Below are 57,671 nucleotides of genomic sequence, written 5' to 3' on the forward strand. Positions count from 1 at the left end.
GTTTCTACTGAGATTTCTCGTTACCCAACCCAAAACTCATAGAAACCCGGTTTCTCATTAGTCATTTGTAGCGCGCGATCGACCTCAGAAACCGGGTTTCTACTGAGATTTCTCGTTACCCAACCCAAAACTCATAGAAACCCGGTTTCTCATTAGTCATTTGTAGCGCGCGCGACTCCACTCTCTCCCAATCTCCCACTCTCCTTACTCCTCACCGCCAGCGGACGATCGCAATTTTAGTCCCCTTACCCACTATCGATTTTAGATTTTAGATTTTAGATTTTAGATTTTAGAATTGAAGCATTAACTTGCGCGAGATTCATCCGGGGGCTTGTATCCTGGATACTTTCGGTCATTCCCAATGGTTTAATCAAAAATCTCAACTCTCAAATCCTATTACTGGTTCACCGCCAGCGGACGATCGCAATTTTAGTCCCCTTACCCACTTTGGAAACAATCTCAAATTCGTGCATCAACCGCTTGGAACCACTGAGCCCCAAACCCAAACCGTGATTAGAAGTATAACCGTCAGTCATAGCCAATTCGATGTCTGGAATTCCCGGGCCCTTGTCTTCAAATATCAGCTTCAGCCCTTTGCGGGTTCCTAATTGGAGCGTTTCGAGAGTTACAGTTCCCCCTTTGCCGTACTCTACAGTATTGCGGGCGAGTTCGCTGGCTGCGGTAACGATTTTCGTTTGGTCTAGTAAACCGAATCCCATTGCTACAGCCCAAGTTCGCACTTGCTGTCGGACGTGGACTATATCGGATGACGATCGGATTTCTAGTGTCTCACGTTTTGACATAGCGGCTACTGTACCAAAATAGAACTTCTCCACAAAATATAGGACTTACGCTGGTCAACTTAGTTTCTCCTAATAGGACTTACGCACTTACTACGATTTTCTCTCAAAAGAGAACATAGTGCAGGAATCTCAAACCCTTGATTTAACTCCCTTGAGTGCGTAAGCCCTCTCCTAAGAAATCTTCAGTTTGTCAACAAGGTATCTACAAACAAACAAGGTTTCTTGACTGCCTGTGCCTCAGTCAGGGGACAATTAATCTTGCTCGTCTACAGACCAACCCAAGGATTTTCTTAACAAAATCATGCCCTTTTCAACGCTTAAAGCTGTGCGAACTCCTGTCAGGGAAAGCCCCAACTCAACGAGCGTAATAGCAACGGCTGGCTGCATCCCGACCACAACCGTTTCCGCATCTAAAATTCGCGACATACTAGCGATATTGTTGATAATGCGACCGATAAAAGAATCAACAATTTCGAGGGAAGAAATTTCTATTAACACACCTTTGACACCTGTTTTGACGATGCGGTTCGTCAGGTCATCTTGCAGCGTCATTGCTAAGCGATCGTGCATATCTACTTGAATTGTTACTAGCAAAAATTCTCCCATTTGAAGGATTGGTATTCGTTCCACAAATTCACCTATGTGTTAAGCTTTACTAAAATTTTCATCTCAGACTGCAATATGTTTATCTTTCCTCTTTAAGATTTTTTATAGTTAAACCTTGGCGCTGCAACGCCACTTTAAAAGCATCTGCTAAAGTAGCTTTTGTGAGAATATCCTGCAAGTCAACTCCCAAGTGCACTATGGTTTGAGCTATTTGCGGGCGAATGCCACTGATGATGCACTCAGTACCCATTAAACGGGCGGCGGCTACAGTTTTTAATAAATGTTGAGCAACTAAAGTGTCAACAGTCGGCACGCCTGTAATGTCTAAAATCGCAAATTCTGAGCCAGTTTCCATGATTTCTTGCAATAGAGTTTCCATGACTATTTGAGTGCGGGCGCTGTCGAGAGTCCCGATCATGGGTAAAGCGAGAATGCCTTGCCAAAGTTTGACTACGGGTGTTGACAATTCGAGCATTTCTTGCTGCTGGCGTTCGATGACTTCTTCGCGAGCTTTGAGAAAAATTTCTGTCACCCACAGGCCAAGCTGGTCTAATAAACTGGTGGAAAGCCAAAGTTGTTCGACAAGTGCGTCGCGGTTTTGTGTCAGTTCATGACAAAGCCGATCGAACAATGGCTTTTTGAAGCATAAAATGAAACTCGCTATCTCTGAGGGAGTAAAGCCTCTCTGAACACGAGATCGCGAAACTTCTGCTAGCAACACCCGCATATTTTCCCATTCGGGTGTCTGGATGTCGCTAAAATTACCGTGCCCGACTGCAATGTGGAGTAATTGCAGGAACTCTTGACACTCCGAGCGCAATTCTTTGGCTCTCATCAAGTCGTCCCGCCGCAGCCCGGTATTTTGCAGTTCTTTGAGCCAGTCTGCTAGTAACTCTGCTTTGTGTCTTTGTAGGATTTCCGCGATCGTGTTATTGCTTGTGAGTTCCATTAAAATTATCTCCTGCTTAGCAATTGGAATGAAATTGTACGAGCGATTCCCTACGGGATAGCTTCGCACGCGCGTACTTTAGCATTTTTTGATGGGGCAACTTCTGAGTTTAGCTCACTGTTTGCTGTTTGCGATCGAGGGTTAAGTACCTAATTGTAAAATGCGTTTGACGATCGCACTGGTAGAACTCGGAACTTCTATTTCGATCAAGGAAATCTTGCCACCTCCGGCGATAACCGCCGGTGCTTCCGGCAGAGTTTCGACTTGATAGTCGCCTCCTTTAACGTATATATCAGGCTTCAGGATATTTATCAGTTTAGTTGCTGTAATCTCGGAAAAAATTACTACGGCGTCTACTGGTTTGAGAGCGGCTAACACTTCGGCTCGCTGATTTTCCGGTACGATCGGGCGGGGTGGCAATCCCGGCTGCTGCGGTTTGATAGCTTGCACGCTGGCGTCGCTATTCAATCCCACCACCAGCGATCGCCCCAAATTTTTTGCCGCCTGCAAATAGCGGACGTGACCGCAGTGCAGGATATCGAAGCACCCGTTAGTAAACACGAGCGGACGCCACTTGTCCGGATCGGATGCGATCGATCTTTCAAGTTCTCTCAACGTATAAACATCAGAAATCATTGCAGTCCTTACCACCCAATTTGAACAGCGATCAAAATTATCCTACCAAAAAATGTGATTCCTTGCACTTTCGTTATTTAAAAATATATCCTTCAATTTTTCCAGTAATTAATAGTTGCCTTTGAGCAAATGTTAATTAGCAATTGGTAACTTTTTAGCCAGAAAAGATAACTAAAGATTACCGAGGCTAAAGCAGATTTTTCAAAATCTAATTTCTAGGTAAAAAACAGCTAATATTTTATAGGCAACTGCCATATCCTGCTGTTGGTAATTGGAGGTAAAAAAGGTTGGTAAACAATTATTTATTCCCGCCCTCTCTTATATCAATTACTATAAGACAAGGGATGAGAGTTCCACCGCATCGGGCAGGCGATCGGGGAGTGAGAGCCCTAGGGGGTGAAACCCAACGAAACGCGCTCCTCCTGTGTCTATAATTTCTGACACCGCCGCGCGAGCGAAAGCTAGTTAAAAGCACCGAACCCAAGCGTGCAGAGCTCATCTTTACGCTGGATTCGTCAGACTATAGAAGAAGCCAGCAGTTGCTTGCTGCCGTTTCTGGGCGCAATCTTGACCAAGCTTTACAGCCAACCCAGAAGCGCACAGCCTCCTGTGTCCAACTGTATATAGCTGTGCAGAAACTCGACCTTTGGGTCGCAACCGCAGCCTGTGAAAACCCAGAGGAAAGTCGAGTTCGGTACCCGAAGCAGCTATTTTGGTGGAAAATAGCTAAACTCGTTCAACAAAATCCACTCAACTACCCCCTTGAATCTAACGGTGTAGAATTATCTAACACGAATTATGAAAGCAAGTAATAGCCGTCAATTTTCTTCAGTAGCTGCTCGAACTCTCAAAGTAGTCGGGATTATCTTAATTCTGTCTGCTTTGCTTGACTGCATTGTTCTGTCGCTGCCGGGAGAAACTTCAGACCTTCTCAATCGAGGCTGGCAGTTGACTGCTGCAACTCAGATAGTTGACAAGGGCATTATTCCTTTGATCGGTATCGCCCTCCTGATGACTGGCTTTTGGGTGGACAGCAGCAGTGGAGTCTCTATTGAGCGACGCAACGTTTGGCTGGACTTGCGATTCTGGGCGCTGTTGATTTCCAGCTTGTTAGGTCTAGTTTACCTATCTCTGGTTCCCGTTCACCTCAACAATACTCGTTTGGAACTCAAGGATGCTCTGGCTCAAGTCGATCAAGAAGCCGGACAAGCGGAAGGTCAACTTGAGGCACAACTTAAAAGCCCTCAATTTAAAGCTCAGGTAGAACAGCTCAAAAGCCAGCGTCGCAGCCAGATAGGAGCGCTGCTGGAAGACGACGGGAAGCTGCAAGAAGCACTCAAGAGTCCAGAGGTTCCCAAGGAATTGAAAGCTGTGCTTGAGCAGTCGAAAAATGACCCGAAAGCCCTCGACAAGTTCCTGGAACAGCAAGCTCAATCACTTCCCACTCAAGCTCGCAACGAGATTCGCACCCGCAAGCAACAAAAAGAGAAAGAGTTAAGAACTCGATCGAGAAATTCGAGTTTGCAGACGGGAATCAACAGTTTGTTGTTAGCGATCGGCTACATTACTGTTGGTTGGACGGGATTGAGAAGCATGGGAATTCTGCGGTTCGGCCGACGCAAAAATTGACCGGCGCTGGCAGGGATCGCGCTGGTCGAGACATCCCTGAGAAATAGTTTGTTTACCCAATAGTTTGCCCTTACTGAAAGCTGGGAATGTTCTCAATTTATATTCTGACTTACAACGAAGAGATTGATATCGCCGCTTGCATTGAATCGGCACTGCTTTGTGACGATATCATTGTAGTTGATTCTTTCAGCACCGATCGCACCCTTGAGATTGTTCAGAACTATGCCGTGCAAACAGTACAGCACCGCTTTGAAACTCACGGACGCCAGCGGACTTGGATGCTCCAAGAAGTCCCGTGCAAATACGAATGGGTTTACATCCTCGAAGCTGACGAGCGGATGACGCCTGCACTGTTTGCTGAATGCTTAAAGGCGATCGAAACTCAAGAATATATCGGCTATTACGTAGCTGAAAAAGTAATATTTATGGAGCGCTGGATTCGCCGCAGCACTCAATATCCCCGTTATCAAATGCGTCTCTTTCGCAAAGACCGAGTGTGGTTTACGGATTACGGTCACACTGAACGGGAAGTCTGCAACGGGCCTACTCACTTTTTGAAGGAAACTTACCCTCACTATACTTGCAGCAAAGGTCTTTCCCGCTGGATTGAAAAGCACAACCGCTACTCGACTGACGAGGCGGCTGAAACTCTCCGCCAATTAGAAGCGGGTCAAGTAAATTGGTGGGGTTTATTGTTTGGCGCGTCGGAGGTGGAAAGGCGCCGCGCTTTGAAAGATTTTTCTTTGCGCTTGCCTTTGCGGCCTGTGGTGCGCTTTTTCTATATGTATATTTTACTCGGCGGATTTCTTGACGGCCAAGCGGGATTGGCTTGGTGCACGCTGCAAGCTTTTTATGAATATCTAATTTTGCTGAAAGTTTGGGAAATGAAGCATCTACCACTGCCAGCTTTAGAGGTAGCGACAGAACAATCTCTTTCAGAAGTAGTAACAGTTGAGCAGTCAAAAGTTTCTTATAATCTTGGCGCTTCCGATACTCGAAATTAAAAATTGGTAAGAGGTACGCTCGCCTAGCGGTAGTATTTGGAACTTATACCCTCGCCGTTCCCCGCCGATCGGACTCGATGGGTAGCCTAAGTATTTAGAAGAGTTATTATATCCTTTCCCTGTGCATCGAAATTATTCATCTCTCTCTTCTCTTCCTCTGCGATCTCTGCGTACTCTGCGGTTAAATCATTCCGATGCAACCGGAATTAATATTAAACTCCTTAAATCCTAAGAAAGCGAATCCGTTGCAGAACTTCCTTTTTTCGCAACAACAAAACAGAAAAAACCCGGTTTGTCCAAAAAACCGGGTTTCTAAATACCCTCAAAGCTTTAGGTTTAATAAAGCTTTGATTCTTAACTCAAAACTATCACCACTCCCAACTTAAAACTGTTGAGATTTTGCTGTTGTTTTTGCCCGATCGAGCTTTAAGATCAACACCCCCAAAGGTGGCAAACACAAGTCGATCGAATAAGCACTGTTGTGGAACCACCACTCCTCAGTCCACTTGCCTCCCAAATTCCCCATATTGCTGCCGCCGTATTCCCGCGCGTCGCTGTTAAACAACTCCGTATAGAAACCAGGTTCCGGCACTCCTACGCGATAGTGAGAGTGCGGCTGCGGGGTAAAATTGCATACTGTCACCACAAACTCGTCGCCATCCTTCTCTCGGCGCACAAATGCCACGACACTGTGTCGGTTGTCGCTGCAATCAATCCACTCAAACCCATCCTCAGCAAAATCTTGACTGTAAAGTGCCGTTTCGCTGCGGTACAAATTGTTCAAATCTTTAAAAAACAGCTTCAACTTTTGGTGCGGCTCGAATTGCAGCAACTGCCACTGCAAATCCCCCCAAACGTTCCACTCGTGCCACTGGCCGAACTCCATCCCCATAAAGATCGTTTTCTTTCCGGGATGAGTAAACATAAAAGTAAACAAACACCGCACGTTTGCAAACTTTTGCCATTCGTCTCCTGGCATTTTCCCGATGATGTGGGCTTTGCCGTGCACTACTTCATCGTGGGACAAAGCCAGCATGAAATTCTCGCTGTGGTTGTACCACATACTGAAAGTTATGTTGTTCTGGTGGAACTGGCGGAACCACGGGTCCATGTGGTAATAGTCGAGCATATCGTGCATCCAACCCATGTTCCACTTCAGGTTGAAGCCCAAACCCCCTACATAGGTCGGCCAAGATACCATCGGCCAAGAGGTAGATTCTTCGGCGATCGACAGCGCACCTGGGAAATAGCTAAAAATGACGTGATTCGCCTGACGCAGAAAATCTGCAGCCTCGATATTTTCCCGGCCCCCGTACTGGTTGGTCAGCCATTCTCCAGGTTCGCGACAGTAATCCAAATAAAGCATCGAGGCTACGGCATCTACGCGAATCCCGTCGATGTGGTACTTGTCAAACCAGAACAGAGCGTTTGATACTAGGAAATTCCGCACTTCGTTGCGGCCGTAGTTAAATACTAGGGTTCCCCACTCTTTGTGTTCGCCCTTGCGGGAGTCGGCGTGTTCGTACAAGTGAGTTCCATCAAAGAAAGCCAAGCCGTGGCCGTCTTTGGGGAAATGTCCCGGTACCCAGTCCACCAGTACGCCAATGCCGTTGGCGTGGCACTGGTCAACAAAATACATGAAATCTTCAGGTGTGCCGTAGCGGGAAGTTGGGGCGAAATAACCGGTGACTTGATAGCCCCAAGAACCGTCGAAAGGATGTTCGGCGATGGGCAGCATTTCGATGTGGGTGAATCCCAAATCTTTGACGTATGGTATCAGCCGATCGGCTAATTCCCGGTAAGTCAGAAAGCGCGCCCCCGGATTGAGTTCCGAAACCTGCACGGCGGGTTGTATTTCCCCATTTGGTAGCACGGCGGGTTCGTCAGTAGCGGCGTGCAGCCAAGAACCGATGTGGCATTCGTAAACCGAAACCGGCTGCGTCAGTGGGTCTGTGTGCCGCCGCTTTTCGATCCAAGCGCTGTCGTGCCAAGTGTAGGTATCTAAGTCGGTGACAATTGATGCTGTTTTGGGCCGCACTTCTTGCTGGAAACCGTAAGGATCGGACTTTTCGTAGGGATGTCCGTCTTGGTTTTTCACTTCGTATTTGTAGGAAGTTCCCACGGATAGTCCCGGAATAAATAATTCCCAGATGCCGTTTTGCGATTTCCGCATTTGATGTTTGCGGCCGTCCCAATAGTTGAAATCTCCTAAAACAGAGACATTGCGGGCATTCGGGGCCCAAACGGCAAAATATACTCCTGTGATGCCGTCTACTTCGGTGAGGTGCGCCCCCAATTTTTCATAAATCCGGTGATGATTGCCTTCTGAGAATAGGTGCTGGTCGAATTCTGTGAGTTTGGGCGATCGAAAGGCGTAGGGATCGTAGATGAAGCGCTCGTGTTCCCCTTCTTTGACCCGCAATTGATAGTTTGCTAGTTCTGGGGTGTCGATCGTACATTCAAAAAAGTGAGGGTGATGCTCTGATTTCATCGGGTATTGGGCCCTGGCCTCCGGCAAAACTACGGATACCGCATCCGCATTCGGCAGATAAGCTCGGACGACCCAGACTTTTTTGCCATTTTCTTCGATCGCATGAGGGCCTAGCACTTCAAATGGATCGTGGTGCTGATTCCAAACAATGCGGTCAATCTGTTCAAAGGGGACGGTCGCGGGCATAAAACTACTTACCTCAATCTTTTAACTAAATGGCTTTCAAAACCTAGAGCGGCGCTGCACTTTACATTTCGATACATTTTTGATTGCTGATCCTACCACTGATTAGCACGATCTTGACTGCTGCAGATCCAGCGCGCGTCCTTGCACACACAGCAGGCTGTTGCCTTGCCGACGGCCGAGCTGGGGTTTTACTGCTAACATCTAAGTATAGAAATAGTGAACGAACCTGACGGTCAACTGAGTACAGTTAGACCGCCGGCTTCTTTTTCCTTTTTTTCAAAGGCTTTTTTGAGTGACGGAGTTCCCCCGCCACTTTCGTAACTTAGACCAATTCTCTTTATAAGCTTAGCTGAGTTTTTATCTCGATCCAAAGATTCTCCGCATTGACAAGAATGCCAGCGCTCCGACAATTCTTTCGGTACTTTGTTGAGGCAATTCCAGCAATGTTGAGAAGTTCCTCTTGGAGAGACAAACAAAATGCTTTTACCCAATTTCCAGGCGACATATTTTAGGACGCTGGCGAATTGCCCATGAGCAGCATCAAGCATGGATTTATTCAAGCCACTTTTAGCTGACTGACCGTTCGGCAAATAAACCAAATTACCATTTTCAACATCTGTCTTGGGCTGGGCACGTCTAGTTAAATTTTTGACACTCAAGTCTTCAACAACTAAAACCTCACATTTACCGAATAGCTCATGTGCAGTTTTAAACTGAAAATCTAATCGGGATCTAGCTACAAACTGATGGAGTTGGGAAATCTTGTCCTTGATAATCTTCCAAGGCTTAGAACCCTTGACTCTATTAGCTAACTTCGCTTGAAGTTTTGCCAATTTCTGGGCAGAATTCCTCAAAAACCTAGGATTCTCAACTCTCTCGCCATTGGAAAGATAGACGTAATTAGTGATTCCCATATCGATGCCAACAGTATTTTCGACCGTCGGTTGAATTTCTGCAACCGTTACGGGAACTGTTTTATCTTCTAGCGTCAGGGAGATATACCACCCATCAGCTTCTCTGATAACTGTTCCCGTCTTAACTGTGAACCTTGTTGGTATTGGACGGTGGAAAACCATAGGTACTTGACCTATTTTTGCGAGGTCAATACAAATCCTATTTTCCTCGTCCTTGACAATATCAAGATTGTCTAGTTGAGGATAAGTGAAAGATTTGTAGTAATGAAGCCCTTTGAATCTGGGCTTGCCTCTACGATTGCCATTTGTGTCCGGCGTGGTGAAATTTGAAAAGGAAGTTTCCACCCTGTTGACGACATCTTGCAAGACCTGCGAATCTAACACTTTATAATCAGGGAATAACTTTTTTGTGTTTTTCAGGTCAGCCAGTTGTATGGTTTGCCACTGTACATATCCGCCTTCAATGTTCGAGAAAACATCACCTTTCCTGGTTAGAGGATTGCCTGACTCATCCTTTTTTCTACCATCCCTAGTTTGCACTCTCGTCAAAGAAATATTTTGATAAATTTCCTCAATCGGGACTATCGAAACAATCAAGGGGCAGGCGTTGATAGGTGTTCTCGTGGCTGACCACCACCTAAATCTATCGCCAAGTCGGTAGTTGTACTGCCGACGACAGAGCTCTAGGTGAGCCACCATCGTTGTTAGTTGGGCTTTTGTGGGTTTGAGGCGGTATTTGTAAGTGAGTTGCATTTTTTAACTTTCTTTTTTCGACCTTTGCATAGTATAGTTTGTGTATGTCCAAAATGCCACACCAAAGATTACCATTTCAACACTTAGGAAGTACATCGAAAATCAAGATACTTCCGAAGATTAATTCATAGTGGCTAAGTCTAATTGTCGGTTTCCGTCCCTCCACCCGACGCTTCTTTCCATCACGCGGGCGTAATTCCCAACGGGGTACTTCGCGCAGCGCTCAGATGTGTCCCCTCTAAATATACCGAGGGACTTCCCGGCTGGTAGTTCAAACAAATTGAAAAATTTATATTTTTTCCCAAATATCCTTGACTTATTTTTTTATATGTGATCGGGAGTTTTTATTAAACTCTTGTCGATTGGCGACTCCCGGAGGGTCAACCCTGTAAGTGTTGGGGAGCAGTTAATAGTTTACCTGGAATTTTCAGGCAGGGAGCATCGCCCGATCGGTAGACTTTCACATCTCGGAGGCGGGGTTTCCCCACAAAGTCCGTAAATTTGGGCAATACGCTCAAACGGCGAAGGATGCTTAACTCGGTATTGAGGAATCAAAGCTAAAGGACTCAGTCTTCGAGCATCCAAGTCTCTGCTTGCTTTCCTCTCGTCTGCGGGCCACAGCGGCGGGGATGGCAAGCGAGACTCCATAGAGTGCAAAATTTGCGTCGAGTCTCGCTTGCCTCCGGTTGATATTCAGTTGAAGCAGCAGCACTGGCAATGTCCTCAAACATCCTGTCACAGGCTTGAGTTTCAAAAGGTGCAGGCCGGGAGTCATTCGATTTTAGATTTTAGATTTTAGATTAAAGAATTGACACCACGGATAAATCCGGGGGCTTGAGGCTGCAAGGATTTTGGATTGATTCCACGGATAAATCACGTGGCCGGTACCATCAAGAAATTATTGGTCAAATTTTCTACTTGAAAGGGAATGCTCCTGTAACGCAGCGAATCAGCGGACTTTGCTGCGGTAACGGGACGTACTGAACTTTAGTAAAAGCAGCAGAGAATCACTAACACCCAACTTGAGACCTAGACCTATGAGATGAAAAAATGCGAGGAGCGAACGATTTTTCACCTGGAGGCTAGGCTCGTTGGGAACCAACTCCGAGATAGCCCTAGTTAGGGCTTTTTAGGAGCAGGGGCAGGGCTAGTAGTTGGAGTAGCCTTTGGAGATGGAGAAGAAACAGGAGGATTAGTAGTGCCAGCGCCCGGAGAGGGGCTAGGGGAGCTGGGGGTGGTGGTATCTCCTCCGCAGGCGCCGAGGGCTGCTGCCAAGCCCACGACCAAAGTCAAACGAATTAATCCTTTGTTCATAAAAACTCCTTAAGATTGAAAACCCATCGCAAGGAAGGGAAGAGTGTACTTGAGAAACAATGCTGGCACGAATAGCTCAACGATTCGCTCGTTGATTACAATACTGCATTTATTAATAAATTTCACATAGATTATCGCTAACCAGCAAAGATTTCTTTTTTTTGGCAAATCCTGAAGTCAAAGAGACCAGTGGTAGGATGGGTTGGTTGGCTTGTGAGGTATCCTTGGTAAGGATAACCGATCGAACGCAGATAGCCACTACTGGCGCTCTGGGAGACAAAAAACTCTTAACCTCAATCAAGCTGAAGCTACCCCACTTTACGTATTGGTGAACTTTATGACCGCTGCTATCAGATCCCCGGATTCTCCCCGCTCCCGATCGACCCGCAAGCCCGCTGCTGGCCCAGCCAAAAGCAAAGTTACTTCTATTGCCAAAGCTAGGCGGGCGAAGACAGGGCCGGTATTGCCCAACTACTCGCCAGCAGACGAACAGGCTCAGGTTCGGCAGTCCGCATCGGTGCTGAAAGTCTTGCCCAATCGCCAGCAGCAGCCAGTGTGGTTGCGCTCGCTCCTGCAGGCACAGCGCGCCTCCTCAGTGGTAGCAGTTATGCTTTTGGGCGGTGCTCTGAGTCTCTACGGCTTGACAGTTTACGGCGAGCAGCGCTGGAGTCAGGAGTATCAAAAACTGGAAACTCTGCGCCTCCGGGAACAACAATTGAGTGCTTCTAGTGAAGTCTTGAAACACCAACTTGCTAAAGAAGCCCAAAATCCCGAAACCGGTTTGGCTCCGCAGAATCCTGGGGACACGATTTTCTTGCAGCCGGCCCCTGAAACTCGATCGCCCGTTGCGGCACCAAATTCTGAGCCCGCTCTCCAGAATCGAGCCGGTGTGGAAACACCGCTGGGCTATTAAACCTGTGTCAAAGCGGAGAGCGCCCTCCGGGCATGAGTGTCCGAGGGCATGAGAATTTGAGGCTCTAATTTCCTTTTTGACTTTTTTCCAAGTCGCGATCGATTTTCAGTTTCCCACCGGAAGTTACAGATTAAAAATAATTAAGACCACTTCAAAAAACAGAATGCAACTTTAGGTGCGATCCAAACCCTGATAGGGACTGCTCATTCCCAAGCCGTGAATTTTATATTTTAAGATTTAAGTTATAAATTATCAATTATACAACGCTCTAACTTGCTATTGAATTTTTAATGCCATGAGCTACGACCCCCGTTTTGACCGCTACAGATCGCCGAATTTCAAACGCACAAAACAGGCGGGCGATTCCCTACGGGATAGCTTCGCCGCGCGTACTGGGTGGAAAAAATCAGCAAAACCTAGAGATTCCGGCAGTTTCGGCCGATCGCCACAACAGACGGCTGCATCTTGGGGGCGACCGGTGGAGCGTTTAAAGCGCAGCAAGTTCCGTTTGTGGGCGGTGTGGGCGGTGTTGATGCTGGGGGGGCTGGGGCTGGCTGTGAATTTGTTTTATTTGCAGGTGACGCGAGCTCCGGCGCTGCGTAAACAAGCTCTTCAGCAGCAAACTCTCAAAACGAAGCCGTTTGTACCGAGACGCCCGATAATTGACCGCGCAGGAAATGTTTTGGCGATCGACAGACAGGTGTACACGCTCTACGCTCACCCGAAGTTATTTAACCACTCGAAGGCGGAAATTGCTGCTAAGTTGGCTCCGATGCTGGCGATCGAACTGACTCCGGGCACTACGTCGGAAACTGAATTGATACGTAGGTTTAATCTTGCTGAAAGCGGTATTACAATTGCGGAGTCTCTACCTCAAGAGGTTGCCGATCGCGTCGCTGGGATGCAAATTAAAGAGAGTCTGGTGGATGGCTTGGAGTTGCTGCGTCAGCAGCAGCGTTTTTACCCACAGCAGGAGTTGGCGGCGGATATCCTCGGTTATGTGGATGGGGAACGGAAGGGACAAGCTGGGGTGGAATACAGCCAGCAGAATTTGTTGGAACGATCGATGCCGTCGATTCAGTTTAGCAGGTCGAGCAATGGGAATTGGGTTCCCGATCGGCTGACGGCGGGATTTGTGCAGCTTGATGACTTGAAATTGCAATTGACGATCGACAGTCGCTTGCAGCGGGCGGCCCGAAGTGCCCTCAAGGAAAAAATGAAGCAACACGATGCGAAGCGGGGCACAGTGATTGTGATGGATGCCAGTAACGGGGAATTGCTGTCAGTTGTGGCGGAACCTTCTTATGACCCGAATCAATATTTTAATTTCGATTTGTCGCGCTATAAAAATTGGGCTGTAACTGATGTTTATGAGCCTGGTTCGACTTTTAAAGCGATTAATGTGGCGATCGCTCTGGAAGCGGGTGCGGTGAAACCTAATACTGTGTTTAACGATGAAGGTCGGATTTACATGAATCCTTGGACTATCCAAAATTCCGATTACCAAAGAGCAGGCGCGCGCGGCCCTTCGACTGTTACTGAGATTTTGAAACATTCTAGTAATGTGGGGATGGTGCACATGATGAGAACCATGAAACCTTCTCTTTACTATCAAGCTTTAGAAAAACTTGGACTCGGACAAACGGCGGGAACTGATTTGCCTTTTGAAGTAAGCAGTCAACTTAAAAATCGAGAGCAATTTATTAACTCTCCTGTGGAAGTTGCTACTACGGCTTTTGGGCAAGGTTTTTCGATTACTCCGATGCAGTTGGTGCAGCTTAACGGCGCTTTGGCTAATGGTGGCAAGTTGGTGACTCCTCACGTTGTGCGGGGACTTTTTGATAGGGAAGGTGAAGCTTATTGGAAGCTTCCGAGGCCGGTTCCAAAGCAGGTTTTTTCGCCGGAAACTACTAAGCAGGTGTTAGAAATGATGGAAACTGTGGTTGATGGCGGTACGGGGAAAGCTGCACAAATTCCTGGGTATCGGATTGCTGGAAAAACGGGCACGGCTCAAAAAGCTAATGCTGGTGGGGGTTATTCTGACAAGGCGATTATTACTAGCTTTGTGGGGATCATGCCTGTGGAGGCTCCTCGGTATGTGGTTTTGGCGGTGATTGATGAGCCGAAGGAGGGTTCTTCGGGGGGTACGGTGGCGGCGCCGATTGTGGAGTCGGTGATGGAGGCGCTGATTTCTATTGAGAAAATTGCGCCGAGTAAGAAGTAGTTGATTATACAGCATATTCGGTGGTTGATGAAGTAAAGTAGCCGCTATATTTATGTTGTGTGATTTTAATATGTAGGGTGCGGATCTGCGACCTTTTAAATAGAACTTGCAGATTGACGGGTGTATCCGCACCTTACTTAGGAATGAGAATTAAATAACTCCCACTCTTGAAAGTGGGATGGGCGTCCCGCCCGTCCTTTTTGGACGGGCGGGACGCCCATTCCACAATAAAAATTAAAATTGTAAGTTATTTAATTCGCGATCCTTACTACAAGATTGTGTGTACTTCATGAACCTGGAATATGCTGTATCTGAGATGTTGCACCATTCTCAATAAGCCTTTTATGAACAGGCTTTTCTGCCTGTTCCACAAGAAAATTCACTCTTTGCGGAACAGGGCGAAAAGCCTGTTAAGCGAGAATGGTACTCTGGGCGTGAGTTAGATCGGAGATATTGCGTCAAGAATTGACATCGAATATAAGCATCGACAACAAGGCTATTGACGACGCGGTAATGCCGTTTCCCTAGCCCAAAATAATTGAGCGCCCTGTCAGTAACAATATCTTTTGTTGTCGTTGGGTTTTGATTGTCTTTGGGAGGTGCGTTTATGTCCTAGGAGAGTGGAGATGATGATGCAGCGTTGGCTGTTTCTTAAATTGGGATGATATAGTGTTAGGGTTCCTTTGGCTCTTATACTCGTTAGCGTGCAGTCGTGGTCGCTTCGAGATACGGGGCAACCTCTGTGGTTGAACATGACGCGCCGGATTGTGCCGTTTGTTTTTTGCTCGTTGCTGTCATTTACTTGGAGCACTGTTGTTTCATCTGGATCTATTTGAATTTGCGGTTCTAGGTTTTTCCATTGACTGGCTGGTATTTGGGCTGGGGGAATGTCGGCTGGATGGACTGCTACTTGTACGTTTTCTCCTACTTGTTTGAAGCTGGCTTGCCATGAAATTTTGGATCGTTTGGCGTTGCTGCGGGCAAGTTCCATTGCCCAATAAGCCCGATCGAGCGATACCTTTAAACGGTGGTTGTTGATAAACATTAGCCAAGAGGGGGCGACGATCGCACTAAATATTCCTATGATTAAAATAATTATCAATAGCTCAATCATGGTAAAACCTGGGGCAGGTGTAGTGGCTCTGCCTTTGAGCGTTTTATTTATTGACACGTAGATGCACTCCCTGATATTTAGCTGGACAAAAAAACAGCTAGGAGGAGCTATTTTTTATTGGGTATATTTTAACTTTGGGTTTGGCGAGTGTGTAGATCGGTATTTACTGAAAATTTATGCGACTTTAAAAAAACTGCGCCCGATCGCACCAGATCCCGAAGATATGTAGGGAGAATCTAAATGAAAGCAGCCAAGCTAGGAATTGGAGTTTTGAGGCAGGAGGGAGAAGAAAAAGCTCTCCTGAGTTTATGGCGTAAAATATAGCAATCAATACAGTGAGAGGGATGAATTTTTATTTATGAATGAGAATTAAATAACTTCCACTCTTGAAAGTCGGATGGGCTCTTATAGCCCGTCATGAGTGGACGGGCGGGACGCCCATCCCACAATAACAATTAAAATTATAAGTTATTTAATTCGCGATCCTTAGACTATCTATTAGACTTGGCTGGAGTCAAGGTGAAAACTTGTACTCAAATAGAGGGACAAGTTTACTTTCGATCCTCGTGTTTTAGCGTCAGGAATAGTTGGCTATCACGGCGAGAATTATACGGAAGAACTCCATCAGAATCGTGCACAGTTGTGGGCGATCGCGATCGGATATAATCATTGCCCGGTTGATTGTAGGGAAACGGCACTCCGGTGTCCTAATTTCGGGTAATATCAAATCTGTTAGCATCGAAATTATTCATCTATCTATTCTCGACCTCTGGGTAAATGGGCGTCAATCCCTTGTCCGGGGCGGTTAATACATTCTCTTTTTTTCACCGCAGATATCAGGGCTGTTTCATTCTCTTGTAGGGGCTGCCCCCCGTGGCAGCCCCCATGTCTCAAACGCCTGTGAAGTCGTCTCTAGGGGTAGGCATTCTTGGCACTACAAGAGTCAAAATCGGGATTTTCGCGAGAATGAAACCGCCCTGCCCTGCTTGAGGGAGGGATTACTTGTTATCTTGAGGTTTATTTAAAGAATTAAGATGATTGTTCATATCCTGCAAATATTTTGCTAAAACAGGATACTGCGAAGTTGCTAGGAGTGCATCTTTTTTCTGGCTGACAGTTGTTTCTAAGGGCAAAACGCGATAGTTAGTTTTATTGTTCTGAGTATAGCGGTGTACCCAAGTAGGATGTGTTTTTACATCGGTAATTTCTGTGGTTTTTTCGGGAAATTTTTTGCGAATATTTACTTGCAAAATCACGCCTAAGTCTGTATATTTTTTATTCTGACCGGAAATGAAGTTTCCCATTGAATAAATGGCTACAGCTTTGCGGGTTTTGCCATTTTTGCCGGGAAAATTAAAAATTTTGTAAGGTTGGACGACGTGGGGATGGCTGCCTAGAATGATGTCTGCACCGGCTTTTAATAGGTTTTCAACTAATTGTTTTTGTTGGGGGTTTGGCTGGCGCTGATATTCGTCGCCAAAATGCAGGGAAATTGCGATAATATCTGCTCCTTGTTTGCGGGCTTTGGCTATGTCTTTGACTATCTTTTTTTCGTCGATTAGGGAAACTAAGTAATCTTTGCCTTTGGGTATGGGAATGCCGTTTGTGCCGTAGGTGTAGGCTAGCTTGGCTAGTGAAATGTTGTTTTTGGTGCTGATAAAAGTGCGATCGGCTGCGGCGGCTGATGTGGCTGTTCCTATGGCAGCAATTTTGCGATCGCTCAGATTGGCGATCGTCCTAATTACCCCTTTTTCTCCACGATCTAAAGCATGATTGTTCGCTGTTGTCAAGATATTAAATCCGGCTTTTTTAGCAGCATCCGCTAATTGAGCCGGTGCGTTAAATAGCGGATATCCCGTATATCCGCCCGCATCGGAGCCCGCTAAAGGTGTTTCGAGATTTCCGATCACCCAATCGCCTGTTGACAGGATACTTTTAACTGGTGCGAAGAAAGTGTCAAAATTGTATGTTTTCTTTTTTGCGTCGTAGCCCGATCGCGTTTGGGTACTGTGCATCATGATGTCGCCGACAGCAATTAGTTTTGCTTCTTTGATCTCAGACTTGGGTTGGGGGGGAACAGGGGTTGCTATTGGCGAGCGACTTTCTGTAGGCTGTGTGTTGGTTTGTGGCGTTTGGATATTGCAGCTAGCCATTAACAATGCAGCTATTACCGAGAGCGTCGGGGGAAATTTCATAATTTATCTATAGTAATTTATCGTGTTTATGGTATCATTAATAATCGCAATTTATGCAGTTTTTTTTTTTGAACCACAGAGAGCACAGAGAACACAGAGGAAAAGAAGAAAACAGAGATGTTGACAAGTTTTGTTAGGATATCGATGGTTTGCTGGCTACTGGAGAAGGAATGTTTAAAAAATATTTGATTATTGGATTTATCATTTTTGCATCTGTTATCGGTTTAGGTACTTTGAGCTATGCTGAAAGTTGGGCCGATAAACCTTTTGAATTTGCCTTGATTGGCGATTTGCCCTACAGTGCCGAACAGGAAGCACAATTTCCGAGTTTGATTGCAGATATCAATCGATCGCCCGCAGCGTTTGTCGTCCACGATGGCGACATTAAAAACGGTTCTAGTGTGTGCGATGATGCAACGTTTGTCAGCCGCAAGCAGTTATTTGACAATTTTGAGATACCGTTTATTCTAGCTTATGGTGACAATGAATGGACGGATTGCCACCGTTCAAAAAATGGCAGTTACGATCCAGTAGAAAGACTCGCTAAACTGCGGGAAATATTTAGCAACGGTAATCAAAGTTTGGGAAAGCGCACCTTAACTCTCACCCGTCAAAGCGAAAACCCGCAGTTTGCTAAATTCCGCGAAAATGTTCGCTGGATTTATCATGGCGTTGTATTTTTCGCGATTAATATGCCGGGAAGCAACAACAATTTTGGCCGCACTCCCGAAGCAGATGCAGAATATGCCGATCGCAATTGGGCTAACTTAGCCTGGATCAAAGAATGTTTTGCTTTAGCCAAACGCAGCAACAGCAAAGGAATTGTGTTAGTTGCACAGGCAAATCCGGGATTTGAACTCGATCCGACGGACAAAAGAAGAAGCGGCTACAACGATTTTATCGCAACTCTGGAAACAGAAACAGGCAATTTCCCAGGGCAGGTTGTATTCGTTCACGGCGATACTCACTATTTCCGCATCGATAAACCTTTACCATATTTTACCGATGAGACTCAATTACCGAGAATGAAAAATTTTACTAGAGTTGAAACTTTTGGTTCTCCAAATGTGCATTGGTTACGGGCTTTTTATGAACCGGAAAATCCTAATTTATTTGAATTTAAGCAGCAGTTTGTTCCGCAAAAATAGGCTGTTAAACAAAATTTTTATGCCAAATAAATATTTTTTGGATTACAGTGAAGATAGGTAGAATCGAGGAATTTATTTATGACGATCGCAACTGGGCGTCTCACCCTTGAAGAATTTCTGAAACTGCCAGAAACAAAACCTGCTAGCGAATACATTGAGGGGGAGATTATCCAAAAACCGCTGCCGAAAACAAAGCATAGCTTATTGCGATTAAAAGCCTGCAACGAAATTAATCAGGTGACGGAAACTCCCAAGATAGCTTATGCGTTTCCAGAGTTGCGGTGTACGTTTGGCGGTCGATCGATTGTTCCAGATATTGCGGTACTATTGTGGGAACAAATTCAATTTGATGAGAGCGGTGAACCAGTCGATGATGTGCGAATTGCGCCGTATTGGGCGATCGAAATCCTGTCGCCACAACAAAGCTCAAATCGCGTAACTAGAAAAATTATTCACTGTCTGCAACATAATTGTCAGTTGGGGTGGCTAATCGATCCAGACGATCGATCGATTTTAGCGTTTTTGCCCAACCAACAACCGCAATTCTGCGAAGGTAGCGATGTCGTTCCTGTGCCCGAAATGATTCCCCTGAATATCACCGCCGAACAGGTGTTTAGCTGGTTGAGAATGCAAGAATGAATCAGGGCGATCGTCTTTTTTTACATGACATCCGGTTTTAAATCTCCTTTTTTAAAGTCTCGCGTTGCGCCGAAGCAAGGCAAGTGTAGTTGCGGTTTCAACCGCCGATCGTAGGGGCGGGTTTCACCGACAATAATTGTTAATAATCGACAATATAGTAAACCCGCCCCCACCCAACGGTAAATCCCCATCTATGTTTTTCTACTGCGATCGAAATCAAGGTTCATGTAGGTTATTGGTGGTGTGGGGGCGGGTTTATATAGATTGTTTGTACTCGTTATATATTGTCTGTAAAACCAGCCCCTACATATATTGTCTGTAAAACCCGCCCCTACGAAATTCCCTATTTCCGCCACCTGTCAAATTGGTCTTCGGAACAGCCATTAATAAATTGATTGCTCACCCAACCGTCAAGGATTGTCAAAGTTTCATTAGGAGGATTACCCGAAAATCGGGCCGCAATTTTCACCCACTTACCTTGTCTGCTGACAGCCCTAACTCCGTCTCCCCTTTTCAATTTAGCAACAACTGGGTACTGATTGCCTGGGCCTTTGCGAATGTTAATAGCGCCACCTTCACCAGTAATAAACGAGCATTGAGTTTGCTTTTTTAAAGCTTCTGCTTTTGCGGGAGCCAGGCTTTGCTGCTTGCCGAAAACAGGAAAACTGTAAAGTGAGAAGCTAAAACTTGCAACTACGGCTGCAATAAAAAAGGCTTTTGATTGAGTGAAAATTAGCATTATTTCATTTCCTTGGATTGGCTGAACTGAAGTCCTGACTATAATTTTTTTGAGAAGGGCTTCAGTCCTTACTACTAACTGTTATTTGACAGAGGCAAACCATTCGGTAACACCTTGGGCGATCGCCGCGGCTAACTTCTTCTGTTCTGTCGGATTCACAATCCATTCAAACTCTTCGGGATTGATCATAAATCCCAATTCCATTAAAACAGATGGAGCAACTGCAGGACGAGTCATGGCTAAGTTGTTCCAGAATACACCATAGCTCGGACGGTTCAACTTGGCAACTAAATAATTGTGCAAAAACATTGCCAAACTGTGCGCTTGCGGGTGAAACCAGAAAGCGCCGACGCCTTTAGTATTAATGGCGTCGCCGTTATCCGGCAAAGCATTGTAGTGAATTGAAATTGCGATCGCAGGTTCTTCTTTTTGAATCATTTCCACCCTTGGCGGCAAATCCAAATCGACATCTTCTACTCGCGTCATTAGCACATTCGCGCCCCGATTTACCAATTCCTGTTGCACCAATTTCGACACCGTTAAAGCTACTGTTTTTTCCCTAATTCCCACTGGGCTCACAGCACCTCCATCCTGCGGCCCGCCGTGTCCCGGATCGATGAGAATCTTAATTCCCGACAGCGGTTTTGCTTGCGACACAGGCATCATGCTTGTATTCACCGGCGGGTGTTTTAAAGACAGCACTAAAGTTGTGCCGTCGTATCTCAATTTATAGCCCCACTGTTGGGCCGATTTGAGATTAAAAGTGTATTGTACTTGCAGTGGCGATATTTGTTGCCATTCCAAACGCGAAATTACCGGGTCATCGTCGAGGCGAATAATGTCAGTTTGAGCGGTGGTATTGTACAGGGTTAAGGTGAAAGTGCGTTCTCCTTCCTGCACGGTGACTGGGACGGGTGTTTCTAAGGGAAATAAGACCTCTGTCCAGCCGGAAACTTGACGCGATCGCGCGCTGCGAATAATCGATCGCGGAGGCACTGCATCCTTGACAATTTGCACTTCCGATGCTTTAATCCAAGCACCGTAATCAAGTCTGAGCCATTCTCCCTCGCGCCCAATAATTGTTGCTCGCGTTCCCTTCGGCAGCGGTGTCATCCGAGAAAAATCTGTACTCGCCCCGGTTCGGGCAACACCCGGATCGGCCGTTACTTCTGCTATTTCTAAATCCGCCGGAGACAGAATAGAAATCTTGCCAGTACCTTGTTGGCTGATAGTTTGACCGTTCATTGTTAGCTCAAATACAGGCACTCCCAAATCCACTTTTTCTCCTTTTAGTAGCGAGGAGTTAGACTCATTGCCCCCCGTTGGCAAGGCGGCATTAGACTCATTGCCCCCCCTTAGCAAGGGGGGGTTGGGGGGGGTTTTACCGCAGCCTTGATACTGTTCGCTGCCGCCTTTTTCGATCGGGGAGTTTTCACCTAACAGTACAGATTTGTTATCGGGTAGTTCCACTTGCGATCGCGCTTTTAAAGGAATAGTAACTCCCGCCAATTTTACTGAAACTTGAGCATTCGCCGGTGCGATCGCCCCAAAGCAAATATATTCCCCCGGCAAACTCGCGACATCGACTTTCGGCGTCAGGGAATCTTTAGCAAAAGCCAATCCTACAGGGGCTATCGGCTGATTAGACTCGCGCGTCACCTTAATTTTGACTTCCTGATTTTCGTAACGCAAGGTAAAGAGATTTTCGCCGAGTTGCAGCGGAAAAGTCGGGGCGAAATGACCGACTGCCGTGCGCGAAATTTGGTTGCCATTTACTAAAACTTGTCCCGGTGCGGGCGCTGTACCGATTAAAAAGATGCGATCGGCTGTAGTTTTGTGGTTGGCGGGAGGATAAGCGAGAAACAAAGGTTGAGCGGCGACAGCTACAGAGGCGATCGCCATTATCAGGCCAAACACAACTAATCCTAAAAATTTTCTCATTCTACATCGCAACTAATTGACACTCTGTGGGTTATTTATACTAGAACTTGCCCTAAGAAACCGGATTTCTGAGGATTAGCCGTAAGTCTTATTTACTAGACACGGCTCATTTTATCAGGTTTGTAGTTGCAATTGAGCGATCGGCAATATAAATTCCCGCGTAAAACCATTAAGTTTTAATTAGTTCAGAGGTCGTTCTCCACAGTTGATCCAACCGATTCGCCGGCATCGTCAGATACAAAACATCCCCCGTACTCAGACAACAATTTAGTAAATCCCAGCCGTGGAGAGTTTGACACTTAGTTTCCACATAAAGAGGCACAAAATCAGCAGACTTAGCAGCATCTTGAATACGGTGGCCACAGAAAGGATGGTTTGGCGTAATCAAGGTGGCCAAGCAAACCCAGAGACTGTCAGCAGTCATTCCGTTACCCAAAATTCTGCCTCCAATTGCCGCCGCCGCGAAAGCAGGAGCAGCCAATTCCGTCGGGTTCAAAACTCCTTCAAACTCAAAAACTTGCTGCACCATCAAAGCAAAATGTGGGTCTTGATTGCGGACAATAACTGATAGTTTTGGTGCCAATCCTTTAGCGCTCAATGCAATTTCGACATTAGACATATCGCTGCTAGTAACAGCCAAAAGTGCTGCCGCTTGCTTAACATTAGCAGCTTCCAAAGTTGCGGGCAAACTGGCACTTCCCTGAATGACCGGAATTTTCATTGAGCGAGCCGTGCTCAGAAATCGGCAGTTTGGATCTTGCTCGATCGCCACAATATCGTAACCGTTAGTGTGCAGTTCTTTAGCAATTTGGATACCTATTCCTCCGAGCCCGCAGATAATGTAATGATGGCGCTGCGGCACTCGCGCCACATCCCAATATTCGGTAAAGCGAGTTCCCAATACATAATCGTTGAGCAGTGCGTAGCAGATGCCGATGATGCCGGCTCCAACTAACATCATGACAATTGTAAATAGTTTAATGCTTTCGGGAGCTTGTTCGGCTACTTTTTCATGGCCTCCGGCTCCGGTAATCATCCCTACTGAAAAATAGAGAGAATCGACAATTGAGATATGCTCGTCAACACAAATATAGGTGGCAGTAGCAACGGCAATCATGGCCAGCAGCGTCAGTACAACAATTACTGCTGCTTGGCTGTGCTGCTGAAATCTGTGCAGCCTAGTTAATGTTTTGAGCAGTTTTTGAGTTAAAGTTTTTTGGGGGCTGTGGAGAGTCGGCTGAGTTGCAACAATTAGCCGATCGCCCTGCTGACACTGCCGATCGGCAAGCACCGCCGATACTAAATCAGTTTTGTTAGCAGCCGGGAGATAATAAATCAACATTCGCGATCGATCGTCCCACAAATCGCTGAGTTTGCGATTTTTCCAAGGATGTGTTTCATCGATATATTCTTCGTGAATCGGCCAAGTGCGATCGAACAAACGCAACTGTCCGATCGCCTGATTTCCGAGAGCCGCAAAGGCAAAAACCGGAGCCGCCAATGATGAAACGCTCATGGAAGCGTGATCGGGCAAAGTGTGGTCAATTCTGTCGCCCAAGCTAGTATTGAACAATCTGTTGATAATGCGAATCTGAGGATTGAGAATCCTCGCTTGCATCAAAATTGCCAAATTCACAGCATCATCGTCTCCTGCAATTACTAAAGTGTGAGCGTTTTGAATGCCTGCCGTCAACAAGGTAGAAGCTGCTTGCAAATTGCCGACAACCACATCAGAAGTTTCGCCGCGAATTGGGCGATCGCTAATACCAACCACAATCGCTCCTTGCTGTCTCAACAAACAAAAAATCTTGTGGCCCGTGTGCCCCAACCCGCAAACAATGATTCGAGGTTTCATAAAAAGTTATTTGCCAGCCAATTTCGGAGCTGTCCTTTGTAATTTTACTTACCATTGTTGACTGTCGTGGCTTTGCAGAATGTAGCTAAAAACACTATCTAGGATACTTGTGCCACAGTCTCGAAGTGTTGGAAACAAAGAAAAAGCTGTGCCGTGTTTCTAAAGCCGCGTTCCCAAGTGTTGAAATAAACACACCACACTGCCATGTACCTACAGACATGAGGTGCAACTAACCTGATTTAATATTTGAAAAATATCCGGGTGCGACAGCCAACCAGCGGAATTTGAATAGGTAGGGACAGGACACTGCCTATTAGTCACAACTTAAGGTTAAACCCCTAGTCCGGCAGGGGTTAAAACCCCTGCCTAATAGCGAAAGTCCTCGCTATGAGGACTAATGAGTTTAACAGTCTTTTTCTCAGTCCTCTTTAGAGGACTTTAGCTTTGAGGCAGGGAATTCATTCCCTGGCGGACTACCGGTTTAACCTTAAGTTGACACCAATAGACACTGCCCTGTCCCTACAACTATGACTTCCTAAATAAATTTAGCTGCCTTAGCGGCAGGAGTTATTATGAAATTGACTGCACCCTTATTAGCATCCGCTTTAGTTTTCGTCGGTACTGTCGCCTTTGCAAGCCAAGTGCAAGCAGATCCAGCCAGCAACTCTTGGAATAGCACTAGAACAACATTTCAGTGCGTTACTTCCGGTCGGAATTTTGTCACAATTGCGCGCCGGGGAAATGTCACGACAGATCCAATGATTCTGTGGAAATCTACCGAGTTCGGCCGGGAATATACACCTTGGCAGCGCTGTCAAATTGTTTCCAATAGATTGACCAAAGCTGTTGCCCAGAATGGCGGCAGATTGAGCAACTTGCAGTTAACAACAGGAATTGTTAATAACTTGCCAGTAGTTTGTTACGTGAACGGACGGGGGCGCTGCAACTCTCAAAATCTGCTTTTCACCCTAGACAAGCGCAATGCTAAAAATCCCGGTGATGCTTTAACGAAATTGATTAATTTTGCCCAAGACGGCAGCGGGCCCGTGGCAGTGTTCAGAACCGGAGCTCCATCGGCTGCACCGCAGTTTGTTCCCTTTGGAGATATGGTCGATCGAGCTTTTAATTCTCCCAACAAGAAACCGTCAGTTCCTGTAGCAAAACCGCAGGGCGATCGGGGTATTTAATAGCCGCGCCTCTAACTTGCACCTGACAAATTTTGAAACTATTGTGGGGAGTAGGGGTTGGGCTTCTAGCCCGCCCCTAAATATTTAGACTAAAAAAACTACACTGTCACCCCTTCAATCTTCTCATCAGTTAACTCGTACAACTCGCGCAACTGCTGTAATTTATCCGCATTCGGCTGCCAAAAACCACGTCCGTTAGCCTCCAACATTCGCCCTACAATATTGCGAAAAGCTTCAGGATTTGCCTCCCGCAACTTCTTCGCCATCTCTTCATCCAAAGCATAAGTATCAGCCGCCTGATCGTAAACCCAACTATCAGTAAAATCAGCCGTTCCGCCCCAACCAATTAACGCCGTCATCCGCTGCGAAATTTCATAAGCGCCGCCAGAACCTTGATTGACCATCGCGTTAGCCCACTTAGGATTTAGCAATTTAGTTCTATATTCCAAACGCAGCAAATCTTCTAAATTGCGCGGAGTTGTATCCTGAGAAAAACTTTCTACAAAACTGGTATTGACTTTTTTGCCGCGTTGCTTTTCTGCGGCTTTCTTCAAGCCGCCAGTATTCGCATAATACTCTTGAATATCAGTCAAACCGTATTCCACAGAATCAATTTCTTGAATTATGCGATCGCACCCTTGCAACAACTGAGTCAAAACCTCCGGCCTCGCTTCCCCCTTATCCTTCCTCCCGTAACTAAAAACATTGCGACTTTCCCAAGTTTTCCCCAACTCATCCCCCGATTCCCAACTACCATCAACAACCCTATCGTTAACCAAAGAACCAAAATCCCCAGCCGGATTAGAAAACAACCTTGCCGAATAATTCTGCACACCTTTTGCCTGCAAAATCAAAGCGTGTTTGCGAATAAAATTCTCCGATTCCGGTTCATCAGCATCCGCCGCCCGCACGAACAAATCATCCAACAATTCAATAATATTCACAAAGCTATCACGGAAAATACCCGACAGATTTCCCAACACATCAATCCGGGGATGACCGACCTCAGCTAACGGTTTTAACTCATAGCGAACAATGCGGCCAGTACCTTCTTTTAGAGGTTCAGCCCCCACCAATTCCAGCAGAATTCCAATAGATTCGCCCCGCGTTTTAATCGCATCCAAACCCCACAACATCACCGCCACAGTCTCAGGATAATTCCCCTGTTCCTCAAGGTGCTTGTCGATAATTTTCCGAGCAATTTCGCGCCCCCTTTCATAAGCAGCAGGAGAAGGCATCCGATAAGGGTCTAAAGCATGAATATTCCTGCCAGTTGGCAACACCCCAGCCCCATCCCGCAACAAATCCCCACCCGGTGCAGGCAGAATATATTCCCCATTCAAACCCCGCAAAAGATTAGTCAACTCATCCGTCGTTTGCAACAACAAATCACGCACCAACAAACCCTCCTCAAAAACCCCACCCAACCCCTCTTTCTCTTCCTCTCTGCGCCCTCTGCGCCTCTGCGGTTCATTTTCTTCAAAAACCAGTTTTTGCACCTGTTCCTGTGATAACCTCTCCCCAAAATAAGCCTCAAGATAAGAGGTCATTTCCTCAGAATTAGGCGGTTCCCCAAGAACGTGCAAACCCGAAGAAAACAAGCGAGATTCCACCACCTGCAAATACTCGTAAAGCTTCACCAAATAGCGGTTAAAAGCATCAGCACTGAACATTCCCACATTCTCAAAACTAAAAGCAATCCCCAATTTTCGAGCATCCTCAAACGGACAATCAGCCTCCAAACCGCTATCTAAAATTTTCTTACAAATAGCCTCTTTCAGCACATAATTCTTAGCCGTATCTTCCCGATATTCCGCAATCAAATCCCGCAAAGCCATCAATTCCTTGTACAATCCCGCGCGGCCGTAGGGCGGCACGTTGTGAGAAATCAAAACACCGTAACCGCGCCGTTTTGCCAACATCGATTCCGAGGGATTGTTGGCAGCATAGATATAAAGATTCGGCAAACTTCCCAACAGAATATCCGACCAAGAATAGCCAGTATTTCCCAGAGGAGATCCCGGCAACCATTCAACAGTGCCGTGCATTCCGAAGTGAACCACAGCATCAGCTTGCAAATCATTTTGCAGCCACTTGTAAAAAGCAGCGTATTGAGGGTGAGGCGTCAAATCGCGATCGAACATTAAGCGCATCGGATCGCCCGAAATTCCCAGCGGCGGCTGCAAACCTATCCAAACATTGCCCAGTTGAATGCCACCGATTTGGAACTCGTCGCCGTCTGTCTTAATTCCAGTACCCGTTAAAGATTTCCACTGTTTTTCGATACGACTTGTTAACAGATAGCCCAGCCATTTTTCTAAAGTTTTGACATTAACAGTCTCTTTTGTGGTACGGGCATCTTGCCCCTCACAAGTAGCTTCATCCGCCTCTTTCACCCTGCGAATTAACTCCTCACCGTCAGCCGGAATTTCTCCAACTGTATAACCTGCTGCTTGAAGTTTGTGCAGGAAATTTAGCAGCGATTTCGGTACATTTAATAAAGCAGCCGTACCCGCCGCCCCGTAACCGGGAGGAAACCCGTAGAGAATAATCGCAATTTTCCTTTCAGATGGCGGAGTTTGACGTAGTTTCACCCAATTGTTAATTCTACTTGTCAGGCGTTTCGCCCGATCGGGAACCAGATAAATATCCTCACCCACCAAACCGCCCAGGGGAACAGGATCGATCGCACCATCCAACTCAGGCAAAGCATACAATACCACACTTTGCAAACCTCCAATCCCCTGACGAGTCCAAGAATGGATATCCTGAATCAGCAGAGGTGCGGACACAAAATAAGGTACATTTTTAGCAGTTAAAATGCGTTTAGCAACTTCCACCTGACGCCCCGCCTCCATCGAACCAGCAGGCCCGCCAACCAAAGGAAAGCCAATAGTAGAAACAATCGCATCAACTTCCACGGCATCTTTAGAAAGCGAAAGAGTTTCAATATTGCCTTGTTTTCGGCGCGCAGTTTCACCAGCAGTCGTCATCCAATCCCGCACCGCCACATGGCCTTCAACGCCATTGATAAAAATCGGCAAAGGCACAATTCCCGCATCTTCAAAATAGCGAATTAATTGAGGAATATAAGGCTGCTTGGTGATAACGTGTTTGCGGTAAAGCAAGATGCCCACAACAGGGGATTTTCCTCTGTCTGAATTTTGAGACCAATTGGTCTCAAATTTTGTGGAACGGGCATCTTGCCCGTTAGAAACCCGATCTAAATTTTCAGACAAATTAGTCTCAAATTTTGTGGAACGGGCATCTTGCCCGTTATAACCCTTTCTATCAAGATGTCTAGCCTCTTTTGTGGAACGGGCATCTTGCCCGCTTCTACTCATTTGATTACCGAGATACCAATCCAAATATTGCCGAGGCGATTCAAAATAACCATTATAATCAGGATGCAATAAACCCATATTGGGAGTTTCCACAGGCGGCGGAATTTCTGCAACTTTCAGCCCCAAATATTTTTCGGCAATAATCCAAAACATCGAGACAACATTATCCGCACCGCCCGCATTCCAGTAACCATAAATAATCAGCCAGTTTCGCAAATCCTGGACTTTTTGCACCGGCACATATTTTAATAACTTCGGCCCCACCTTCAAAAAGCTGATATAACCAGCCAGCTTATCTTCTTCTCGCCCATTGCTGAACTTATCCAGAATAAACTTAACAGGCTTCGGCATTCCCTTCGGTTTGTCGCCAATTTTAAAAGCGCCGATTTGAGTAAGACTCATCAATTCCAAAGCCGACTCAAAAACCAGGCGAATCGGAATATTCTGCACCCTTTCCCGCAGCCACATTACCGCATCGTAATCAAACAGCAAACTCCCGAAAAACACATCAGCATTCAAGAGGGCGGCTGCTACAGCTTCGGGTTCGTCTGCGAGGGCGCGATCGCTAAAAACCCGTACTTCCAATCCCTGACAGCCAGAAACAGCCAACTCGGCAGCTTTGCGGTACAAATCAGCATTAAAAGATTCAAACCCTGCAATTAAGACAATGCGTTTCACAGCCAAACCTCGAAATATTTATTGATTGTAGCCTGTTTTAATTAGGTTATATTATATTAGATAGCATCCTCGGTGGGGGTGGGGCGGGTTTAGTAGATTTCTGGTGTTGTATTGCAGACCTTGGCGAACCCGCCCCTACATTACCAATTATCAATTATCAATTCCTAATTTCCGTCGCAACTCTCATAAAATCTAAAATCTAAAATCTAAAATCTAAAATGGTTCGAGTTCCTCCCGCAATAGTTATCTTAGGTCAAAACAGCCTGCCGATCGCCAAAAAAATCTCCGCACATTTCCCCGGTTCCCAGATTTACGGTTTAATCGATCGCACTTCCAACACAGACATCAACTTTAGCAACTTCGGCGAAACATTGCGGGAATTATTTGCAACAGAAACCCCAATCATCGCCATCTGCGCCGCCGGAATAATCATCCGCACCCTCGCCCCGCTGCTGTCAGACAAACGCGCCGAACCGCCAGTTTTAGCCGTCGCAGAAGACGGAAGCGCCGTCGTACCGCTGCTGGGCGGTTTGCACGGCGTTAATGATTTGGCCAGAGAGATTGCAGCCGCCCTGGGCGTACAACCTGCAATTACCACCACCGGAGATATTCGATTTCGCACCGCGCTGCTGAGTCCTCCCCAAGGCTATTCTTTAGCGAATCCAGAGGACGCGAAGACTTTTATTTCAAATTTGCTCGCCGGGGCAAAAGTACGCCTAGAAGGGGCTGCAAGCTGGCTTTCTGAGAGCAATTTGCCGTTAGCGAAGCCCGCCCCTACGGGGGCTACGCCAACGAAGAGGATCGCCCCCGACGCAAAATTGACGATCCGCGTCACCGAAAAAGCAATTGCGCCAACGCCAGATTGTTTGGTTTACCATCCGCAAATTGTGGCAGTTGCACTGACAAAGCTATCGAATATTGAGCCGGAAATAGCGGTTTCATTAGTCCAGCAAGTCTTGGAAAAAGCAGGTTTAGCAGCAGCTTCTGTTGCTGGATTTTTTGCATTAAAAGATGAGATGGGAAATCCGGCACTTGAAGCAGTTTCACAATATTTTAAAGTCCCCGTCCGCTTTTTCAATCTATCCGAACTTGTCGAATTAGACTCAATTGAATTCATCGAAAATAAGGCCGCACAAATTGCCCTGACAGCAGCCGGTGCAAACAGTCACTTAATCGAATGCGATCGCACTTTATCCCTGAATTGCGCGATCGCCCTGGCCGCCGAACCCTTTGATGCTAGGGCGATCGGCATTAGCCGCGGCAAACTGGCGATCGTCGGTACCGGCCCCGGAGGCGCGCCCTGGATGTCCCCGGAAGTTAAGGAAATTCTGCGCCAAGCCACGGATTGGGTGGGTTACAAGTTCTATCTCGACTTAGCTGGAACCCTGCGGGAAGGACAAAAGCGGCACGATTCCGACAACCGCGAAGAGATCGATCGCGCCCGTTTTGCCCTAGATTTAGCAGCATCCGGCAAATCTGTAGCTGTGGTTTCGTCGGGAGATCCGGGTATTTTTGCGATGGCGGCAGCGGTGTTTGAGGCGATCGACTTTGATGCCAAACCCGAATGGCAAGGCATCGATATTCGGGTGGCACCGGGCATTTCAGCCATGCAGGCGGCCGCTGCTGCGATCGGAGCACCCCTCGGACACGATTTTTGCGTGATTTCGCTTTCGGATATTCTCAAGCCTTGGGAGGTCATTGAACAGCGGATTTCTGCTGCTGCGATCGCAGATTTCGCGATCGCATTTTACAATCCCATCTCGAAACAGCGGATTTGGCAACTCGCAAGGGCGATCGAGATTTTGTTGCAAAGTCGCGATGCTAAAACCCCCGTCGTACTAGGGCGAAACCTCGGCCGGCCCGGTCAATCTGTGCGGGTTTGCACCCTCGGCGAATTCCAGCCCCAAGACGCTGACATGAGAACTTTAGTGATTGTCGGTTCCAGTCAGACTCGGATTATTCCCCGCAAATATGGAGATGTTTGGGTTTACACGCCGCGCAGGTACGAAAAATAAGTAAAGCAGCAAAAGCTTCGGAAATCAGCAATTGACTGAAAGCTAATTGACTTTGACAAGGAAATATTTTGCTCTCGGTGGGGAAAGTCTAGGTTAACAAATGGCGGCAAATCACTCGATCGACCTCTTATTTCATCTCATAGTTGTCACTCTCGATTGAGATGCGATCGTCTTTGATTACAGAAATCCTCGGTACTGAGGGATCTCGGCTTCCTGAAGCCGAGTTTTTTTGGCAGATATAGATCGAATTTAGATATCGACTCAACCGTAGTAAGGATTTCAGCTTCATTTTGGGTTATCTCTCATTTAAATCTCAGGAAACAAAAAGGTTTTTATATAGCCACAATAAAATTAAGGGCGATCGAGGTCTGCTAAACTTCTTAATCTTAAGATAATTTTACGGTTACAAAAAAAGACCCTTCACGACTAGGAGTCTTCTCTGTCTTTGGGTAGACCGAATTTTTTTTTTCGTTTGATAAGATTCCCTTAAACAAAGCTTAAGAGAACGGTTAAGAAAACATGAAATTCCAAATTCCTCTAACTCCAGGATCTGTAACCCAGTTGCTGCTTCGAGTGGTCGCCTGTCTAGTTGTACTATCTTTCTTAAGTCAGATGACTATGTACTTCTTGCCGGATTACCCGTCTAGAGACTTCTTAGCAAATGGATTCAACGTTGATTACGAGGGGAACATTCCAACCTTCTACTCATTTTTGACATTGCTGTTTAGTTCTCTCTTGCTGGGTTCGATCGCCTATGCGAAAAATTTGGATAGCGATCGCTATAAGAATCACTGGAAAATTTTATCCTTCATATTTCTATTTTTATCTTTAGACGAAATTGGTCAATTGCACGAAAAGCTGGTTTACCCGATGCGAAACCTGCTAAATGCCACAGGATTTCTTTACTTTACTTGGATTGTGCCGATCGGTTTTCTAGTAGCGATATTTCTTTTTTCCTACAGTAAGTTCGTGTTGCACCTTCCTGTTTCAATGAGAAAATTGTTTGTTGCAGCCGCCGCTATTTATATTGGAGGAGCCATCGGAGTGGAAATGCTAGCGGGATACATAGTTTATACAGCGGGACCGGGGGATATATCCTACGTGATAGCAACGACGATTGAAGAGTCATTAGAAATGGTAGCAATCGTTATATTTATCCACGCCTTGACTTCATATATCAAGACATATGTAGGCGGCGTAAGTTGGAATTTTTACATACCAGGAAAAAACTCACCAGTTACCGACCATCAAAATACCGGCATACCTGCCCTTAACGCAACAGCCAACACAAATCTATTAAGGTGAATCACTTAAAACCGGGTTTAATGGACACGAAAATACTGCATTATGGCCTTTGATATCATTTCCGGTAACATTCATACATGATGTTGACTGTTGACTGTTGACGCCGTGAACAATGAACAGTTAACGCCGTGAACAGTGAACTCGAATGTACTATTCCGATGCTAACGGATTTGATATGAGCAGGATGAAAAACCCGGTTTATTTGGTACTGATGTGTACTGGACTAGAGGTTCTGTGCTCTTCGGCGCACAAAACGACTAATATATAGGGTGCTTGCTACACTAAAGACTAATTAAACGTGGAACAGCTTAGTTCACAGATGACATCCTCACCTTTACCAAAAAATCGTTAAGAGCAACCTTTGCATTAGGATTTGACGGCAAATGACTTGTAAAACTTGCATCTTCTAATATATTAAGTAGCCGATCGCGCTCTTGCTGATAAAATTCCATATCTGTATCTTCCAGCACAGATTTTTCCTCCCCAGCCAGCTTGCGCTCGATCAAATCAGGAATATACGACAACTGGAACTTATCATTAAGTTTCACCAAATTCGCCTCGACTTCCCCCGTTTGCATCAAGTGAATCCCCGCCAGCAACACCCGGTAAACGTACAGCAGCGGCTTAACCCGACGCGGGCGTTCTTTTTCAAACAATTTCCATTGAGTTTTAGCAAAACCGAGATAGTGGTGGCTGTGGTGCTTGGTAATGCAGCCAGAGGCGAGATCCTTTAATTCCTCATGTTCCTTTGTAGTGTAAACTATGAGCGGCGAATACAGTTGTTCTAGCACGTAGCCGTTGCGCTTCAACAGCAACTCAAAAAATTTCTTGATGTCGTGAGTTACTAAATCGAGTTGCATTCCCTCCCGAACTTCAGAAACTTCGATGGTTTCTTCTCCAGAAATGAGTCCAATTACTTTCGGTAGCGGCAAAATGTGTACTCCCCGCAAATCAAAGTCAGAATCTGCCGAAGGAAAGCCGTATAAGTGCGAACCGCTGACAGTCGCAAATAGCAGCGGATAAGGTTGAACGGAGATAATTGGGGCGAGATTAGAGATGTATTCTGTCATTTTTTCAACATTTTATCAATGCTAATTTCAATTCCGGTTAAACAATCGCAAATACCTGTAGGGGCGGGTTTTACCAACCATATATGTCTCAAATTAACGATCTCGTAAACCCGCCCCTTTTAGCCGATCGCACCTCTACGCGCTTCAATCAAAAACAGGTTCGCTTTCTCGTAATTAGGACGTTCCGGTAAGGAAGTTGCAGCAAAAGCGCGATCGAACTCACCGTGCAAGCTCAACCGCCAGCGATTCACCTCTTCCCAGGATATTTCTTGGTTGCGGATAGATAAAAGTTGCGATCGATAATCCTGCACGCGAACGGGTACAAACCCCTCCTTGAGGACAGTAATTCCTGACAGCAACAAGCGAATTAAGTGCATCGCGTGCTTCCACCGAATTTCCCCGGTATTGCGGAGGTCTTGCTCCATTTTTTTAAATTGAGACAAAACGTAGCTATTGTAAGTTTGATAAACCAATTGAGAAAGAAAGATTTCCCTAATTTCCAGCAATTCTTGTGCTACAGGAGAAACAGTTTCTACTAAAGGGGTGTACAAACATTCTAGCACATTTGGATTAGCTTTTAGTGCCAAAACTAGAAACTTTTGCAGTTCCCAATAGCATTCCTGATTTTCCTTGTTTTCCAATTGTTCTGGAATGCCGTAAAGCGACCAATGAAGTATTGCGGGCGGCAGGTAAATCCCGCGTCTGTCTGTATCGGATTGCTCGTTATCAAGACCGTAGGCTCTCGAACCAAGAATGCAGCGGTAAATTACAGAATCATAGAGGTTGTATTCTGCAAGAAAATCTCCTCCTGACTGCAATCCTTCGCTCTGAAACTGCTTGCGGATACTGAGTTCATGTCGCCGCAGACTAACTTGTGTTCCGTCTGGGAGTTTGACTAAATATGCGTGGGAATTGTCCGTAGGCGATTGAACGATGACGCCTACTAATCCCGGTTTCCAAGATTGGTCGCCGGCGGGGTTTTTGACCTCGATTTTGGTGACAATTTGGGTTCCTGCGGGTAGGATTAAGTTGAAATTTTGAGGAAGATTGGCATTTGCCATGAGGGAACCTCCTGCGGGAGCACGAGCTACAATGTTAGTGTAGCATAGGTGTAGTATATAAGGGAAGTTTTGGGCGATCGGGTCCCGCCCTCGCCCCTGCTACGGCAGTTTGGGCCTTGTGGAAAATTGTCTAATTAATTATCAAGGAGGAATACCACCAACGGTTTGAGGGGCAGGTGTTGGAGATTGTGGAGACTCACCCGACAATTGCCGCAATTCGCAATGGGGAAGCGGTGACGGACTTGCAACTGGTGGCGTTATAGCGTATTCTAAGGCAGGACTTGGGTAGTCCAAACGTGCAGTTGTCCGAGTCAAATATTCGCAAGGCGTTTAATTTGAAGGTGAATAGTTTATTATCGTTTCTGCAAGAGCTGTTCGAGATTGAGGCATTGCCGGATTATCAAGAGGTGGTAAGGCGGAATTTTGAGGATTTTATTGCCCAACGGCAGTTTAACTCCAATCAGATTCAGTTTTTAAAGGCGGTGCAGAATGTGTTTTTGAAAAAGCGACGGTTGGAAGTTCCGGATTTGTATGAAGCACCCTTAGACAGGTTTGGGGAGGATGCTGTGGAACGGTGGTTTACTCAGGAGGAAGTTGATGAGTTGATTGAATTTACTGAAAAGTTAGCGGCTTAATAGTTAATGATTGATTTCAGATAAATAAAAGAGCTATTAAATTTATGAATAACAACAGAGCGCTTTCGGTCACAGAACAAGCGATGGAGCTATTGAACCGCCAAAAGGGTTCATTAAATATAGTAACAATCAGCCGGATAAAAGGTGAAATTAGGAAAGACATTTTGAGGCAGGCGTTAGATGCGCTCCCAAGTATTCATCCTCTACTGAACTCTCGGATTGTTGGAACGCTCGATCATCTCGAATTTACCAATCAAGGAACAGGAAAAATTCCTTTATGTGTAGTTTCACAGGGCATAAATGACAACTGGGAAGATGTTGTGACAGAAGAATTAAACAAGAGTATTGATAGCAGTCAGGTTCTGCTAAGATGCGTTCTTATTGACAAACAATCCGAAATCAACACCAGCTATTTAATCACAACTTTACATCATGCCATATCAGACGGTTTATCTTGTATAAGTCTACAATCAGAAATCTTGAAGTGTTACCAAATAATTGCCTCTGGCAATTCCATTGATATAGATTGCCGACCTGCTCTTCCACCCTTAGAGGAATTATTGCCTAAATGGATGAAAGGAAAGAAAGGCATCGACAATGGCAAATGGTTTTTGCTGAAAATGAAATTACAAATGCTTTTACACAAACCAGAAAAATTAGAGTCTGAAGAGATGGTTCCCATTGAGTCTCGTAGTTGTGGCATGAGTCATAGATTCTTAGAAAAAGAGTTAACCCAAAAATTAATTGAACTTTGTCGGCAAGAAAAGACAACAGTGCAGGGGGCATTATGTGCAGCAATGCTACTTACAGTAGCTAATGAAATTAGCAGGGAAAAGCTAAGAAGCATTAAGGTTTCATGTCGTTCTTATGTGGATATGCGTAGGCGTCTAGAACCTCCTATTAAACCTGAAAATATGGGGTTTTTAGCTTCATCTTTAACTTCTTTACATCAAATAAAACCTCAGATGTCGTTTTGGGATTTATCAAGAGATGTTACTAAAAAGATTGAACTTAGTTTAAAAAGAAAAGATATTTTTAAGCCTTTAATGATGTATAGAAAACTCATTGAATATTATATTGACAATCCTGATGAATTTCCGGTCACAATTTCGGTGACTAATATTGGCCGAGTTAATATTTCTGAATTGTATGGGGATTTGGAAATAGAAGAAATCAGTTTTGTTGCATCTAATGCTATTTTTGGCAAAATGTTTACAGTTGCAACGGCTACTTTTCAAGAAAAAATGATTCTTAATTTTATAGCATCTAAGCCTTCACTTAGTCAAGAAACTATAGAGACGCTTGCTACAGGTGTCATCAATTGTCTGATTGAGGTTTGCCAAGAAAAGGTTATAAGGGCTGTCAAATAATGGCAAAAGAGGAAAGAAGTCACCGATGCTAACCGATCCGGAACTGCGATCGGCAGTTGACCAAATTTGGGATAGATTGTGGTCGTCGGGACTCTGAAACCCAAAGCAGGATGAGGTTTTTTATCAGCGGCGCAGGCTACTAGGGAGATATTGCTGAAGTTAGAGCATATTATGGGAATAAAAGTGCCGGAGTTGATGAATTTTATAGATAAAAAATGCAAGTTAGAGAAGTTATTAAAATCTTAGAAGATGATGGTTGGTATTTAGCTAGAACAAAAGGCAGTCATCGTTAATTTAAACATCCTGAAAAGGCGGGAAGTTTCACTGTGTCAGGTAATTTAGGCGTTGATATGCCAATTGGTACGCTTAAAAGTGTTTTGCGGCAAGCTCAACTAGAGGAAGAAGATTAATGCGTTATGCTGTGGTAATTGAAAAAGGTAAAACTAGCTATGGTGCGTATGTTCCAGATTTACCGGGATGTGTAGCTGTGGCTGAAAGTTTAGAAGAGGTGAGAAATTTAATTAAAGAGGCGATCGCCTTCCATATTGAAGGACTACAAGAGGATGCTTTTCCGATTCCCGAACCTGTCTCTATTTGCGAATATGTTGAAGCTTAAGAAGGTGACGGCGGTTGAAACCGCGGCTAAAGAAACGAAGTTCGCGTGCGCGGACTAAGAAAGAAAATAAATTCGATGGGCAATACTGGATTTGAACCAGTGACCCCTTCCGTGTGAAGGAAGTGCGCTACCACTGTGCTAATTGCCCGCAGATAATTAAGATACCATACCAAGTCCAAATTCGCAACTAAATTTTTCCTAAAAATTCAGCAGCTTGTTTCCGAGTTGAACTCGACACAATGCCAAGAATACAGGCATTTGTCGAGTCTGGCATCAGTTAACCTGCCACCAACCCGCCGACGGCCCGACAAACCGCACTACAATCCACCAAGCCACCAAAACGCTAATCCCGATCCAGCTTCCGCGACTTGTCCACTTCACAAAATCTTCGCTTTGGGTTTTCGTGATTGGCAGCCAGGGAACGATGCGCTCTTCTTTACCGTATTCGTCGCCGATCGACTCTTTGCGACGCTTAGCTTCACCCATAATCTTTGTCTACTAAATTAGATTTCAACTGGATACCTAACCAAATTATAGGCCAACAGGTCATCTCAAGCCTGGGTCAGCCACGTCGTATCCAAATAATCAATCCTCGCAAAAGGACTCAAGGCCGCTAAAACCTGCTTTCCATAACTGCGGTGAATCACCCTGCTGTCGAAAATCGCCACAACCCCTTGACGTTCTCGCACCGGCGCGATCGCCCGTTGCAACTCATTCAGCGCCGCCGGCAGCAAATACAACCGAAACCAATCCTTGCGCCGTTCCTTATAATAAGCCACACGCGCCGTCACCAAAGGATTCTCCAAAGAAGGTAGCGGCAAAGTTGCGATCGCCAGCAAGTGAGGCGCCCTCAATTCCCCCTGATGTTCCCGCCAAAACTCCCACCCCGTCACCAAAATCGCATTCTCGCCCACATCAGTCTTTTCTACCTGCACGCGAGAACCGAACTCAGAAGCCAAAATCGCCGCCAGCCTAGCCTTCAGCGGTACATCACCCACAATCAGCACCGTTAAACCCGCCACCGAGGCGCTCATCAACAGCAAAGTCCGAATTTCTTCCATTAAAACTCCCTGAAATTCCGGCGTATTCGGCAGCGGCAGCCAGTTGGGAATGTACAGTTGAATTAATTCGCTTTGTCGATCGGGCGAAAACTTAACGCTCGTCAATTCTGGGAGTCCCAGCATTTGCCGGAAGATAGGAGCCTTCGGTTCCACATCCACCGCCCCCCCAATCAACACCACAGGCTGACAATCCCAAATTTTGCTCAAAACCTCAGCCACCTGAATCGGCGCGCAGAACAGAGAAAATGACCCAGCCTCCCGATTAATTTCCGCCCACCGCAGTGTTCCGTTTGTTTCCCACCGCTGCCAAAAATTGCTCCAAGCAGCCGGAATCAGCGAATTTGGCTCGATTTTTTCAAACAGCCCCTGCAAAATATTTTGCTCTGCGGTTTCCAGCAAATAGCACTCCTCTGGTTTCGCCGGATGCTGAAAGAAAGCCCGCGTTAGCAGTACCCGCCCTTGGAGGATTGCATCGGCTTCCAAAGGCTGAGATTGCATTAAATCATTCCAGTCAGCAGGTTGCAAACACGCCGTCAATTGCTGGCGCGTCCAAACTTCCAAGTCATCCACACCGTCGATAATTGTCGGAATATTCCTGTGAAGTTCCGAATTTGCCGCCAAGCGAGCCGCCAGCCAAGACTGCGGATCTGCTAGCATCAATCCTCGTCCCGTGGCATTATCCGAATAAGTCTCGATCGACCCCTCTGTTTGCAGCCACTCTTGCAAACGCGGAATTTCCACTGCTCTCAAATGCTCGATCACCCGTGTCGGCGCCACTAAAATTACAGGCTCCTGCCACATCAAAATCGGCATCAAATAGCTGACTCGATACCGCTGTCGGTAAGCTCCAGCGGGAAGCCCCGTTTGGATCAGAGCGCTGCGCCCCAAGCGCAAAGCCCGCGCCACGAGCCGCGCCATCGTTAAATGGTGGGGCCAGTGCGGCTCGGAGTTCGATCGCAGGAAGCGGAGTAGCGAATTGTGGACTTCTACCTCAATCAATCGATTGTACTGTTAACATTCCTCAATCAACATAATCAAAACTGGCCAGAAAATCAACTACTTTTTGACCGAGAGGCAAACAGAATTTACTCTCCTGATGAGTTGCACCTCCCTTCCCAAAATTCCCGTGAGAATTCACCATCAAACTCTCCTGTCCCGAACTAATTAAAATAGTTTGGGTAGGTGACTCAAAAAACTTTGTTGGCTGACTAACCCGTGATATATTAGAGACCAAATTTATTAAATCATTTAATTTATTTGTAGCTGTACTCAATGCTTTACGCAACTGCACTATTCGTTTTTCCTCCAAATTTTGATTTTCGATATTTTTGCCGATTATCATAATATTTCTCTGAGTTTGTACAGCATCCTTAAAAGGAAGAATCGCTAAAAAAGCTGCTGGCAATAAATGCTCATCGCTCTCAAATCTAAAAGTTAGAGTTGTGCGGCGGTAGCCGACTTCAATATTAGGAGGAAAATTCATTGCTCGGTAATGCTGAGCTATTTCGCTGTAAGCTGTGGCTAAAGTGCTGTTTGCTGAGTAGTCTAAAAGTGCGTCAACCACAATTTGCACTAACCCAGGCGTGTGACTTAAAAATTTTATCGATTCTGACGGCGAATTAAATTGTTGAATCTGAGTGCGATCGCCTGCGGGGCTGAGGTCAACCCACTGGCAAGTAATATCATCTGCGATGATGCCACATCGAGGAACCAAATACAGTTTTGCTCCTGTTAAAGTTGCTCCCCTCAAATCAGCGCCTACCCAATCTGCCTTAATCAAATTTGTTTCTGTCAAATCAGCGTGAACGAAACTAGCACTTGCTAAATTAGTATTTCTTAAATCTGCTCCGTTAAGGTTAGCTCCGCTTAATTTAGCAAAGCTCAGATCCGCGCCGTTGAGGTTTGCTCCCGTCAAATCAGCCCATTTGAGGTTAGCTCCGCTCAAATTGGCACTGCTGAGATTCACCTGTTGCAAAGAAGCTTGTCTCATATCAGCATTGATCAAATTGACGCCGCTAAGTTCTGCTTTCGTCAAATCTGCGCCGTGTAAGTTAGCTTCTTGAAAGTTAGCTGAAGCAGCCGAAGCACCTCTGAGATTTGCACCGGAAAGATTAGCACCGCACAGGTTAGCTTCCGTCAGTTTTACTTCTCTTAAATCTGCTTCAGTCAGGTTTGCACCGCTGAAGTTAGTTTTGCTGAGTTCGCAGCGGACTAATTCGCTTCTAATCAGGGATGCTCGGATTAATTGAGCTGCACTTAAATCGGCTCTGACTAAGTTTGCTACGTTGAGAGTCGCCCCGTTTAAGATTGCCCGCGACAGGTTGGTACTGCTGAGTCTAGCCACATTCAGGTTAGCTTCGCTCAAGTTAGCGTCGCTCAAATTAGCGCCGCTGAGGTTGGTGACAAATAAGCTAGCCCGCCTTAAAATTGATTGGCTGAGGTTGATGCGGCTGAGATTAGCTTCATTCAGGTTGATTCCTGTGAAATCTCTGTCACCTTCTGTGTATCTTTTGACGATTGCAAATCGTTTGAGCAGTTCTTCAGCTTCCATTTTTTTTACCTGAATGAAATGGCAATCGGCTAACTTTTTTATGGCATAAATAGAAATAATATCAAATTCATTTATAGTATTTACTCACCGAGCTGATAAAAGCTTTTGACAAACTCAATGACAGTATTTAGCGGCGGGGTGGTAAATCTTTGGGCTTTAATTGCAGGACTGATAGAGGTTTTGTTGACTCCAGGCAAATTGGTCAAGTTTCTGCCAAAATCTGGGTGATAGTGAATCATCAAACTTTCGGCGCTGGAGTTGGCCAGTACAGTTTGGGTAGGCGATTGGAAAAAACTTGACATCGGTTCGCGATCGAGGCGAATCGGCTGAATTTTCATTTCCCCTATTTTTCTCATTGTTTGGGTCAGGGCAACGTTTAATTGCACTACCATATTTGAGACTCTGACACCCAGGTTATTACCACTTTGGGGTTGAATCATTTTGATCAGAGTCATTAAATTTTTCTGAGTAAATGCTGCATCACTAAAGGGAGTAATCGCCACGAAAGCTGTGGGAAATAGTTGCTCGTCTTGTTCTATTCTAAATGATATGATTGTGCGTCGAGAATTAACTTCGATACTGGGAGGATGGTTCAAAGCAGGGTATTGACGGGCAATTTGGCGGTAGGTAGCTGCCAGGACAAAGTTAGCATCTGGGTCGAGGGGTCGATCGACAATAATTTGAACTGTCGGCGGTGTAGCATTGAAAAACCTTTGAGATTCTTCTGGGGTAAAGCGCTGAATGTGGCTGCGATCGCCGTTAGGACTGAGGTCAACCCAATCGCAGGTAATGTCATCTGCTTTCACATCAAACCTCGACACCGCGTAAATTTTTGCCCCCGTCAGGGCCGCCCCCGTCAAATCAGCGCCTACCCAATCAGCGTGAATCAAATTCGCTTGAGTCAAATCCGCGTGTACCAGAGTAGCGTTCAAGAGATTGACATTGCTCAAATTTGCCCCGTACAAGTTGGCCCCGCTCAATCTCGCTTCATCGAGGTCAGCGCCGGTCAGGTTCGCCCCGCTGAGGTCAGCCCACCGGAGATTAGCGCCTCGCAAGTCAGCGCCGCTGAGGTTGGCCTGAGAAAGATTAGCTTGTCTGAGTTCGGCATTGCAGAGGTTGACTCCTCGCAAGTCTGCCCTGCTGAGGTCGGCTCTGTGCAAGTTGGCCCGTTCCAAGTTGGCCGCTGTTAGGGAAGCGCCTCTAAGGTGAGCCCCGCTGAGGTCGGCTTGCTCTAGATTGGCTTCTCTGAGGGTTGCTTCTCTCAAATCTGCTTCGCTGAGATTTGCACCGGTCAAGTTGGCACTACTGAGGTTTGCTCGAATCAGTTCGGATCTGATCAGTGTAGCTTCGACGAGTTGGGCTTCGCTGAGGTCGGCTCTAATCAAGTTAGCTACGTTGAGGATAGCACCGCTGAGGTTGGCTTTGTGCAGATTGGCACCGCTGAGTCTGGCAACATTGAGTTTGGCTTTTCTCATGTTGGCGTTTGACAAATTGGTGCCACTCATGTTGGTGAGGCTTAAGATTGCCTCACTGAAATTAGCCCCGCTGAGATCGATCCTGCTGAGATTTGCCTCGCAAAGGAGGATTGCAGTAAAGTCTCTTTCTCCTGCTGCATATTTTGTGATGAGTTCTTCGGCATCCATGCTTTTGAATTTCCCTGATGTGTTAGCTAGAACAAAGCTTTGTTGTGCCAACCTTTAAACTAGAATAAGCATTTTCTGTAACTTGATGCAATATGCTTAAACATCTATATTGTGGAAGCCTTTTATAAAATCCAAAATGCTACTGATATTAGTTTGAGCCAATTTTGCTATCTCGGCTAACTTGCCAGAGGTTGAGTTACTTGGGTCGTATTTTTTAATCAGGCGCTTGCCGAAGGCTGGGTGGTGATATACGCTGAGTCTTTGGTCGCGGGAATTAATTAAGATCATTTGTGTGGGAATTTGAAAGAAATTGATGCTTTCGCCGATTTTTGGAAAAGAACTGGAAATTTTGATTTGGTCTACTTTGCTGATAGCTTGGTTGAGAGCTTTGCTACATAACTGAACGTGTTTAGATTCTTTGACGTTAAGTTTGCCTGCATCGTGGGATTGAATCATTTTCATCAAAGCTATTAGGTTTTTTTGAGTTATGGCAGCGTCGTTAAAAGGAATGATGGCAACGTAAGCGGTGGCAAATAATTTATCGTCGCTGTCCATTTTAAAGGCGAGTACGGTGCGCCTGGAGCTGACTTCGATCGTGGGAGGCTGACTTAAACTCGGATATTGTTGGGCAATTTGGTAATAAGTTGCTGCTAGCGCAAAATGAGCGCCTTGGTCTAAGGGCGAGTCAATTACAATCCGAACTGTGGGCAAGGTTTCGTGAAAAAATTCGTGGGTTCCTCCTGAGTTCAACCAGTAAATTTGGCTGTGGTCGCCGTTGGGGCTCAGATCGACCCATTTGCAGGTCATGCCTTCGGTTTTGATGCCCAGTCGCGAAACTGCGTGGAGTTTGGCTCCGGTTAAGGTGGCTCCGGTTAAGTCGGCTCCAATCCAGTCGGCGCGGATCAGATAGGCATTTGTCAGGTCGGCGTGAACTAAGCTGGCATTGAGCAAGTTGGCGTGGCAGAGGTCGGCTCGGCTGAGGTCGGCACCGCTCAATTTTGCTTCGCTCAGGTCGGCCCAGCGGAGATTGCAACCGCTGAGGATTGCCCAGCGCAAATTGACGCCGCTGAGGTCGGCGCCGCTGAGTACGGCTTGAGTTAGGTTGGCTTGTCTCAGTTCTGTGCCTCGCAAGTCGGCGCCGCTGAGGTCGGCTCGGCTGAGGTCGGCTCCTTGCAGGTTGGCTTGTTCGAGGTTGGCTTCTGTCAAGCACGCGCCACTGAGGTGAGCGCCTCGAAGGTTGGCTTGAGCGAGGTTGGCTCCTCGAAGGGTGGCTTCGGTGAGGGTGGCGCCGCTGAGGTTTGCACCGCTGAGGTTTGCGCCGCTGAGTTCGGCTCGAATGAGCTCGGCTCTGATCAGTTTGGCTCCTATGAGTATGGCTTTTTTGAGGTCAACTCGCACTAGGTAAGCGACGTTGAGGTCGGCGTCGGTGAGGTCGGCGCCGCCTAGATGGGCGCCGCTGAGTCTGGCAATGTTGAGTTTTGCACCTGTGAGGTTGGTTTTGCTGAGGTTGGCTCCGCTCAGGTTTGCTACACTCAGATTCGCACCCTTGAGGTTGGCTCCGCTCAAGTTGACGCCGCTGAGGTTGGCCTCAGTCAGGTTGATTCCGGCAAAGTTTCTTTCTCCGGCGGCATATTTCTTCAGGAGTTCCTCGACTGTCATGGGGGCGGCACCGTATCAAATATCCCCATTTTATTGCTATGAATATCGGTATTGTCGGACTGGGTTTAATTGGTGGCTCGATCGGGCTGGATTTGCGATCGCGCGGGTTTAATGTTTTGGGGGTTTCGAGTCGGCAGCAGACTTGCGATCGGGCGCAAGCTCGCGGTGTTGTCAATGAAGCCAGCATAAACCTGTCTCTGATTGCAGCAGCCGATGTGGTTTTTATTTGCACGCCACTGGGGTCGATCGAGCCGATCGTCCGAGACTTGGTGCCCTATCTTTCCCCTGATACTATTGTAACCGATGTCGGTTCCGTAAAAACACCCATAGTGCAGGCTGTGTCTTCTCTGTGGCCGAATTTTGTAGGGGGACACCCGATGGCGGGGACTGCTGAAAGCGGAATCGAGGCTGCGGTACCTGATTTGTTTGTGGGCCGGCCTTATGTGGTGACGCCGACTGCCCAAACGCCGGCGTTTGCTGTGGATAAGGTTGAGGAAATTGCGCGGTTGCTGGGTGCTAAAGTTTACCGATGTGAACCGGAAGAGCACGATCGAGCTGTGGCTTGGATTTCTCATTTGCCGCTGATGGCGAGCGCGACGCTGGTTGCTGCGTGCGATCGAGAGGGCGATCGGGATATTGTTAATTTAGCCCAACATTTGGCGAGTTCGGGTTTTCGGGACACGAGCCGGGTGGGGGGTGGCAATCCCGAACTGGGAGTGATGGTGGCAAAGTACAATCGAGAGGAATTATTGCGATCGCTCTCTATTTACCGCGACAGTCTCGACGAGTTTATCAGCGATATCGCAGCCGAAAATTGGCAAAGTCTCGAACACAAGTTGAAGCTGACTCAACAAGCGAGACAGAATTACAACTTGTGATCCAAAATTTACCAGCCAATTCAACCAGTAATTCACGTTCAGATTGAGGCGCAAATAGTTGGTGTAGTCGCTAAAATGAAGCGAGTGTTAACGTTTAAAGCCTAGGAACCGGGCTTTTGAGAATTAACAATTAAACAAAGGTAAGGTGCGCGCCGATCACCCTACTAATTTCTAATTCTCGGCCCTATTTCGGATGCCCCATGCCCTATGAATGATTCTCAAGCATCACCAAATCCATCAAAACCTGTCCATCCCCTCAAGCGGCTGCTGAAGTACGGGCGCCGCTACCGCCTGAAAGCTTGGCTGGCAAGTATCTGTTCGCTGCTGAATAAATTCTTTGATTTAGCGCCGCCAGCATTAATCGGTATTGCCGTTGATGTGGTGGTGAAACAGCAAGATTCTATCCTCGCTCAATGGGGCATAAAAGATGTCTTTTGGCAACTGGCAATTATCACTCTTTTGAGCGCGATTGTTTGGACGTTGGAATCTGTTTTTGAATATGCCTATGATTATTTGTGGCGCAATTTGGCTCAGGATATTGAACACGATTTGCGTCTGGAAGCTTACAGTCATTTGCAGGAATTAGAATTAGCTTATTTTGAAGAACGCAGCACGGGCGGTTTGATTTCTATTCTCAATGATGATATCAATCAACTCGAACGTTTTTTAGACGACGGCGCTAATGAGGTAATTCAGGTAATGACAACGGTTGTTGTGATTGGGGCGGCTTTTTTTGCTGCTTCTCCTCTTGTTGCTGGGCTGTCAATGCTGCCGATACCTTTTATTATTTGGGGTTCGATCGCCTTTCAAAATCGCCTCGCTCCTTTCTATGCTGATGTGCGGGAAAAGGTGAGTTTTCTGAACGGGCAACTGTCGAATAATTTGATGGGAATTACTACTATTAAAAGTTTTACTTCCGAAGATTATGAAATTCAGCGCATCGAAACACAAAGCCAAGCTTACCGCCAAAGCAACCGACGGGCGATCGTACTTTCGGCTGCTTTTATTCCGCTGATTCGGGTTGTGATTTTCTTGGGGTTTATTGCAACACTATTTCTGGGGGGTTTGGAGGTGGTGGCGGGCCGGTTGTCTGTGGGAACTTACAGCGTTTTGGTGTTTTTGACCCAGCGGTTGTTGTGGCCGCTGACTCGCCTGGGAGATACTCTGGATCAATACCAGCGCGCCATGGCTTCGACTAATCGGGTGATGAATTTGTTGGATACTCCGATCGCAATTCGCACGGGTGATATTCGGCGGCCGGTTAGTTCGATTAAGGGTGAGTTGGAATTTAAAAATGTTACGTTTTCTTATAATCAAAGAAAACCGATTTTGCAGTATTTTTCTTTGAATCTGCCGGCGGGAAAAACTACTGCGATTGTTGGGGCGACAGGTTCCGGTAAAAGTACGCTGGTGAAACTAATATTGAGGCTGTACGAGGTACAGCATGGCAATATTTATCTCGACGGTATAGAATTAAATAGCCTGAATTTAAAAGATTTGCGGAGAGCGATCGGATTGGTGAGTCAAGATGTGTTTTTGTTTCACGGTACGGTGGCAGAAAATATTGCTTACGGCAGTTTTGAGGCAAGCAATCGAGAGATAGTAAATGCTGCGAAAATTGCCGAAGCGCACGAGTTTATCGCCCAATTGCCGGACGGTTACAACACTATTGTAGGGGAACGCGGTCAAAAATTGTCGGGGGGGCAGCGGCAGCGAATTGCAATTGCGAGGGCTGTTTTGAAGAATCCGCCGATTTTGATTCTTGACGAAGCTACTTCAGCGGTGGATAACGAGACTGAGGCGGCAATTCAGCGATCGCTAGAACGAATTACCAAGAATCGCACTACAATTGCGATCGCCCACCGTCTTTCTACTGTCCGCAATGCCGATTGCATTTGTGTCATGGAAGAGGGGCTGGTGGTAGAATCGGGGCAGCACGAACAACTGATCGAACAGGACGGAATTTATGCGGCGCTCTGGCGCGTGCAATCTGGTATAAGATAGAAACGCAGCGGTTTTGGGTAATTGGGAATTGCTAATTTGTAATTGGGGATGGGCCTTTGGGCATGGGTAACTAATGACAACAGTCAACAGCCAACTGCCAACCGCCAACTGCCAACTGCTAACTGACAACTGACTGCAAAATATTAGTTTCTACAAGCAAGAAGAGAAAATGTTTCTATTTGATAGCCCTGAGTCCAAACCCAACGAAAATAGCTGGAGTCGGAAATTAGATAAATTTGTGAAAGCTAATCAAAATGAATTGGCTGCTTTGGCTTGGGGGCTATTTCTGGAAAGGGGAGAAGAAAGCGAGGAGATTTTGGCAATTGATATTGCAGAAACTGCGCGTTTTGTGTATTGTAAGAAAGAGGCGGTTGAGGAGTTGAACCGTCAAGTAAAAAGTCATATTCAGGAAGTTGTAGGTGTGTTGAACGCTCACAAGCCTGAGAAGGAAGTGGCGATTTTGGCGATCGGGGAAGGTCAAATTAAGTTGATTCTTTTTGAACCTAAGCCTGAACCTCCTGTTTGTTTTGAGGAAGCTGCAACCGATGTTGATACATTGTTGGCTAAGCTGGAACAGCAGATGGTTGAATGTATGAAATAGCAGTTATATCAAATCCGGTGGCATCGGAATTGATATTACCTACAGTCAGGAGACGACGCTGTGCGGTTTCCCGAAAATAAATCGGGCGATGGTTATATCTCTTATCGAGGAAGATTGATTATGTTGGCGTAGGGAAACGGCAATGTTGTGTCGTCAGTTGCCCTATTGTCGATGGTTATATCCGATCGCACTCTGAGGGCAATTTTATCCCATAGTCTCTTTCAATCCCTGGGTGCTCTCAACTTCCTATTAGCAACAGGCTTTCCGGCCTGTTCCACAAAGAGTAAACCCGGACTTATTATAGATATCAGAATAACCAGCAATCAAAATAACCAGCGGGCGGCGAATCGTCATGCAAAATTTGAGATCGATATAAATTAGGTACAGCTTCCGCCAATTCTGTACCTAATTTTACTTCCCGCGCTCTTTCTGTTAATGGAAATGAAAATTGATAGCCATCTTGCAAATATTTTGCCCTAGCAACAATCTCATTCTTCTCTAAAATAGCGCTGTTGCTACCAATCAAAACAGTGTTAATGTCCTTCCACGGACACACGCACACCTGGGAAAATACGCTTTGAAAAGTCTTGATTTTTTCCGCATAAAACTCATCTCTTTGCAGCAGATTTACCAGCACAACTCCCTCACTTGACAAGCGTTTTTCGCAGATTTGATAAAATTCTTTGGTGGATAGGCGATGCGGAAAGTAGCCGTTGCCAAAAGCTACGTCGATCATGATGATATCGTATTGAGTATCTGATTTTTGCTGCTCTAAATACTCTCTGCCGTCTTGAATTGTTACAGTTAGACGATCGTCCAATTTTACCCCAAAACACTGTGTAGCTGCTTCGATCGCGATCGGATCGACATCCGCACATTCTATAACAGTTTCCGGCAAATAGTGGTGCAACACTAAGGGAATTCTGCCGCCGCCAAAACCAGCTATGTAGATTCTTTGAGGTTGGTTTTGCCACACTAAACCCAACATCATCGCCTGAGTATATTCAGACACTAGATGTAAAGGATTGTTGAAATCGAATACAGATTGCAGTAAATCTGTGTGCTGATTTACTTTTTCTACTAAAGATAGTTTAATGTGCGATCGCTCTTTTGTGACTGCAACATAGTGAACACCAGACTCTTTGCAAAAAATAACCTTGTCTGGCTGTTGCTGCAGCCAAGCCAGCCGCTGTCCAATAGCGGATAAATTAATAGATTGCCAAGTTTTGTGTTCCTCAATCATCTAATTTTAAATTTTATTTAAACTCCATATTCTCTAAGAATATAGCCTCATCAACCTGGTTTATACCAAAATGGCTTAGGAATGAGAATTAAATAACTTACAATGCGTGATGGTTCTTGTGGGATGGGCCTGAAAGCCCGTCCAGAAAGGGCGGGCTTTCAGGCCCATCCCCTACTCCCCACTTTCAAGAGTGTAAATTATTTAATTCGCGATCCTTAGTCGCCCGATATCTGCGAAGAAACCGGGTTTCGAGTCAAGGCTGGCACAAGCCATGTTCTCATTTTCCAGCAGGGCGAAGAACGAGAAGACAACAGAAATTCACCCGATTACAGCCGCTTGTACGCCACCAATTCCAAACCTGAAACCGAAAGTTCCACTTTTTCCCAATCTTGCTTGTCACCTTCCAACTTTTCAAAGGCTGCTGAGGTCAGCAAAATCTCTCCGCGTTCCGCCAAATCCTCTCCCAGCTTGGATGCCAGATTAAATTCAGATCCGTACATATCCTCTCCTTCCAGCATCAAAACATCGCCACAGCCAATACCAATGCAGAGGTAAATGTCCATCTCCGGCGGCAGTGTCGTGTTGACAGCCGCCGTTTGTTTCAAAGAGTCGATCGCAGCTTCCACCGCCGATTTTACATCGGGAAAAACTGCAAAAATATTGTCGGCTTCCTCCTTAACTACAGTGCCGCTGTATTCGGAAATTATCGGTTTTACAATTCCGTGCATTCGGTGAATCATTGCCAAAAAATGAATAATTCCGTAGCGGACTGTCGTGCGCGAAAATCCTGACATATCCATTACTAAAATTGCGTAATTTTGGCGAAAAGTTTCATTGATTTTCGCATCAATTTCCGCCATTCTTTCGGGATGTTCGTTTCTTTCTTGCAGCAACTTTTCCAAGTAAGCGCGGTTATTTGTTTTCATTTTTAATTAAATTCCCAATCGCGACACACTTCTTGAGGGCGGCCAGCAGGATGCACTGCACAAGTGATGCCATCCTTACCGTAATAATAATCACAGACTTTGCAAGGTTTAGTTTGCTCTAATTTTTTCATCAAAGTTGCCCGGATTGTCTGGACTCGGTTGCGATACTTGTTTGCATTTGAGTGACTCGGTTCAATTGCCAAAGCTTGCTCGAAAGCTGCTAAGCTGGAATCGTACAATTTAATAATTTGGGAACTGTATTTTGTCCAAGCATCGGCATGGCTTTGATACAGTTCGACTGTACTTAAGTTTAAAATACCGTATTCTGTCCAAGCGTCGGCTGAAGCTCGATCGAACTTAATATTAGCATTGAGCAAAACTTTTTTGATTGTTGCCAAAAGTTCCCTCGGCTGCCAAGGTTTGCTAACATAAGCCTCGGCGCGATCGCCCTGGAACCTCGCAAATAAAGCTAACTGCTGTCCCTTGCCTGTTAAAAATACCACCGGTATGTTCCGAGTTTCGGGATTAGCTTTAATGAAACGACAAACCCCGTAGCCGTCGAGACGGGGCATTATGACATCTAATAATACTAAATCGGGGCAATTTTTCTCGATTTTATCCAGCGCTTCCACACCGTCTGATGCCTGAATTACATTCAATCCGCTGCATCTCAACTGATGTGAAATGCACTCGCGCTGGCTGCGGGAATCTTCCACCACTAAAACTGTACTCATCACTCCCCACTTGGTTTTTGAGGTAAACTTGTTCGCTGCTTCGAGTTGTCCTTGCTGAAATCAGTTTACCCGCATTGGATGAATTTGCTATCACTGGCTATCTAAATTTACTCAAATTGCAACAAATCTTAAAATCGGGAGCCAAGGTGATACTTATCAGAAAATGCTAGTTGCTAATACGCGGATAATTGTTGAAAGTTTGGGCGGCAAATATTCGGCTTTTAAGCCTTAATAACGGCAAATCGTACTGATGTCGGACGAATACATTGTTGAATTGCAACAGATAATCGGCTATTGTATACGTTAAAGTTCTTAAGGACGACAAATGAATCGATTGCTCCTCACTTTACTTGTAAGTCCGACGCTGTTTGGATCTGTGATGTCTATGAGCGCGATCGCCAATCCCGCTCTAATTGGCGAAATACCAGCCCAATCGGCTGATTCGCCTCAATGCGTGCGATCGCCCCACACTCAGCGCCTGAGTTGCGTGCGGCTTTCTGGCAAGTCTGCTGCTGCTAATTCTAAAGTAAGAATCAGTTGGCAGCGCCCGGGTGAAGAACGGGTGGCGATGCTGGATTTTTCGGAAGCAGAAAGCGATGAGGCGGTGGCGCTGTTTGGCTGCGACTGTCAGATGTGTATCAACTCGCTGCGACAGTTGCGCGGTTTGCCACCTCTGGATCTAGCTTCTTGATGGCGATCCGACAGCATTGGGAGTCAGGCTCAAAAACCAGGTTTCCGATCGCTGCGGGCTTTGGAATGCCTTTAGCTTTCTCACTTTTAGAGAAACCAAAGCCAGCAAATTTATCGATCGCCCCAAAAAACATCCTAACAGCAAAGCAGCCAAAATATAAGGTGCAGCCACCTGCAAATCCGACCAACCGCGACCGTTCAAACTACCGATTAACCAATTCAAAGCAGCTTGCAAGCGGCTGTCTTCAGCTAACAGCAACAGTGTAGTTTGTACTGCCCCAAAAAGAGAACTCACAGCCACACCTGCTAAAACCAAACGTTCCACAGAAATTCCCGTTTTAGTTTTGCCCAAAAAGTAGACCAGCATCGAAGTGAAAATAGCACCTATCCAAGCCGCCAAAGGCACCCAAGTTTGAAATATTCCCAAAGTCAGCATGGTAATCGCAACCAACCCTGCACCCGCCGAAATTCCTAATACAAAAGGATCGGCTAAACCGTTGCGGAGCAAACCTTGCAGCAAAGCCCCCGACATTCCTAAAGCCGCACCAACCGTCAGCGCTGCCGCAACTCTGGGCAAACGCAATTCCCATAAAATAGTTTGATTGACAGTATCACCTCGGTGCAGAAATGCTTGCCACAATTGATCGGCACTCATGGGTACCGCACCAAAAGAAAGCGAAAGCGCGATGGTTAATAGCAAACCCAATCCTAAGAAGACAACTGCCTGAAAAACTCGATATTTTAGCCAGATTTTTTTCACAATATATTATACCGCTTTGCTTTTAGATAAATAACATTTTTACATAGTTATTTCTGCGCGATCGCCCAAACTCCTAAGAGACAATCCGGCTAGTTACTAAATACCATATATTCTCCTGTTTGTGGATAGATCGCGCTCGTTAACTACAGTAAGCTCTTCAGATTAACGCTCGATCGGAGATATTGCACCGATCTGTAATTGTAGAGCTTGCGCGCCAACCGCATTTTCACGTATAATGAGAATGATTATCAAACAAAAGGCGCGCGATCGGCTCGATCGCCCGTATCTTAGCAGAGGCGATCGCACCGGGCTGTCAGCGATGAGGTGCGATCGGCTTGGCAAATTAACAGCAAGGTCTCTACAATTAACCAACGAATAACAATGACTAATCTCACCGTACAAACCCCAGATTTAATTGCCGATCTTCCCAAAAGAGGGATGCCAGTAACTATAATTACCGGATTTCTCGGCAGTGGAAAAACTACTTTACTCAATCAAATACTCAAAAATCGCCAAGACTTAAAAGTAGCCGTTTTAGTTAACGAATTTGGCGATATAAACATCGATTCGCAGCTTCTATTTTCTACAGAGGATGACATGGTAGAACTTAGCAACGGTTGCATATGTTGCACTATTAACGAAGGCTTAGTCGATGCAGTTTACCGAGTTTTAGAACGAGAAGAACGCATCGACTGCATGGTAATTGAAACCACCGGAGTTGCTGACCCGCTGCCGATTATCCTGACATTTGTCGGCACAGAATTGCGGGATTTAACCAATCTAGATTCTGTACTTACCGTAGTCGATAGCGAAACATTCACTCCCGATCATTTTGACAGCGAAGCAGCTTTTAAACAAGTGGCATTTGCAGATATTGTGCTGCTGAACAAAACCGATCTCGCTCCTCCAGAAAAAGTAGAAAAGTTAGAATCTTACATTCGCACAGTTAAGGAAGGAGCGAGAATTTTACACTCTCGATACGGTGAAGTTCCTCTACCCTTAATTTTGGGTGTGGGTTTAACGCAAGCAGATATTTTCAACAGTCTTGAAATTGAGGAAAAACACGAACACCATCACGAACATCATCACGAACACCACCATCACGGACATCAATCTCATCACTTAGATAACGACGGATTTATTTCACTATCATTTGAGAGCGATCGACCTTTTGATGTCCACAAATTCCAAGAATTTCTAACGGAAAAAATGCCCTTCGATGTATTTCGGGCAAAAGGAATTCTCTGGTTTAACGACAGTCCGATGAGACACATATTTCAACTCAGCGGCCCCAGATACGAACTAGATGCTTCGGAATGGTTTACCGCACCTAAGAATCAACTCGTAGTCATCGGCCGCAACTTAGATATCGCTCAAATTCGAGAACACCTGAACAGTTGTTTAGTTTAAGATCGTGTCTTAAAAAACCATGAGGACACGGCATTGCCGTGTCCCTACTATCTCATGCGTAAGTCCTAATCTCAAATCTAAAATCTCAAATCGATCGCCCTTCCTGCTACAATCGAAGGTATAATATTAACGAAGTAAACCGCTACGAGTGAATCATGTCTGCAAACACCGCGCTACCTGCTGCTTTAGCTAAAATCGTTCAGCGCTTTCAGCGACATTCCGATCCGAAACAACGCTACGAACAACTGCTGTGGTATGCCAAGCGACTCCCAGCATTTCCCGAAAGCGATAAACTGCCGGAAAACAAAGTTTCTGGCTGCGTGTCGCAAGTTTATATTACCGCAAATTTGGCAGACGGAAAAGTTCTGTATCAAGGCGATTCAGACGCTCAGTTAGTCAAAGGATTAGTTGGCTTGCTGGTGGAAGGTTTGAGCGGATTAACGCCTGCTGAAATTGTCACCATTACCCCAGATTTTATTCAAGACACGGGATTGAATGTGAGTCTTACACCTTCCCGCGCTAACGGATTTTTCAACATCTTTCAAATGATGAAAAATAAGGCTCTTGCTTGTGAATTGAGCAAGCAAGCAGAAGAAAATTAAAAGAATAAACAGCCATGACTCAAACTACAAATTTAACAAAATCCAATTCTGGCCAGTATTCCGCCGCAGTTCAAGAATATCTGTGGAATTGGAAAGAAACCCAAATCAAAGTTATTTACGAAACCAGAGGGCAGGGAAATCCTGTATTGTTGCTGCCGGCATTCAGTACGGTTTCGACGCGAGAAGAAATGCGTCCTTTAGCAGAATTGTTAGCTTCTAACTTTCAAGTTATGAGTTTAGATTGGCCGGGTTTTGGCGAATCCGATCGCCCGCGAACCGACTATGAACCGCAATTATATCATCAATTTCTCAAGGATTTTGTTGCGGAAAATTTTAATAGTCCGGTGGCTGTAGTTGCAGCAGGTCACGCTGCGAGTTATGTGATGCAATTAGCGCAATCAAAACCCCATGTTTGGTCAAAGATTGTGTTAGCAGCACCGACTTGGCGCGGGCCTTTGCCGACGATGAGCAAACAGCAAAGCGGCTGGCACGGAATCGTGAGAGAATTAGTACGATCGCCCTTACTGGGACAATTCCTCTACAAACTAAACACTGCGCCGTCTTTCCTCAGTTTTATGTACCGCCGCCACGTCTACGCCGATGCAGCTAAAGTCACGCCAGATTTCATCCAAAACAAATGGCAAGTGACGCAAAAACCAGGTGCTCGATACGGTTCCGCTGCCTTTGTGACTGGTGGTTTAGATACGGCAAAAGTGCGATCGGAATTTACAGATAAATTTCAACAATTAGCAGTGCAGGTGATGGTTGTAATTGCTGAAAATGCGCCGCCAAAATCCAAGGCTGAAATGGAAGCATTAACGGAATTACCGGGTGTTGAATCGCGAGTTATTCCCGGTTCTTTGGGTATGCACGAAGAGAATGCTGAAGCTTTGGCAAATGTGGTTAAATCTTTTATTTGAGAGGATTAAGAGGGGATGAACCGCAGAGGGCGCAGAGAACGCAGAGGGGAGGAATGCAAGCTGTTTTTTTAACGTTTGTTTGGATGGTTTGCTATTGGTTTTGTCTGCCAGTTTATGCTGTCGCAGATCCGCCGATAATCAATTTGCCCAAGAGTACGATCGAAGGTGCGATCGACTTTCACATTCATTCTTCTCCTGATGCGATTCCCCGTAGATTAGACGATTTTGAAGTAGCGAAATTAGCTGCTAGGGCGAAGATGAAAGCTGTGGTATTGAAAAATCATTATGCCAGCACAGCAGCGCGGGCAGTTCTGGTTAATAAAATAGTACCAAAAATCGAAGTTTTCGGAGGAGTTGTTCTCAATCATTCGGTAGGCGGCATTAATCCCGACGCTGTAGAAGCAATGCACCGCATCGGTGGCAAATACGGTAAAGTAGTGTGGCTACCAACGGTTGATGCTGAGCATCACTTGCAGGTTTTTCACAAGTCGGGAATGGGGATTAAAGTTGCGGAAAATGGCAAGGTTTTACCGGAAACAGCAGCGGTTTTGAAGATTGTAGCCCAAGAGAATTTGGTATTGGAAACTGGTCATATTTCCTCAGAAGAAGTGATGGCAGTTGTAGCTGAAGCCAACCTGCTCAACATTAAGAACATTCTGATTACCCATGCAATGGCAGATGTACCCGGTTTGTCCCTAGAAAATATGCAAACAGCCGCCGCAACCGGAGCTTTCTTAGAACTCGCATTTGTGAACGATTTGATGGGAGAAAATGCCGCTGATGACGGACACAAAAACTGGCATCAAGTTTCTATTAGTAAGATGGCAGCAGCGATTAAACTAATAGGAGCAGAGCATTTTGTGATGAGCACGGATTTAGGAAGGAAACCCGATCCTTTGCCTGCGGAAGGTTACAGATTATTTGTGAAAAAATTGATAGATGAAGGCATTTCTCCGCAGGAAATTGATTTAATGATGAAACACAATCCAGCTCGATTGTTAGGCATTTATAATTGATAATTGGTAATTGGCAATCGGGGATTGGGAATCGCTAATTGGGAATTCTCTTCCCTCTTTTCTCTTCCTTCTTCCCTCTTCCTTCTGCCTTCTTCCTTCTTCCTTCTATCCTTTACATCCGTCGAGCTAATCCGTTGCCGAACTTCCTTCTGCCTTCTTCCCTCTTCCTTCTATCCTTTACATCCGTTACATCCGTCGAGCGAATCCGTTGCCGAACTTCCTTCTTCTATTCTTGATTGCCTTTGCTGTTCAAGTATCCGTTATCTGCAATGCGCCAAGCACCCCCAGCATTGCCCGTTAAATCGCTATCTTCCACGGTAGCAATGCCATCTCTGTAAACGGCGATCGCCTCACCTTCATTACCATTAATCCGACACCGGCGCACGATCAATTTCCCTCCCAATCCGACACCTATTCCCAAACTGCCGTTGTCAAAAATACTGCAATCTTCCACCGTTGCTTTCCCATTATCCGATATAAAAATTCCGTTCCATACCCCATCATGAATTTTATTCCGACGGAGGATCGAATTTGCATCAGGGCCGCAAATTCCCACCACAGAATAGTCCGCAGAAGTGATATCGCTGTCTTCTATGATTAACTCGCCTTTGCGAATATCTACAGCGTAATATTTCCCAGTGGCGCTCAGCGTTAAACCGCGCACTAAAGCACTGTCAGTTGCCATTTTAATGCAGTTTGAGCTGATACTTTCAACCACAATGCGATCGACCTCTCCGCTGCCGATAATTTCTACCGATTTGTCGATAATTAGACTTTCGCGGTAAACGCCTGGATGCACGTCAATGCGCGTGCCCGGTGCTGCATTTTTCAGCGCTTCGCTAATAGTAGTATAATCGCCTTGACCCTGCTGAGAAACAACAAATCCTTGACTCTTCCCAACTTTGGTATCTGAAGTAGATGCTTTAATTTTCCCTGACTTCGACTCAAAATGCTCAGATTGCCGATCGCCCGCTGCGGAAAGTTGCGATGTTAGCTGCAAGCGTTCTTGATAAACTGTCTCTAGCTGATGTTCTAACTCGCATACTTGAGATATAAGTTGAGCTTGATTCTGCTTTGCTGTCTCAATTTGACTTTGAGTTTCCGAGAGTTGAGAATAAAGGTGCGATCGTTCTCTGTTAGCAGTTTCTAGCCCAGATGCCAATTCAGAGCGACTTTGACGCACATTTTCTAACTGACTTTCTAACTCCAATATTTGAGATTGAAGTTGATTTTGATTCTGATTTGCTGTCTCGATTTGAGTTTGCAATTGGGAGATTTGAAAAGTTAGCTGAGATTCCAATTCAGAGCGACTTTGACGCACACTTTCTAACTGACTTTCTAACTCCAATATTTGAGATTGAAGTTGATTTTGATTCTGATTTGCTGTCTCGGTTTGACTTTGGAATTCCGAAAGTTGAGAAGTTAGCTGAGATTCCAATTCACTGCGACTTTGACGCACACTTTCTAACTGACTTTCTAAGTCGGATACTTGAGATTGAAGTTGATTTTGATTCTGATTAGCTGTTTCGATTTGACTTTGGGATTCCGAGATTTGATAATTGAACTGAGATTCCAATTCAGAGCGACTTTGACGCACAGTTTCTAACTGTTGCTCTAACTCCGAGATTTGAGATTGAAG

At 45.8% G+C, this 57,671-nt stretch carries 48 protein-coding genes and 1 tRNA gene (1 of these 49 cut by a window edge); 22 read left to right on the top strand and 27 right to left on the bottom strand.

Translation table 11 applies throughout. The annotated features are described in order from the left end of the window. Positions 1–404 precede the first annotated feature (404 nt). The 4 genes from QT973_RS08955 to rfaE2 form a co-directional block, all read right to left on the bottom strand. A complete protein-coding gene (locus tag QT973_RS08955; protein ID WP_333264261.1) occupies positions 405–803 on the bottom strand; it encodes an anti-sigma regulatory factor in 399 nt (132 codons plus the stop codon). Positions 804–1,055: 252 nt separating this feature from the next. After that, positions 1,056–1,433 (bottom strand): STAS domain-containing protein, encoded by a 378-nt coding sequence (locus QT973_RS08960; RefSeq protein ID WP_333056895.1) that lies wholly within the window; start codon positions 1,431–1,433, stop codon positions 1,056–1,058. A gap of 55 nt (positions 1,434–1,488) precedes the next feature. Next, complete coding sequence (locus QT973_RS08965; protein WP_333056896.1) at positions 1,489–2,358, bottom strand: STAS domain-containing protein; 870 nt, start codon at positions 2,356–2,358, stop codon at positions 1,489–1,491. Positions 2,359–2,499: 141 nt separating this feature from the next. After that, complete coding sequence (rfaE2, locus tag QT973_RS08970) at positions 2,500–2,994, bottom strand: D-glycero-beta-D-manno-heptose 1-phosphate adenylyltransferase (protein ID WP_333056897.1); 495 nt, start codon at positions 2,992–2,994, stop codon at positions 2,500–2,502. Between the two features lie 798 nt (positions 2,995–3,792). On the opposite strand from rfaE2, the gene hpsJ-B reads away from it, so the two are divergent. Both hpsJ-B and QT973_RS08980 read left to right on the top strand, forming a co-directional pair. After that, entirely contained in the window at positions 3,793–4,623 is an 831-nt protein-coding gene (gene hpsJ-B / locus QT973_RS08975) for a hormogonium polysaccharide biosynthesis protein HpsJ (RefSeq protein ID WP_333211711.1), read from the top strand. Positions 4,624–4,709: 86 nt separating this feature from the next. Beyond that, positions 4,710–5,627 carry a glycosyltransferase family 2 protein gene (locus tag QT973_RS08980; RefSeq protein ID WP_333211713.1) on the top strand — a complete coding sequence of 306 codons (918 nt, stop codon included), beginning with the start codon at positions 4,710–4,712 and terminating at the stop codon, positions 5,625–5,627. A 382-nt stretch (positions 5,628–6,009) separates the two neighbouring features. Here the strand turns inward: QT973_RS08980 and glgB are convergent, their stop codons facing one another. The 3 genes from glgB to QT973_RS08995 form a co-directional block, all read right to left on the bottom strand. After that, entirely contained in the window at positions 6,010–8,304 is a 2,295-nt protein-coding gene (glgB, locus tag QT973_RS08985; protein ID WP_333055765.1) for a 1,4-alpha-glucan branching enzyme, read from the bottom strand. Between the two features lie 233 nt (positions 8,305–8,537). Continuing rightward, positions 8,538–9,971, bottom strand: a complete 1,434-nt coding sequence (locus tag QT973_RS08990) for a transposase (RefSeq protein ID WP_333211716.1) — start codon at positions 9,969–9,971, stop codon at positions 8,538–8,540. A gap of 1,119 nt (positions 9,972–11,090) precedes the next feature. Beyond that, the gene (locus QT973_RS08995; protein WP_333055767.1) at positions 11,091–11,285 is read right to left on the bottom strand and encodes a serine protease; all 195 of its coding nucleotides are present in this window, start codon (positions 11,283–11,285) and stop codon (positions 11,091–11,093) included. 337 nt (positions 11,286–11,622) lie between these two features. Between QT973_RS08995 and QT973_RS09000 the strand changes: the two genes are divergently transcribed. Next, the gene (locus QT973_RS09000; protein WP_333055768.1) at positions 11,623–12,198 is read left to right on the top strand and encodes a hypothetical protein; all 576 of its coding nucleotides are present in this window, start codon (positions 11,623–11,625) and stop codon (positions 12,196–12,198) included. A 295-nt stretch (positions 12,199–12,493) separates the two neighbouring features. Beyond that, positions 12,494–14,422, top strand: a complete 1,929-nt coding sequence (locus tag QT973_RS09005; RefSeq protein ID WP_333211720.1) for a penicillin-binding protein 2 — start codon at positions 12,494–12,496, stop codon at positions 14,420–14,422. 550 nt (positions 14,423–14,972) lie between these two features. On the opposite strand, the gene QT973_RS09010 is transcribed toward QT973_RS09005, so the two are convergent. Together QT973_RS09010 and QT973_RS09015 are read right to left on the bottom strand one after the other, a co-directional pair. Next, the gene (locus QT973_RS09010; RefSeq protein ID WP_333055770.1) at positions 14,973–15,536 is read right to left on the bottom strand and encodes a transcriptional regulator; all 564 of its coding nucleotides are present in this window, start codon (positions 15,534–15,536) and stop codon (positions 14,973–14,975) included. A gap of 998 nt (positions 15,537–16,534) precedes the next feature. After that, positions 16,535–17,731: a CapA family protein gene (locus QT973_RS09015; RefSeq protein ID WP_333391193.1), complete on the bottom strand. Its 1,197-nt coding sequence runs from the start codon at positions 17,729–17,731 to the stop codon at positions 16,535–16,537. Between the two features lie 170 nt (positions 17,732–17,901). On the opposite strand from QT973_RS09015, the gene QT973_RS09020 reads away from it, so the two are divergent. Both QT973_RS09020 and QT973_RS09025 read left to right on the top strand, forming a co-directional pair. Next, on the top strand, positions 17,902–18,879 hold the full coding sequence (locus QT973_RS09020; protein ID WP_333264130.1) for a hypothetical protein: 978 nt from the start codon (positions 17,902–17,904) through the stop codon (positions 18,877–18,879). Between the two features lie 78 nt (positions 18,880–18,957). Then, the gene (locus QT973_RS09025) at positions 18,958–19,518 is read left to right on the top strand and encodes a Uma2 family endonuclease (RefSeq protein WP_333055774.1); all 561 of its coding nucleotides are present in this window, start codon (positions 18,958–18,960) and stop codon (positions 19,516–19,518) included. 20 nt (positions 19,519–19,538) lie between these two features. Here QT973_RS09025 and QT973_RS09030 read toward each other — a convergent pair whose 3' ends face one another. The 4 genes from QT973_RS09030 to QT973_RS09045 form a co-directional block, all read right to left on the bottom strand. Then, positions 19,539–19,709 (bottom strand): hypothetical protein, encoded by a 171-nt coding sequence (locus QT973_RS09030; RefSeq protein WP_333055775.1) that lies wholly within the window; start codon positions 19,707–19,709, stop codon positions 19,539–19,541. A 152-nt stretch (positions 19,710–19,861) separates the two neighbouring features. After that, entirely contained in the window at positions 19,862–20,257 is a 396-nt protein-coding gene (locus QT973_RS09035; protein WP_333055776.1) for an SH3 domain-containing protein, read from the bottom strand. An 81-nt stretch (positions 20,258–20,338) separates the two neighbouring features. Continuing rightward, positions 20,339–22,198, bottom strand: coding sequence for an N-acetylmuramoyl-L-alanine amidase (locus QT973_RS09040; protein WP_333055777.1), 1,860 nt, complete (start codon positions 22,196–22,198; stop codon positions 20,339–20,341). A 169-nt stretch (positions 22,199–22,367) separates the two neighbouring features. Then, a complete protein-coding gene (locus tag QT973_RS09045; RefSeq protein ID WP_333055778.1) occupies positions 22,368–24,053 on the bottom strand; it encodes an NAD-binding protein in 1,686 nt (561 codons plus the stop codon). Between the two features lie 572 nt (positions 24,054–24,625). On the opposite strand from QT973_RS09045, the gene QT973_RS09050 reads away from it, so the two are divergent. Then, on the top strand, positions 24,626–25,240 hold the full coding sequence (locus tag QT973_RS09050) for a COP23 domain-containing protein (RefSeq protein WP_333055779.1): 615 nt from the start codon (positions 24,626–24,628) through the stop codon (positions 25,238–25,240). Positions 25,241–25,338: 98 nt separating this feature from the next. Here QT973_RS09050 and QT973_RS09055 read toward each other — a convergent pair whose 3' ends face one another. Continuing rightward, entirely contained in the window at positions 25,339–29,262 is a 3,924-nt protein-coding gene (locus QT973_RS09055; protein ID WP_333391195.1) for a cobaltochelatase subunit CobN, read from the bottom strand. 218 nt (positions 29,263–29,480) lie between these two features. On the opposite strand from QT973_RS09055, the gene cobJ reads away from it, so the two are divergent. Together cobJ and QT973_RS09065 are read left to right on the top strand one after the other, a co-directional pair. Next, positions 29,481–31,277, top strand: coding sequence for a precorrin-3B C(17)-methyltransferase (gene cobJ / locus QT973_RS09060; RefSeq protein ID WP_333391197.1), 1,797 nt, complete (start codon positions 29,481–29,483; stop codon positions 31,275–31,277). A 612-nt stretch (positions 31,278–31,889) separates the two neighbouring features. Beyond that, the gene (locus tag QT973_RS09065) at positions 31,890–32,582 is read left to right on the top strand and encodes a hypothetical protein (protein WP_333263117.1); all 693 of its coding nucleotides are present in this window, start codon (positions 31,890–31,892) and stop codon (positions 32,580–32,582) included. Positions 32,583–32,890: 308 nt separating this feature from the next. On the opposite strand, the gene QT973_RS09070 is transcribed toward QT973_RS09065, so the two are convergent. Together QT973_RS09070 and QT973_RS09075 are read right to left on the bottom strand one after the other, a co-directional pair. After that, positions 32,891–33,652 (bottom strand): nucleotidyltransferase domain-containing protein, encoded by a 762-nt coding sequence (locus tag QT973_RS09070; protein WP_333391199.1) that lies wholly within the window; start codon positions 33,650–33,652, stop codon positions 32,891–32,893. Between the two features lie 119 nt (positions 33,653–33,771). Beyond that, entirely contained in the window at positions 33,772–34,713 is a 942-nt protein-coding gene (locus QT973_RS09075) for a DNA polymerase beta superfamily protein (protein WP_333391200.1), read from the bottom strand. Between the two features lie 281 nt (positions 34,714–34,994). Here QT973_RS09075 and QT973_RS09080 point away from each other — a divergent pair, with 281 nt between their 5' ends. From QT973_RS09080 to QT973_RS09095, 4 genes are all read left to right on the top strand, one after another. Continuing rightward, positions 34,995–35,348: a type I restriction-modification enzyme R subunit C-terminal domain-containing protein gene (locus tag QT973_RS09080; protein WP_333372868.1), complete on the top strand. Its 354-nt coding sequence runs from the start codon at positions 34,995–34,997 to the stop codon at positions 35,346–35,348. 44 nt (positions 35,349–35,392) lie between these two features. Continuing rightward, a complete protein-coding gene (locus QT973_RS09085) occupies positions 35,393–36,718 on the top strand; it encodes a phthiocerol/phthiodiolone dimycocerosyl transferase family protein (protein WP_333372871.1) in 1,326 nt (441 codons plus the stop codon). 215 nt (positions 36,719–36,933) lie between these two features. Beyond that, a complete protein-coding gene (locus QT973_RS27030) occupies positions 36,934–37,011 on the top strand; it encodes a type II toxin-antitoxin system HicA family toxin (RefSeq protein ID WP_445243029.1) in 78 nt (25 codons plus the stop codon). Between the two features lie 116 nt (positions 37,012–37,127). After that, positions 37,128–37,334, top strand: a complete 207-nt coding sequence (locus QT973_RS09095; RefSeq protein ID WP_333313260.1) for a type II toxin-antitoxin system HicB family antitoxin — start codon at positions 37,128–37,130, stop codon at positions 37,332–37,334. 76 nt (positions 37,335–37,410) lie between these two features. Here QT973_RS09095 and QT973_RS09100 read toward each other — a convergent pair. The 6 genes from QT973_RS09100 to QT973_RS09125 form a co-directional block, all read right to left on the bottom strand. Further along, a tRNA-Val gene (locus QT973_RS09100) sits at positions 37,411–37,482 on the bottom strand. Between the two features lie 125 nt (positions 37,483–37,607). Continuing rightward, complete coding sequence (locus QT973_RS09105; protein WP_333134939.1) at positions 37,608–37,820, bottom strand: DUF2839 domain-containing protein; 213 nt, start codon at positions 37,818–37,820, stop codon at positions 37,608–37,610. Between the two features lie 65 nt (positions 37,821–37,885). Beyond that, positions 37,886–39,394, bottom strand: a complete 1,509-nt coding sequence (locus QT973_RS09110; protein WP_333391202.1) for a helicase C-terminal domain-containing protein — start codon at positions 39,392–39,394, stop codon at positions 37,886–37,888. 22 nt (positions 39,395–39,416) lie between these two features. Further along, a complete protein-coding gene (locus QT973_RS09115) occupies positions 39,417–40,946 on the bottom strand; it encodes a pentapeptide repeat-containing protein (protein ID WP_333210766.1) in 1,530 nt (509 codons plus the stop codon). Between the two features lie 80 nt (positions 40,947–41,026). Then, entirely contained in the window at positions 41,027–42,589 is a 1,563-nt protein-coding gene (locus QT973_RS09120; RefSeq protein WP_333055792.1) for a pentapeptide repeat-containing protein, read from the bottom strand. Between the two features lie 96 nt (positions 42,590–42,685). Beyond that, a complete protein-coding gene (locus tag QT973_RS09125; protein WP_333055793.1) occupies positions 42,686–44,248 on the bottom strand; it encodes a pentapeptide repeat-containing protein in 1,563 nt (520 codons plus the stop codon). Positions 44,249–44,286: 38 nt separating this feature from the next. On the opposite strand from QT973_RS09125, the gene QT973_RS09130 reads away from it, so the two are divergent. The 3 genes from QT973_RS09130 to ccmS all read left to right on the top strand — a co-directional run bounded on the left by QT973_RS09130 (position 44,287) and on the right by ccmS (position 47,731). After that, a complete protein-coding gene (locus QT973_RS09130) occupies positions 44,287–45,126 on the top strand; it encodes a prephenate/arogenate dehydrogenase (RefSeq protein WP_333055794.1) in 840 nt (279 codons plus the stop codon). 207 nt (positions 45,127–45,333) lie between these two features. Further along, positions 45,334–47,130: an ABC transporter ATP-binding protein gene (locus tag QT973_RS09135; protein ID WP_333055795.1), complete on the top strand. Its 1,797-nt coding sequence runs from the start codon at positions 45,334–45,336 to the stop codon at positions 47,128–47,130. A gap of 169 nt (positions 47,131–47,299) precedes the next feature. Beyond that, the gene (gene ccmS, locus QT973_RS09140; RefSeq protein ID WP_333055796.1) at positions 47,300–47,731 is read left to right on the top strand and encodes a beta-carboxysome assembly chaperone CcmS; all 432 of its coding nucleotides are present in this window, start codon (positions 47,300–47,302) and stop codon (positions 47,729–47,731) included. A 307-nt stretch (positions 47,732–48,038) separates the two neighbouring features. Here the strand turns inward: ccmS and QT973_RS09145 are convergent, their stop codons facing one another. The 3 genes from QT973_RS09145 to QT973_RS09155 all read right to left on the bottom strand — a co-directional run bounded on the left by QT973_RS09145 (position 48,039) and on the right by QT973_RS09155 (position 50,634). Then, on the bottom strand, positions 48,039–48,974 hold the full coding sequence (locus QT973_RS09145) for a fused MFS/spermidine synthase (RefSeq protein WP_333055797.1): 936 nt from the start codon (positions 48,972–48,974) through the stop codon (positions 48,039–48,041). A 326-nt stretch (positions 48,975–49,300) separates the two neighbouring features. Beyond that, entirely contained in the window at positions 49,301–49,900 is a 600-nt protein-coding gene (locus tag QT973_RS09150) for an adenylate/guanylate cyclase domain-containing protein (protein WP_333055798.1), read from the bottom strand. Positions 49,901–49,902: 2 nt separating this feature from the next. Next, a complete protein-coding gene (locus tag QT973_RS09155; protein WP_333055799.1) occupies positions 49,903–50,634 on the bottom strand; it encodes a response regulator in 732 nt (243 codons plus the stop codon). Between the two features lie 325 nt (positions 50,635–50,959). Here QT973_RS09155 and QT973_RS09160 point away from each other — a divergent pair, with 325 nt between their 5' ends. Beyond that, positions 50,960–51,325, top strand: a complete 366-nt coding sequence (locus QT973_RS09160; protein WP_333055800.1) for a hypothetical protein — start codon at positions 50,960–50,962, stop codon at positions 51,323–51,325. Here QT973_RS09160 and QT973_RS09165 read toward each other — a convergent pair. Continuing rightward, a complete protein-coding gene (locus QT973_RS09165) occupies positions 51,314–52,084 on the bottom strand; it encodes an iron ABC transporter permease (protein WP_333055801.1) in 771 nt (256 codons plus the stop codon). The two genes, QT973_RS09160 and QT973_RS09165, sit on opposite strands and share 12 nt — an antisense overlap. A 241-nt stretch (positions 52,085–52,325) precedes the next feature. Here QT973_RS09165 and QT973_RS09170 point away from each other — a divergent pair, with 241 nt between their 5' ends. The 5 genes from QT973_RS09170 to QT973_RS09190 all read left to right on the top strand — a co-directional run bounded on the left by QT973_RS09170 (position 52,326) and on the right by QT973_RS09190 (position 56,032). After that, positions 52,326–52,463: a hypothetical protein gene (locus QT973_RS09170; protein ID WP_333055802.1), complete on the top strand. Its 138-nt coding sequence runs from the start codon at positions 52,326–52,328 to the stop codon at positions 52,461–52,463. 2 nt (positions 52,464–52,465) lie between these two features. Further along, complete coding sequence (locus QT973_RS09175) at positions 52,466–53,494, top strand: GTP-binding protein (protein ID WP_333055803.1); 1,029 nt, start codon at positions 52,466–52,468, stop codon at positions 53,492–53,494. A 155-nt stretch (positions 53,495–53,649) separates the two neighbouring features. Next, the gene (locus tag QT973_RS09180) at positions 53,650–54,096 is read left to right on the top strand and encodes a SufE family protein (protein ID WP_333055804.1); all 447 of its coding nucleotides are present in this window, start codon (positions 53,650–53,652) and stop codon (positions 54,094–54,096) included. Positions 54,097–54,110: 14 nt separating this feature from the next. Next, positions 54,111–55,016 (top strand): alpha/beta hydrolase, encoded by a 906-nt coding sequence (locus tag QT973_RS09185; protein ID WP_333055805.1) that lies wholly within the window; start codon positions 54,111–54,113, stop codon positions 55,014–55,016. Between the two features lie 53 nt (positions 55,017–55,069). Beyond that, complete coding sequence (locus QT973_RS09190) at positions 55,070–56,032, top strand: DUF6282 family protein (protein WP_333055806.1); 963 nt, start codon at positions 55,070–55,072, stop codon at positions 56,030–56,032. A 226-nt stretch (positions 56,033–56,258) separates the two neighbouring features. On the opposite strand, the gene QT973_RS09195 is transcribed toward QT973_RS09190, so the two are convergent. Beyond that, positions 56,259–57,671, bottom strand: the 3' portion of a protein-coding gene (locus QT973_RS09195; protein WP_333391204.1) for a right-handed parallel beta-helix repeat-containing protein. Its footprint extends 1,275 nt past the window's final position; only the last 1,413 of its 2,688 coding nucleotides appear in the window; its start codon lies off the right edge, out of view — the gene reads right to left on this strand; it ends in the stop codon at positions 56,259–56,261.

Source organism: Microcoleus sp. Z1_A1 (genome assembly GCF_036700305.1).
Classification (GTDB): Bacteria; Cyanobacteriota; Cyanobacteriia; order Cyanobacteriales; family Microcoleaceae; genus Microcoleus.

Coding starts and splice junctions, on each gene's coding strand:
- QT973_RS08955 (WP_333264261.1), bottom strand. CDS start 803: ATGTCAAAACGTGAGACACTAGAAATCCGATCGTCATCCGATATAGTC.
- QT973_RS08965 (WP_333056896.1), bottom strand. CDS start 2,358: ATGGAACTCACAAGCAATAACACGATCGCGGAAATCCTACAAAGACAC.
- rfaE2 (WP_333056897.1), bottom strand. CDS start 2,994: ATGATTTCTGATGTTTATACGTTGAGAGAACTTGAAAGATCGATCGCA.
- hpsJ-B (WP_333211711.1), top strand. CDS start 3,793: ATGAAAGCAAGTAATAGCCGTCAATTTTCTTCAGTAGCTGCTCGAACT.
- QT973_RS08980 (WP_333211713.1), top strand. CDS start 4,710: ATGTTCTCAATTTATATTCTGACTTACAACGAAGAGATTGATATCGCC.
- glgB (WP_333055765.1), bottom strand. CDS start 8,304: ATGCCCGCGACCGTCCCCTTTGAACAGATTGACCGCATTGTTTGGAAT.
- QT973_RS08990 (WP_333211716.1), bottom strand. CDS start 9,971: ATGCAACTCACTTACAAATACCGCCTCAAACCCACAAAAGCCCAACTA.
- QT973_RS08995 (WP_333055767.1), bottom strand. CDS start 11,285: ATGAACAAAGGATTAATTCGTTTGACTTTGGTCGTGGGCTTGGCAGCA.
- QT973_RS09000 (WP_333055768.1), top strand. CDS start 11,623: ATGACCGCTGCTATCAGATCCCCGGATTCTCCCCGCTCCCGATCGACC.
- QT973_RS09005 (WP_333211720.1), top strand. CDS start 12,494: ATGAGCTACGACCCCCGTTTTGACCGCTACAGATCGCCGAATTTCAAA.
- QT973_RS09010 (WP_333055770.1), bottom strand. CDS start 15,536: ATGATTGAGCTATTGATAATTATTTTAATCATAGGAATATTTAGTGCG.
- QT973_RS09015 (WP_333391193.1), bottom strand. CDS start 17,731: ATGAAATTTCCCCCGACGCTCTCGGTAATAGCTGCATTGTTAATGGCT.
- QT973_RS09020 (WP_333264130.1), top strand. CDS start 17,902: ATGTTTAAAAAATATTTGATTATTGGATTTATCATTTTTGCATCTGTT.
- QT973_RS09025 (WP_333055774.1), top strand. CDS start 18,958: ATGACGATCGCAACTGGGCGTCTCACCCTTGAAGAATTTCTGAAACTG.
- QT973_RS09030 (WP_333055775.1), bottom strand. CDS start 19,709: ATGGGGATTTACCGTTGGGTGGGGGCGGGTTTACTATATTGTCGATTA.
- QT973_RS09035 (WP_333055776.1), bottom strand. CDS start 20,257: ATGCTAATTTTCACTCAATCAAAAGCCTTTTTTATTGCAGCCGTAGTT.
- QT973_RS09040 (WP_333055777.1), bottom strand. CDS start 22,198: ATGAGAAAATTTTTAGGATTAGTTGTGTTTGGCCTGATAATGGCGATC.
- QT973_RS09045 (WP_333055778.1), bottom strand. CDS start 24,053: ATGAAACCTCGAATCATTGTTTGCGGGTTGGGGCACACGGGCCACAAG.
- QT973_RS09050 (WP_333055779.1), top strand. CDS start 24,626: ATGAAATTGACTGCACCCTTATTAGCATCCGCTTTAGTTTTCGTCGGT.
- cobJ (WP_333391197.1), top strand. CDS start 29,481: ATGGTTCGAGTTCCTCCCGCAATAGTTATCTTAGGTCAAAACAGCCTG.
- QT973_RS09065 (WP_333263117.1), top strand. CDS start 31,890: ATGACTATGTACTTCTTGCCGGATTACCCGTCTAGAGACTTCTTAGCA.
- QT973_RS09070 (WP_333391199.1), bottom strand. CDS start 33,652: ATGACAGAATACATCTCTAATCTCGCCCCAATTATCTCCGTTCAACCT.
- QT973_RS09075 (WP_333391200.1), bottom strand. CDS start 34,713: ATGGCAAATGCCAATCTTCCTCAAAATTTCAACTTAATCCTACCCGCA.
- QT973_RS09085 (WP_333372871.1), top strand. CDS start 35,393: ATGAATAACAACAGAGCGCTTTCGGTCACAGAACAAGCGATGGAGCTA.
- QT973_RS27030 (WP_445243029.1), top strand. CDS start 36,934: ATGCAAGTTAGAGAAGTTATTAAAATCTTAGAAGATGATGGTTGGTAT.
- QT973_RS09095 (WP_333313260.1), top strand. CDS start 37,128: ATGCGTTATGCTGTGGTAATTGAAAAAGGTAAAACTAGCTATGGTGCG.
- QT973_RS09105 (WP_333134939.1), bottom strand. CDS start 37,820: ATGGGTGAAGCTAAGCGTCGCAAAGAGTCGATCGGCGACGAATACGGT.
- QT973_RS09115 (WP_333210766.1), bottom strand. CDS start 40,946: ATGGAAGCTGAAGAACTGCTCAAACGATTTGCAATCGTCAAAAGATAC.
- QT973_RS09120 (WP_333055792.1), bottom strand. CDS start 42,589: ATGGATGCCGAAGAACTCATCACAAAATATGCAGCAGGAGAAAGAGAC.
- QT973_RS09125 (WP_333055793.1), bottom strand. CDS start 44,248: ATGACAGTCGAGGAACTCCTGAAGAAATATGCCGCCGGAGAAAGAAAC.
- QT973_RS09130 (WP_333055794.1), top strand. CDS start 44,287: ATGAATATCGGTATTGTCGGACTGGGTTTAATTGGTGGCTCGATCGGG.
- QT973_RS09135 (WP_333055795.1), top strand. CDS start 45,334: ATGAATGATTCTCAAGCATCACCAAATCCATCAAAACCTGTCCATCCC.
- ccmS (WP_333055796.1), top strand. CDS start 47,300: ATGTTTCTATTTGATAGCCCTGAGTCCAAACCCAACGAAAATAGCTGG.
- QT973_RS09145 (WP_333055797.1), bottom strand. CDS start 48,974: ATGATTGAGGAACACAAAACTTGGCAATCTATTAATTTATCCGCTATT.
- QT973_RS09150 (WP_333055798.1), bottom strand. CDS start 49,900: ATGAAAACAAATAACCGCGCTTACTTGGAAAAGTTGCTGCAAGAAAGA.
- QT973_RS09155 (WP_333055799.1), bottom strand. CDS start 50,634: ATGAGTACAGTTTTAGTGGTGGAAGATTCCCGCAGCCAGCGCGAGTGC.
- QT973_RS09160 (WP_333055800.1), top strand. CDS start 50,960: ATGAATCGATTGCTCCTCACTTTACTTGTAAGTCCGACGCTGTTTGGA.
- QT973_RS09170 (WP_333055802.1), top strand. CDS start 52,326: ATGATTATCAAACAAAAGGCGCGCGATCGGCTCGATCGCCCGTATCTT.
- QT973_RS09175 (WP_333055803.1), top strand. CDS start 52,466: ATGACTAATCTCACCGTACAAACCCCAGATTTAATTGCCGATCTTCCC.
- QT973_RS09180 (WP_333055804.1), top strand. CDS start 53,650: ATGTCTGCAAACACCGCGCTACCTGCTGCTTTAGCTAAAATCGTTCAG.
- QT973_RS09185 (WP_333055805.1), top strand. CDS start 54,111: ATGACTCAAACTACAAATTTAACAAAATCCAATTCTGGCCAGTATTCC.
- QT973_RS09190 (WP_333055806.1), top strand. CDS start 55,070: ATGCAAGCTGTTTTTTTAACGTTTGTTTGGATGGTTTGCTATTGGTTT.